We start from the raw sequence: 56,010 nt of genomic DNA, 5'->3' as shown, positions 1-56,010 counted from the left end.
CTACGCATCGCTGGCCCAGGTGACCTGGCAGCACCTGCGGATGATGCGTTGTTTCTGCCCTATTGGCTGCTGAACCGTGACGAGATGCTGTCGATGATCCTCGACCGCAGCGACCAGAACGCCCCCAATCAGGCGTCGCGGTTCACCTCGCATGTGAGGGCGTTAAAGGAGAAGACGCTCAAAGCCGAAGGCAAGAATGACGTTGCCAAAACTTTTACCGTTGACTCCCCGATTCCATACGCGATCAGTGACCTGCTGGATATTTTGAATACTGACAACACTGCAAAGGGTGTCGGCAAGACTGGCCCAGTCAAAGGAGAGTGGGAAGACAAGCTAACGCGGTTCATTTCTCGAATGGAGGCCAAGCTCGAAGATCGGCGCTATGGTTTTATGTTTACGCCGCCTGCCGCTGCGAATACCTACGACTGGCTCGCCGCGCAGATTGCCAAGCTGCTCGGATCGAGCGGCGGCAAAGGCATCAAGATCATCGACTTCTCGGAAGTTCCATCGGATGTTCTTCCTGTGGTTACTGGCACGCTCGCGCGGTTGCTCTACGACGTGCAGTTCTGGATGGCCGCCGAAAAGCGCACGCCCGTCACATTGCTGTGCGACGAGGCCCACTTGTATCTACCGGTGCGCGACGATGCCGATGCTGTGCAGCGCCAGGCCCTTGGGGCCTTTGAGCGGATCGCAAAGGAAGGCCGCAAGTACGGGTTCTCATTGCTGGTGGTGAGCCAGCGTCCTTCAGATGTCAGTAGGACGATCCTGAGCCAGTGCAACAACTTCCTGTCCCTGCGTCTGACCAATGATGCGGATCAAGGGGTTATCAAACGTTTGATGCCCGACTCATTGGCAGGCCTGACCAGCGTGCTGCCGTTGCTCGACACCGGCGAGGCGCTGATGCTGGGGGATGCGGTCCTACTTCCATCGCGGATCAAGTTGGACCTTCCGACTGTCGCGCCAGATAGTGCTACGCGTGACTTCTGGAAGGACTGGGGTGCACAGGCGCCTGATGTGGCTGCACTTGCAAAGGCCGTCGAGGCCTTGCGCAGCCAAACAAGAAACACTGGCGCATAAGCGACCACAGACAGGGAGAAGACTACATGCTCGTCTACAGCAGCCGATTTCACCTCGAACCCAAAGATGGGCCCCAGCAAATCGTGGAGTGCGTTGCCCGCTGGATGGGCAAGCGCACGGGCGGCTATGTTGAAGGGCGGCAACTTGTAGCCGGTTTACGTCAGCGGTTGAGAGACGGTAGCATGGTGGTTTCGCGGGCGACCTATGGTCCGGAGAGCGACCCTGCGTACCCTTTGTTGTTCTGTGCGCAGCTATCGCACGGAGATAACGAGGTGGCTGGGCGTCGTTGGTTCACGGAGGTTGGACTGCGACAACTGGATGAGCACGGACCTGTTGAATGCACCATATTGTTGCGGACTGATGAAATCAGCGCCCGTGTAACAGCGCCTATTCAGGTCACTCGGCCTCGATTGGTGCAGACTTTGATGGAATCGTGTGAGCCTAGTGGCGACACTCCAGGGTTGCGGATCAAGCGGTTGGATGAATCTAGTGCAGCGGCATTTTTGGTGGAGGTCGAGCGCGAAGCGCGACAGTACCCCATTGTGGTTGTCAGTGCCAATCGTGATGGTGTATACGCTGTGCAGCCCGAGCGTCTGCGCACTTTGTTAGTGGGTATCGCCGAAGTTGTTGAAGTGCCAGCGGGGGTAGATACCTTCAAGATCGAAGAGGTATTGAGCAGCCGCTACGGCGCTTGGGGTGGTGCGATCAACGTGCTTTTTCAGGCGCGGACCAGCGACCGCGGTGTTTATTGCGATCGAACCCTGTACCGCCCCGCAGACTTGGCAGATTTGACGGCCGACGGAAAGAACCTCGATTCTGAGATTCTGGCGTCAGTTACTCACCGCACCAACCTGCCGTATTCGTGGAAGCATATTTCCTTGGATGTGGTCAGCCAGGCTGCGTTGCGCAGTCAACTCGCGGCGAGCATCCAAAAGGCCAAGAACAGCGATGAGGCCAATGAATACGCCGCATTGCTTGAGGAAGCCGACAAAGAGTTGCTTGCCAAAGACGGGGAAGTGGCAGCACTTCGCCAGGACCTTGAAGACAAAGCGTCACTGGCCCATCGTTTGCAGGCCGACATTGACGGCTTGAAGCACGCGCTGAACGGCCGCCAATCGTCGGGGGATGCAACTGAGGATGAGATTGCTGCCATCAAGCCACTGCGGGATGCTGTGGCCTCTCTGGTGAATGGAGAGCCAAGCTTGGAGCAATCGCTGACGATCATCAGTACGTTTTTCCCTGATCGCGTTGTCGTGCTGGATTCGGCCTATGAATCCGCTCAGGACTCCAAAGAGTTCATTTACGGCAAACGCGCTTTCGACCTGCTTTGGAGCTTTGTCAATGACTACTGGTCGGCTCTTGCTAGTGGGCAAGGCGACATGATCGGCAAGCGGGCCTTCGGGGCAAATGATTACGCCCAAAACGAGGGTCAGGCGTTGAGCAAACTTGGTAAGAGGAGACGGACATTCAACTACCGTGGCACTGACATTTCGATGGAGAAGCATCTCAAGATCGGCATCAAAGACAGCGTGGCCGAAACTCTGCGTGTCCATTTTGAGTGGATCGGCGCGGAAAAACGGCTGGTCATCGGCCACTGCGGCAAGCACCTTGATTTTTGATCGCGGGAGACAGCACGATGGACTTCCGCATTGCCGATACTTTTACTGACAGCCTCGCCAGACTCACCGGCGATGAGCAGAAAGCGGTGAAGACGACTGCGTTCGACTTGCAGTTGAACCCGGCTCACCCGAGCATGAGCTTGCACAAGATAGAGCAGTCGAAGGACAAGAATTTCTGGTCGGTCAGGGTCAGCAGCGACATTCGCGTGATCGTGCACAAGACAGCCACCAGTTTCCTGCTCTGCTATGTTGATCATCACGATAAGGCCTACAAGTGGGCAGAGCGCCGAAAGCTGGAAGTGCATCCCAAGACGGGTGCCGCTCAGTGGGTCGAGATTCGCGAACGCGTTGAAGAAGTCGTAGTTCGCACTGGCGAGGTGGCAGTGGCGCCTGATGGTGTCAAGGCCAAGGCACCGAAGCCGGTTGGCGTTCCAAAGGCAAAGAGCTTGTTGTTTGACAGGCGCACTGATGACGAACTGTTGAGCTATGGCGTTCCACCCGAATGGCTGGCTGATGTGCGCAAGGTGGATGAAGACAGTCTATTGGTGCTGGCTGACCATCTTCCTGCCGAGGCTGCCGAGGCCTTGCTAGAACTGGCAACGGGCGGAGCGCCGAAGCCAGTGGCGGCGATCCAACCGGGGGCCGATCCATTCAGCCACCCGGATGCACAGCGCCGATTCCGGGTCATGAAAGACGTGGAAGAACTGGAACGGGCGCTCGACTTCCCATGGGAGAAGTGGACCGTCTTTCTTCACCCGGCTCAGCGGCAATGGGTTGAGCGCGACTACACCGGGCCTGCCCGAATCTCCGGCTCGGCCGGTACTGGCAAGACCATCGTGGCATTGCACCGTGCCGTTCACTTGGCCCGACAGCATCAAGACAGCCGGGTGCTCCTGGCGACGTTTTCCGAGACCCTGGCCAGTGCCTTGGCTACCAAGCTGCAAAACCTGATCAGTAATCAACCGAGGTTGGCCGAGAGGCTGGAGGTTCAGTCCATGTCGGCCATTGGCGCTCGCTTGTATGCGGCGCATTGGGGAAAGCCGAAACTGGCCTCTCAGGCACAGATCGTTCGGGTCTTGCTTGACGCTGCAAAGGCTGATACCACCCTGAAGTTTGGCCAACGCTTCCTGCTTGGTGAGTGGAATGATCTTGTTGATGCTTGGCAGTTGAAGACGTGGGAGGCCTACAAGGATGTGAAGCGGCTTGGGCGCAAGACCCGGCTTTCGGAGTCCCAGCGCGTTGCTCTATGGGCTGTTTTCGAGCGAACGCAAGAAGCGTTGAAACAGGCCGGACTGATCACGCATGCGGAGATGTTCAGCCGCCTGGCAGGGAAAGCCGCGACGCTGCCACATCAGCCCTTCGACTTCGTGGTGGTTGATGAGGCGCAGGATGTGAGCATCGCTCAGCTGAAGTTTCTGGCAGCGGTCAGTACCAGCCGAGGGCAAGTTCGCCCGAACAGCTTGTTCTTTGCCGGTGACCTGGGGCAGCGAATCTTTCAACAGCCGTTTTCGTGGAAGTCGCTGGGTGTCGATATCCGGGGGCGGTCACGCACGCTGCACATCAACTACCGAACTTCGCATCAAATCCGGGCCCAAGCCGACCAATTGCTGGGACCGGATGTCACAGATGTGGATGGCAACAGCGAGGACCGTCGCGGCACGGTATCCGTCTTTAACGGACCTGCCCCTGACATTCGTTCGTTCAAGTCCGAGGTCGCGGAGTGCAAGGCGGTTACCGCATGGATTCTTGACCGGGCGAAAGATGGATTGGCTTCGCACGAGATAGGTATCTTCGTTCGCTCTGATGCCCAGATACCGCGGGCGGTGGCTGCCGTTACCGCTGCTGGTATTCCGTTCAACGTGTTGGACGAGCATGTGGAGACAGCCAACGGGCAAGCCAGTGTCTGCACCATGCACTTGGCAAAAGGGCTGGAGTTCCGCGCAGTGGTTGTGATGGCCTGCGACGACGAGGTGATCCCATTGCAGGAACGCGTCGAGGCAGTCACGGACGACGCTGACATTGAAGAGGTCTACAACACCGAGCGGCATTTGCTCTATGTAGCCTGCACTCGGGCTCGAGATCGGTTGATGGTGACCAGTGCCCTGCCCAGTTCGGAGTTTTTAGAAGATCTCCTACCCAAGTGACTTGTAGTTGGCTCAACCAGAGGGTGATTCAATGTGGGGCTCGCAAAACCACTCGCCTAAAGCCTAATCTCATACAACCGATCCTGAACCTCCTGCACATCAAAGGCATCGGCATCAAATGGCCGCCCAATCCATTCCGTCATCTCGAGATGCCCCGGATGCGCTGGATCGGCAATGGCTTGCAGGAATTCGGCGTAGCCTGGCGCCCCGCCAATGTCTTCAGGCGGGCATGCCCCCGCGCCGGCCAGGCACATGGGGAACTGCAACTTCAGGGCGGCGGGCAGGGTATCAACCCGCTCGATTTTGATCTTGTGGGCCCAGTGATCGCCAAAGTCGTAGACCCAGGTGAACGTGCTGCCACCGTCAAGCGCCTTGTTCAGGGTCACTTTGGATTCGTCGTCCATTGACTCGTCGGGCCAATCCGGGTCTGGCTCGCCATATCGGCCTTCCGCAAACTCAAACTCATGCAGGTGGCCGCCGCCCCAGCCCATGGCACGCAGCAGCACCCCATGCAGCTTGGGCAGGCGGATGCTGGCTGGTACCAACACGCGCCGCCAGACCTTGGGGCGCACGCCCTGCAATTCGACTTTGAGCTGCAGTACCTTGGCGTTTCGGGTGCTGACCCCGGCGGGCTTGGGCGAGGGGCTTTTCGATGAGGTGGCCATGGTCCACATTGTGACTAGGGCTTGCACGGATTCCATCGTCTGACCCTGGTCAGGCGCCGCTGATGGCGGTAGGCGGGGGCAACGCCGTGATGCGCTCGATCAGGTGCATCAAGACCGTTCCGGAAGATCTTGACGCATTGAATACTCGGTACCGCGGATCGCGCGAGGAAAATGCCAATATGAACCAACGCGTCTGGCAGAGGTCACTGGGTGCTTGAACCCCTGCCAGGCCTCAGAAAGATGAATACATGACCATCGTTCGAGGGGTGACTATCTTGGCCGCCCCGTGTTGTGGGGCGCGTTATGTGTTTCCCCGGTACGTTTCCATCAACTTTTCCGCGTTCGAGTATTGGACTGACGGGTGGCTGGAGCGCTCCTTGATGCCCAACGACCAAGGCCTGCGTCGCTGCAATTGTGGCCAGTATGTTTTGACGAAAAATTTGGTGGAAATCGAGACGGCCGAATCCAGTGACCTTCCACGCATGGATCATGTGCCTGACGAGCAATTGCCTGACTGCATTGCCCATGCCCAAGCTCAAGACCTGGAGGTGGCTGCAAGGCTGGGGTATTGGCACTTTCTCAATCATCCGTACAGGGACAGCTATCGCCAGCATCGTGATGCCGAGGAGGCGGCGACGAAGGCCGCCTGGCTGGCGGCCAACCCGGATCGCAGAATGTGGTGGGACAAGTTGAAGGGGCGAAAGGCGCCCAGTTACAGCAGGCCAGCAGGTAGCCCGTTCACCCAGCCCGCTTTTGAGCCCACGGCCGAGCAGCGCGAAAACATGGTGCGGCTGAGCGAACTTTTGTTGGAATGGGACGCCACCGCACCGCGGCCCAGGTACCCCTGGAGCTGGCCGAGTTGTACCGTGAGTTGGGGCGTTTTGATGAGGCCGAAAAGCTGCTCCAAACCCTTGGCGAAAGTTGGGACGGCATGACCAGCCAGCTGATCGCCACCTTGATCAAAGAGCGGCAATCGGCGCCTACGCGCTACATGATGTGATCAAGTGAGCGCTGCCAGGGCAGGCCTGATGCAGATGTGGCAAGCGAGGTTGTCAAAGCACACCCACTGCGCAGCAGGCGACGTTCCTGACGCGGCTGGATCGGGGGCGACAACTCGGGCAGAACGTCGGCTGGGACGTGGGCAGTGATTTCAACCCCTCCTGGTCAGAAGCCGGGCTGGCGGGTGATGAATGATGAAATCCGCAAAGACCGTGGTGGGCCCTTGGCAAATCATCATCGCCCAAGCCCCTCACACGCCTTGAGTGAGGCAGAACGCCAGAAACTGCTGCGCGTGGCCAACGAGCCGCGCTTTGCCAGACACATCCAACATTCCCGTTCGGGAAGGTTTTTTGTGATCTGGGTTGAGATGGCAATCGCCATTCCCGATCGGGAAATATCACTCGCACATAGCATGGTCCTGGACGATAATTTACCGAACGGGAAATTGATCAAGCCATGACATCCATCCAATCACCTCAGCAACTCGGCTCTGCACTTCGTGCCGCCCGCAAGCGGCTCGGGCTGACTCAGCCCCAGCTGGCGCTGGCAGCGGGGGTGGGGGTGCGCTTCATTGTTGACCTTGAGGCTGGCAAGCCCACCGTGCGGCTGGAAAACGTGTTGCGGGTCATTGATGCGCTGGGCGGAGAAGTCCACTTGAGCGGCTTGCCATCGGTTGCGGTTAACGATCAACGTGAGGGTGATGACCATGGCGCATGAGCTTGACGTCTGGCTGTTCGCCGAACGTGTCGGCACACTGGCTCTGATGGATGGCCGATTGAACTTCTGCTACACACCGGCTTGGCTTTCGCATCAAAACGCAGTCGCCTTGTCCGCCTCGCTGCCCCTGCAAGCAGGGCCGTTCGACGATCGTAAAACGCGCCCATTTTTTGCGGGTCTGCTGCCTGAAGGGCAGATGCGCCGACTGATTGCTCAGCAGTTCCAGGTGTCCGGCCAGAACGACTTTGCCTTGCTGGACCACATTGGCGGCGAGTGCGCCGGAGCCGTGACCTTTCTTGAGCCCGGGCAGGCCTTGCCTGCGGCGACGGGTAACGATGACGTTCAATGGCTGAGCGACGACGAAGTCATTGCCATCCTGGATGAATTACCTCGCCGCCCCATGCTGGCGGGCAAAGACGGGTTGCGACTTTCACTGGCTGGCGCCCAAGACAAGCTGCCGGTGGTTTTTGATGGTGCCCGTATCGGGCTGCCGATGGGCGGCGCGCCCAGCTCTCACATCCTGAAACCCGCCATTCACGCCGTTCAAGATAGCGTGATCAACGAGGGATTCTGCATGGCACTGGCTGAGGCCATGCAGCTCAAACCAGCGAAATCAAAAGTGCATCGGGTGCTGGATCGCTCGTTTCTGCTCGTTGAGCGCTACGACCGACTCATCGATGGCCAAGGGTACCGACAACGCCTTCATCAAGAGGATTTCTGCCAGGCACTGGGGGTGGTGCCAGAGATGAAGTACCAGAATGAGGGGGGCCCGGATCTGGCCCAGTGCTTTGATTTTGTTCGCCGCGCGACGCGGCCCAGTGCGCCGCAGATCCTGCGACTGCTCGACTGCGTGATTTTCAATGCGTTGATCGGCAATCATGATGCGCACGCCAAAAACTTCTCGCTGCTGTATTCAGGCAAGGCCCCTGTTCTGGCACCGTTCTACGACACACTTTCGACGGCGGTATATCCAACGCTGACGCCCAAGATGGCGATGAAGATCGGAGGCAAATACAAATTCAGCGAGATCCAGGCCAGGCATTGGGAGCGGTTCGCTGAAAGCGTCGGGCTTACCAAAGCGCTGGCCAGAAGGCGCATTTTGGAGTTGGCTAAGTCGCTGCCAGCCATGGCACGCAAGCTCCAGTCTGACTCTGGGCACGGTTTTGCCGGAAACGCCGTGGTTGAGCAAATCAATGTCTTGATTGAGCAGCGCTGCGCTTTGACGATTCGGCGGCTCACCCAACCGGACGATGGCAGTGCTGCACCTGACTGAATGCGGACGCGGGTTTGATTTCGCAAACGGCAATGGAGTCAGCAGCGGTTTCATAGCCCTATGGCCAACCCACCGGAGATCACGACGGCATCGAGCGTCCGCAGCTTTGGGGCTGTCAATCCCCGGTTTGGGCTCGCGCCGTGGCTTTCGCAACTTACCAAAATCTCGATATTGCGAGCTTTCAGTGCTCGTGGTGCGCTGGGTTCTGCCCCACCCGCGCCTCCCTCATCAACCCGCTCTCATCCGTCACCACCCCGATCACCTTGGCCAGCCGCCGGCCCACGTTGACGTAGGCGTGGCCCAGGCGGCTGTCGAAGTACAGCGAGTCGCCTCGGTTCAGGGGCAGGCATTGGCCGTCTTCAAAGTGCACTTCGATGGCGCCTGAGAGCACGTACACAAACTCTTCGCCGGGGTGGCGGGCAAAGTCTTGCGGGCCGGTGATGCGGCGGGCCTGCACGGTGCCCGGAGGGGCTTGTGGCGACCCCGATCTGACAATCAGGTGGCGGCGGCCCAGTTGTCTAGCTGCAGACCTGGCACTTTGGCAAATTCTCGGGTGTTGTTGGTGACCAGCAGGGCCTGCTGGCTCAGGGCGTGGGCGGCAATCATGGTGTCCAGCGCCCCAATGGGGGTGCCACGCCGTTCGAGGTCTGCACGCAGATCGCCGTAGGCCCACACCGCTGCGTCGTCAAACGGCAGGATGGAGAGTGGGGCCAAAAACATCTCCAACGCTTGGCGGTTGCGGGTCGAGCCGCTCTTGGCCACACCAAATGCCAGTTCGGCCGCGACCACGCTGCACAGTCCGACATCGCCCATGCGGTACTGCTGAAAACGCGCCAATACGGCAGGGGGCTTGGCGTTGATGATGTAGATACAGATGTTGGTGTCCAGCAGGATCATGGGCCAATCTCGTCCCGCTGCTGGGTTTCAGGCTGCTCCCGAACAAGTTCAAAGCCAGGCTCAAACGTGGCCAGCCCGGCTTGCAGGGTTTGCCAGGGGTCGTCTGCGGGCAGCAGCAGTACCCCGTTGCCAAAATGCTTCACCACGACTTCGGTGCCTGCGAAGCGGTATGCCTTGGGGAGCCGTACGGCTTGGCTGCGGCCAGATTGAAAGAGGCGTGCGGTGTCCATAAAGGGCTCCTTGATGGTAATGATCAATGGTAGGTACCTTCGGCGGCGTTGTCCAGCAGGATGCCGGCGGCCTCACTGCAGCGGGTGGAATCGCCTCCTGCGTCTCTCCAAAAGGGCTTCTGCCCCGAGTCGCCTGGGATTCAAAGCACCGTGGAGAGCGCCGAATGCCCCTCACTCCCCCCGCGCCTCCCTCATCAACCCACTCTCATCCGTCACCACCCCAATCACCTTGGCCAGTTGCCGGCTGACGCTGATGTAGGCGTGGCCCAGGCGGCTGTCGAAGTACAGCGAGTCGCCGCGGCCCAGGGGCAGGCATTGGCCGTCTTCAAAGTGCACTTCGATGGCGCCTGAGAGCACGTAGACAAACTCTTCGCCGGGGTGGCGGGCAAAGTCTTGCGGGCCGGTGATGCGGCGGGCGTGAACGGTGCCCAGGGTGGGGATCATCTTTTTGCCCACGGCCTGGGTGCCCAGAAACTCGTAGGCAAAGGCGGGGCCCTGGTAGACCACGCCCTGGCCGGCGCGGGTCAGCACGGGGCCTTGTTGCAAGGGGCTGGGGGGCGGGTGCTGGGTGTCTGAGAACATCGAGCCCATGTCCATCTGCAGGGCCTGGCCCAGGGCGGCAAAGTTGTCGTAGCCCAGGGCCAGTTGGCCGCGCTCGGCGCGCGAGATGGTGGTGATCGACACGCCCGATCGCTCTGCCACCTGGGCCAGCGTCCAGCCTTTTTGTTTGCGGGCCTGGCGCAGGCGTTGGCCAAAGGTGTCCCGGTCCAGGGCGTTTTGTTGTGCGGGGGCGGGCATGGTGGGTGGGCGTGGTTTGTGCGCTGATTCTGCCAGGGGCGGGTGGTGCGCGGTGGGTACCGTTGTGCCTTGTTTTGGGCTTGAAAATTTGCGTATATGCAAATTTATGCCTAGACTGGGCGCCATGACTACCCCCACTTCTTCATCGTCCTCAAGCCCTTCCTCCCCGGTGCATGCCGATTTTCTGGTGCTGGGGGCCGGCATTGCGGGCGCCTCGGTGGCGCATTGGCTGGCGCCGCATGGCAAGGTGATCGTGCTGGAGCGCGAAGACCAGCCCGGCTACCACTCCACCGGCCGCTCGGCGGCCTTGTTCATGGAGAGCTATGGCACGCCGCAGGTGCGGGCGCTCACCTTGGCCAGCCGGGTGTTTTTTGAGCAGCCGCCGGCCGCGTTTGGCGATCACCCCTTGCTCAGCCCGCGCGGCGTGCTGTTTGTGGCGGCCCCGGGGCAAGAGGCTGAGCTGGCGGCGCATTGGGCGGTGCTGCAGGCCATGGCGCCCAATGCGCGCCAGCTCAGCCCCGAGCAGGCCTGTGCCATGGTGCCCGCGCTGCGGCCCGAGCAGGTGGTGGGTGCGGTGTACGAGCCCGATGCCGCCGACATGGATGTGCACGCCATCCACCAGGGCTACCTGCGCAGCATGCGCCAGGCGGGCGGCCAGCTGGTGTGCAACGCCGAGGTGGATCAGCTGCAGCGTGTGGGTTCGGTGTGGCAGGTGCGCGCCAGTGGCGTGGTGTACCAGGCCCCGGTGGTGCTCAATGCCGCGGGCGCCTGGGCCGATGTGCTGGGGGCCCTGGCGGGGGCGCAGCCCCTGGGGCTGGAGCCGCGCCGGCGCTCAGCCTTTACCTTTGCGGCGCCTGCGGGTGCCCATGTGGCGGCCTGGCCGGCGGTGATCGGGGCCGGCGAAGACTGGTACATCAAGCCCGATGCCGGCATGTTGCTGGGCTCGCCCGCCAATGCCGACCCGGTGCCGCCGCAAGACGTGCAGCCCGAAGAGATGGACATTGCCCTGGCGCTGTACCGCATCGAAGAGGCCACCACCCTGAGCATCCGCCGCCCGGCGCGCACCTGGGCCGGGCTGCGCTCGTTTGTGGCCGATGGCGATCTGGTGGGCGGCTTTGATGCGCAGCTGCCGGGGTTCTTCTGGGTGGCGGCGCAGGGGGGCTATGGCATTCAAACCTCGGCAGCCATGGGCGAGGCCTGTGCGGCACTGGCGCGGGGCCTGCCCTTGCCCGAGCGGCTGGCCGGGTTTGGCTTGACGGCCGAGATGCTGTCACCGGCCCGGCTGCGGCCGGTCGGGGGCTGAGAGCAGGCGCTGGGGCCTGGCCTGAAATTTCTCCCCCGCTCATGTGCAACAAGTCCGCCCTGGGCGTTGCAGCGGTGGCTCTGCCTGGGCGATTTGTGATGAAATGCCAGCCAGTTACAAATAATCGATGTGCCAGGCTGGGCCCCTGATCAAGACGGGGGCAGGCCCAGGCCGCTGAGGGGTTCCCATGAAGTTTCTGATCGGTGTGGTGTGTGTGTCGGCCCTGTTGGCGGCCGGTGGCGTGCAGGCGCGGGGCGAGTCGGGCCAGGTGCGCCTGTGCCGTGATGCCAACACGCCGGTCGGGCCCGATGCGCGCGGCACGCTGGTGCTGGATGGTGTGATCCGCTTCACGACGGCCCGCACGCTCAAGGAAGAGCGTGAAAAACGCGATGAGATGCAGGTGGTCACCGAGATCATCGACCCCATCCGCCCCGGGCCCCAATGCTGGGTGCAGGATGCCTGGGTGGCCGAAAACCTGTCCAACGAGCCCTTGCCCAAGGCCGGCATGACCTGGCGGGCCTATGCCTTCGTGGATTACGACCGCCTGGTGGATGTACCGCCCAAGGTGATCGGCAACCTGGGCCGTGTCACCCGTGTGGGCTTCACGCCCAACCGGGGTTGGGACAACGGCCGGGTGGGGTTCAGCGTCACGGCGCTGGAAGACTTCAAGCCCATGCCCCGGGTCACCATGGCCCCGGTGGCGGTCGGCAAGCCCTGAGCGGGCTGCCGATCGATCGTTTCACGCGGTCACCTCACGCGGTCACTTCACGCGGGCGTTTCAAGCCGCGGGGATCTTCAGCAGGTCTTCGTCGGTTTCGTCGCCGCTCTTGATCCAGTACAGCACGCAGCGGTGCAGCGCCTCGCCTTGCAGCCACGACGGCAGGGGGTTCCAGTCGCCGTTCGGGTCGTGTTTGGCGGGGTCCCAGGGGGCATCCTGATAGCCGTCGTTGAGGGCGTAGTGCACCAGTGCGTGGCTGGCTTTTTCTGTGATCAGGCGGTGCAGGCCGTCGTAGGCGGCGCCCACCTCACTCACCGGGTCGTACAGCAAGGTATTGGGCATCTTGAGCATGTCATCGATTGACAGTGGCTGGCTCATGGTCGGGCTCCGGTCAGTTGGGGGGATGCGGTTGGGCGCGGGCCGGCCGGGGCTCAGCCCAGTTCGTAGATCTGGGCCAGCTTCTGGGCCAGGTCTTGCACACGCGCGGCCACCGGGCCTTCGCCCTCCAGGCCATCACGTTCGAGCCGGCAGTGCTCGATCATCTGCAGCTTCAGGTAGGCGTCGCCCATCACGGCTTCGCTGCGCCCGCCCGGAAAGCTCAGGTTCAGCAGGCCGTGGCCTTCGCGCTGGGGGTCGTCCAGCGGGGTCACGACCACGCCGCTCAGCACATGGATGGCCATTTCGCGTTCTTGGGCCGGCTTGAACTGCAGCAATTGCTTGAGCGCGTAAACCATGCGCTGGCTGCGGGTGTCGGTCGGATCGGGAATGTGTTTCAAGGTCATCAGAGGTACGAGCGGTTAAAGGTGTTAATTGAACGGCTATCGGTCTCAAATTACCAGTCTTGCGTGACACTTGCCAGCCCGAACCGTCAAGAAGGCGACGAAATCTCGCCTGCGGCCACAGCGCCTGGTGCGCCAGCGGCTTGCGCTGCGCGCTGCGCCGCGGCCTGGGCGCCCAGGTAGCTGTGAAAGGCGGCCGCCAGCGGCGACAGGCGCTTGCCCTTCAGGTAGACCATGTACCAGTGCGCGTGCATCGGGAACCCGTTCACGTCCAGCACGGTCAGGGCCTCGTCCACCCGGTGTTCGCCCAGGGCGTGTTCCGACACCAGGGCCAGGCCCAGCCCGCCGGCCACGGCCTGCATGATGGCCTCGTTGCTGCCCAGCTCCAGCCGCACCTGGGGCTGAAAGCCCAGCCGGCTCAGGTGGGCGTCGCCGGCCAGGCGGGTGCCCGAGCCGGGCTCGCGCAAGATGAAGCGCTCGTGGGCCAGTTCGTTCAGTTCGATCCGTTTCACGCCAGCCAGCCGGTGCGAGGCCGGGGCAATCACCACCAGGGGGTTGGGCATGAACACCTGCTGTTCGATGTCCAGGTCGGTGGGCGGCATCGACATGATGCACAGGTCGTCCAGGTTGTCGCGCAGGCGCTGCAGCACGCCGTCCCGGTTCAGCACCTGCAGGGCGATGTCGATGTCGGGGTGGCGCTGGCAGAAGGCGCCCAGCATGCGCGGCACAAAGTACTTGGCGGTGCTCACCACCGACACGCGCAGGCGCCCGCGCTGCAGGCCTTTCATGGCGTCGATGCGCTGGGTCAGGCCGCTCCACTCATCCACCATGTTGCGCGCGCTGCGCGCCAGCTCTTCGCCGGCCTGGGTCAGAAACAGGCGTTTGCCCACCTGTTCGTACAAGGGCAGGCCCAGCGATTCGCTCAGCTCCTTGAGCTGCATCGACACCGTGGGCTGGGTCACATGGCAGGCCCGGGCGGCGGCGCTGATGCTGCCCTGCTCGGCCAGGGCCAAGAACAATTGAAGCTGCCGAAAGCTGACATGCATAGGGTTTTATCGATGGTTAATGGCCTTAAAACTGATTTTACTTAATGGGTTGGCTTTTCTAACATCGCTGCATTGAGGAGTCATTCATGCAAAACCTGTTGGATCCAGCCATTCTGTTTTTTGTCTTCGGGGTGATGGCCGGCCTGGTGCGCTCCAATCTGGAGATCCCGGCGGCGGTGTCGCGTTTTCTGTCGCTTTACCTGCTGATGGCCTTGGGCCTGAAGGGCGGCTTCGCGCTGGCCCACTCGGGCTTCAGTGGCGAGGTGCTGGCCAGCCTGCTCAGTGCCGTGCTGCTGGCCCTGGCCGTGCCGGCGCTCGGCTACCTGGTGTTGCGCCGCATCCTGAAGCCCTTTGATGCCCTGGCCGTGGCCAGCACCTATGGTTCGGTCAGCGCGGTGACCTTCATCACCGCCGTGGCCTACCTGGAGCGCAATGGCCTGCCCTATGGCGGCCACATGGCCGCCGCCATGGCCTTGATGGAGTCGCCGGCCATCGTGTTGGCCGTGCTGATGGCCAACCACCTGCGCCAAGGCCGCACCGCCGCCACGGTGCAGCTCAATGGGGGCGGCACTGCCAGCCTCAGCGCGGGGGGCTGGGGCGGCCAGGGTGGGGCACCGGGCCATCGCATCGGCCACCTGCTGCACGAGTCTTTCACCGATGGCGCCCAGTTGCTGTTGCTGGGGGCCATGGTGGTGGGCCTGGTGTCGGGCGATGCCGGCAAGTCCGCCATGCAACCTTTCTCGGGCGATCTGTTCAAGGGCATGCTGGCCTTCTTCATGCTCGACATGGGCTTGAACGCGGCGCGCCAACTGCCCCAGTTGCGCGGGCAATCGCCCTGGGTGCTGTTGTATGCCGTGCTGGGGCCGTTCACCCACGCCTTTCTGGGCCTGGGCCTGGCCTGGCTGGCCGGTTTGCCGGCGGGCGATGCCGGCCTGTTGATGGTGTTGGCGGGCAGCGCTTCGTACATCGCTGTGCCGGCCGTGCTGCGCTATGCCGTGCCCGAAGCCAATCAGGCGCTGTATTTCGGGTTGTCGCTGGGCCTGACCTTTCCGCTCAACGTGCTGCTGGGGGTGCCGTTCTACATGCAGGTGGCGCACGCGGTAATGGGCTGAGGGGGGCTGACGGGGGCTGACGGGGGCTGAGCTGTGCCAGCTTTGTCATGAAGCGGACACACAGGGTGGGTACGTTATCGGGGCTTTGCTTCATAAGGTCCCGCTTTGATCTCTGACGACGAACTCATCCGCCGCATCCATCAGGAAGCCCACGACAGCTACGACGAAGAGCTTGAACTCGAACTCGAAGACCGCGACATCGACCAGTACACCGGCGGCGCTGAGTCGGTGCAGACCAGCGAGTACCGCGAGTTGCGCCGGCTGTACTTTCGCGAGCTGTTCCGCCTGCAGGCCGAACTGGTCAAGCTGCAGGACTGGGTGGTGGCCAGCGGCCACAAGGTGGTGATCGTGTTCGAGGGGCGCGACGCCGCCGGCAAGGGCGGCGTGATCAAGCGCATCACCCAGCGCCTGAACCCGCGCGTGTGCCGAGTGGCGGCCCTGCCGGCCCCCAACGACCGCGAGCGCACCCAGTGGTACTTTCAGCGCTACACGGCCCACCTGCCGGCCGCGGGCGAGATGGTGCTGTTTGACCGCAGCTGGTACAACCGCGCCGGGGTGGAGCGCGTGATGGGCTTCTGCAATGACGACCAGTACGAAGAGTTCTTCCGCTCGGCGCCCGAGTTCGAACGCATGCTGGTGCGCTCGGGCATTCAGCTGATCAAGTACTGGTTCTCGATCTCGGACGACGAGCAGCGCCTGCGCTTTCTGGGCCGCATCCACGACCCGCTCAAGCAATGGAAGCTCAGCCCCATGGACCTGGAGTCGCGCCGCCGCTGGGAGGACTACACCAAGGCCAAAGAGACCATGCTGGAGCGCACCCACATCCCCGAAGCGCCCTGGTGGATCGTGCAGGCCGACGACAAAAAGAAGGCCCGCCTCAATTGCATCAGCCACCTGCTGAGCCAGATGCCCTACGAAGAGGTGCAGCACCCCACCATCGAGCTGCCCCAGCGCCAGCGCCACGAAGACTACCTGCGCAACCCCGTGCCTGCCGACATGATCGTGCCCCAGGTGTACTGAGCCATGGCATGGGCAGCACGGGCCAGGGCCTGCCGCCGGTGGGGCGCCCCATGAAGCCGCCCCACAGCGCCTCGCGCAACGGCCTGATCTGCGGCTACCGCTTTGAGGCTGGTGCCCGTGGGCAAGAGCTGGGTTTGGACGAGGCCCTGGAATGGCTGGCCGCGCCCGGCCCGCGTGCCCCGGGCGAATTTGTCTGGCTGCATTTCAAGCTCAGCGATGCGGCGGCCGAGACCTGGATCCGCAAGCACCTGCCGGTGGTGCCCGAATTCTTTGAGGCCCTGCACGAGGGCTCGCGCTCCACCCGCATCGAAGACGCCGACGACACCCTGGTGGCGGTGGTCAACGATGTGGCCTACGAGTTTTCTTTCGACCCCTCCGACATCGAGACCCTGTGGGTGCACGTGGGCCCGCACCTGGCCGTGACCGCGCGCCTGCACCCGTTGCGCACCATCGACGTGTTGCGCCAGTCGGTGCGTGATGGCCATGTGTTCGGCTCGTCGGTGGCCTTCTTGAACCGCCTCATGCACGACCAGGGCGATGTGCTGCTGCGCATCGTGCGCCAGGCCACCCTGCAGGTGGACCATGTGGAAGACCAGTTGCTGCTGGGTCGCCTGCAACGCAAGCGGGCCGAGCTGGGCCAGCTGCGTCGCGTGCTGGTGCGACTGCAGCGGCTGCTGGCGCCCGAGCCAGGGGCCTTGTTTCGCCTGCTGCGCCGCCCACCGCCCTGGATCACGCCCGAAGACCTGGAGGAACTGCGCCAGGCCACCGAAGAGTTCTCGCTGGTGATCCGCGACGCGGCCGAGCTGCAAGAGCGCATCCGCCTGCTGCAGGAAGAGATCGAGGCCCAGGTGGGCGAGCAGACCAACCGCAGCGTGTTCACCCTGACCATGGTCACCGTGCTGGCCCTGCCCATCAACCTGGTGGCCGGCTTGCTGGGCATGAATGTGGGCGGCATTCCGTTGGCCGACCATCCCCATGGCTTTGCGGTGATCGTGGGCATCGTGATCACCTTCACGGTGCTGGCCGGGGCCTGGGCCATCCGGCGCCGCGACGACTGATCTCGAGCCCGGGTGCCGGGTGGCAGCCCCTGGCGCTTGCGTCAAAATGGCGGCCGGCCCGCCGTCCGGTGGTGGGCATTGCCACCAGGGGACCTTCATGAGCCAAGCATCCGATCAGCCGCAGGGCCGCGCCACCCGCCTGTCTGAGCCCGATTCAGATTCACCCAGCAGCCCCTCGCGGCGGCGCCTGTTGCAGGCCGGGGCGGGTGCCGCCGCCGCCGGCGGCCTGGCCGCCAGCCAGGCGCAGGCGGCTGGTCAGCCCGCTGCCGCTCCACGGCCGCCAGCGCGCTCGTTGCAGCAGCAGTTGCAGCGCCACATCCAGCACGTGGTGGTCATCTACCTGGAAAACCGCAGCTTCAACAACCTGTTTGCCGACTTCCCGGGCACGCTGGAGCCCTTGTCCAGCCTGCCCGCCGAGCGGGTGCTGCAGCGTGACCGCAATGGCCAGCCCCTGCCCAGCCTGCCCAAGGTGTGGGGCGGCATGGTGCCGCGCAGCCAGAGCCTGGGCGGCAAGACCTACATGATCGACGAGAGCAAGATCAGCGGGCTGCCCAATGCGCCCTACGTGCTCAAGGATGCCGAAGGGCAGCCCCTGCCCGAGTCGGTGATCACCCGCGATCTGTGCCACCTGTTCTATCAGAACCAGATGCAGATCCATGGCGGCAAGAACGACGAGTTCGTGGCCTGGTCCGATGCGGGCGGGCTGGTGATGGGGTACTACGGTGCCTCACGCCAGCAACTGGGCTTGTGGAAGCTGGCCCAGCAGTACACCTTGTGCGATCGCTTTTTCATGGCGGCCTTTGGGGGCTCGTACCTGAACCACCAGTTTTTGGTGTCGGGGCGCACGCCCGAGTACTTCAATGCCGCCAACACTGCGGCACGCAGCCGCATCGCCGTGACCGAGGGCGGCCCCACCGGCGCCCGCCTGGCCCTGGCGCCCGACAGCCCGGCCTCGGCCCTGGACGGCAAGCCCAAGTACGTGAACGACGGCGCCATCACCCCCGACGGCTATGCCGTCAACACCATGGCGCCGCCGTTCCAGCCCAGTTACATCAAGCCGGCCCCGGGCGGCGACCCGGCCCTGGCCGACCCCGACGACGCGCGCACCCTGCCGCCCCAGACCTACGACACCATCGGCGACCTGCTGTCGCGCAAGGGCGTGAGCTGGGCCTGGTACGGCGGCGCTTGGCAAGCCGCCGTGGACCACAAGGGCGGGGGCGAGCGGCCCAACTTCCAGTACCACCACCAGCCCCTCAATTACTTCAAGCAGTTCGGCCCGGGCACGGCCGAGCGCGTGCTGCACCTGCGCGATGGCGGCACCGGTGACAGCCCCATCTCCAACCACTTTCTGGCCGATGTGGTGGCCGGCCGCTTGCCTGCGGTCACCTTCTACAAGCCGCAGGGCAATCTGAACCTGCATGCCGGGTATTCGGACGTGGAGTCGGGCGACCAGCACGTGGCCAATGTGATCGAGCACCTGAAAAAGAGCCCGCATTGGCCCCACATGCTGGTGGTGGTGACCTTTGACGAAAACGGCGGCTGGTGGGACCCGGTGGCCCCGCCGCCCGGCGACCGCTGGGGCCCGGGCTCGCGCGTGCCGGCCCTGCTGGTGTCGCCGCATGTCAAAAAGGGCCATGTGGACCACACCTTCTACGACACCACCTCGATCCTGCGCTTCATCACCCGGCTGCACGGGCTGCCGCTGCTGGAGGGCCTGGCGGCCCGCGATGCGGCCTTCCGCGCCCGGGGCGAGCGCCCGCCGGGGGACCTGAGCGCGGCCTTCAGCTTTGCCTGAAACGACACGGCCCGCCAAGGCGGGCCGTTGTGAGGCGGGGGATCCAGCGTGCTGGATCAGGCTCTGTCGATCATTCGGGTTCGATCTTCGCGTCGCGCACCACCTTGGCCCAGCGCGGGGCCTCGGCCTTGATCAGGGCGGCAAAGGCTTCTGGCGTGCCACCGCCCACTTCGTTGCCCTGGCTGGTGATCTTCTGGCGCAGGTCGGCGTCTTGCAGGGCCTTGTTGCCCACGGCATTGAGCTGCTTGACCAGATCGGCCGGCATGCCCTTGGGGCCCACCAGGCCTTGCCAGTTGAGCACTTCGACGGCCGCAAAGCCTTGCTCGGTCATGGTCGGCAGATCGGGCAGCAGGGTGGAGCGGGTCTTGCTGGTGATGCCCAGGGCGCGCATCTTGCCGGCCTTGATCGAGGGCATGGCGGCGTACATCTGCTCGAACATGAAGTCGACCTGACCGCCCATGAGGTCGGTGGCCGCGGCCGAGCCGCTCTTGTAGGGCGCGTGGATCATGTCCACCCCCACGGCGTGCTCGAACAGCGAGCCGCTCAGGTGGTGCGAGCCCCCGATGCCGCCCGAGGCGTAGATGATCTTGCCCGGGTTGGCCTTGGCGGCCGCCACCAGGTCTTTCAGGGTTTTGTAGGGCGAATCGTTGCGCACCATCAGGATCAGCGGGCCCTTCTCGATCAGCAGGATGGGCGTGATGTCGTTGAAGGGGTCGAAGTTGAGCTTCTTGAACAGCGCGTGGTTCACCGACAGCGGGGCCAGGTTGCCCATGCCCAGGGTGTAGCCATCGGGCTTGCCGCGGGCAATCGCCTCGGTGCCGATGTTGCCGCCGGCGCCGGCCTTGTTGTCGATGATGATGGGCTGGCCCAGCAGGCTGCTCATGACCTTGGCGACCTGGCGCGAGCGGATGTCGGCGTTGCCGCCGGCGGCGTAGGGGCAGATCCAGGTGATGGCTTTGCTGGGGTATTTGTCGTCGGCCAAGGCCAGATGGCTCAGGCCGGGCAGGCTGGCGGCGCCAGCGAGTTGGAGCAGGGTGCGGCGTTTCATGCTTGTCTTCCTTTGTCTGTCTCGTTGTTCGAGCCCCTGACAGGGTCGGGGCACTTGGATGGCGTGACTCTAGCGTGCGCAGGCTTTCAGTCTGCTTTCAGTGCGGTCAGGGTTTGCACCAGATGCCCGACAATCCATGCTTTTACCGGGGCCCGAAGAGCCCCGTCAAGGAGGCCTGCCCGATGAAGCTGTTGCGTTGCTGGCTGTGCCTGCTGCTCGGATGCGCCTGGCTGGCGCCCGCATCGACACCGGCATGGGCTGCCGAGCGATCAGGCGAGCGGGTGGCGCTGATCGTGGCCGGGCTGGAGAAACAGATCTACCTGCCGGTGCGGCTGGCAGCCCACCTGGGCTATTTCCGCGAGCAGGGGCTGGAGGTGGATCTGCTGACCGAGCCCTCGGGCGCCAATGCCGAAGACGTGCTGTTGGTGGGCGGCGCACAAGGGGTGGTCGGGGCGTACCACCACACGCTGGACCTGCAATCGCGTGGCAAGGCCGTGCAGTCGGTGGTTCTGTTCACGCTGGCCCCAGGTGAGGTGGAACTGGTGGCCACCCGCCTGGCCGGGGTGATCAACAGCCCAGCCGACTGGAAAGGCCGGCGCCTGGGGGTGACCGGCCTGAGCTCGGCCACGCATCTGCTCACCCACGCCCTGGCCCAGCGCCATGGGCTGAAGCCCCAGGACTACACCGTGTTGCCCGTGGGCAGCGGGGCCGCATTTGCGGCGGCCCTGCGGCAGGGCCGCATCGATGCCGGCATGAGCACCGAGCCCGTGGCCAGCAGCCTGATCCAGAGTGGCGACGCCCGCCTGCTGGTCGACCTGCGCAGCCCCGAGGCGGCCCAGAAGGCGCTGGGCCAGAGCTACCCGTTTGCCTCGCTGTACATGCAGACGGCCTGGGTGAACAGCCACCCCGGTGAGGTGCAGCGCCTGGTCACGGCGCTGGTGCGGGCGCTGCGCTTCATCCAGCAGCGCCCCCCGGCCGAGGTGGCGGCGGCACTGGGCCTGGCGGGTGACGATGCCGCGATCTACATCAAGGCCTTGAGCGAAAGCCGGGCCATGTTCTCGGCCGATGGGCTGATGCCCGAGGGCGGGCCGCAGCAGGTGCTGCGCCTGGCCGCGCAGGTCAACCGCGCCCAACGCGAACGGCGGCTGGACCTGGGGCGCACCTTCACCAACACCTTTGTTCAGCAGGCCAACACCAGCCTGGGGCCGCTGGCTTTGCCCTGAACTCAGCCTGTGGGCCCGGCTGTCTTGACGGTGCGGCCGGCAAACGCCACCGTGACGCGCAGGCCCTGCCCCTGCGGGCCATCGCCCAATTGCACACGGGCGCCGTGGGCCTGGGCGATTTCGCGCACGATGGCCAGCCCCAGGCCGCAGCCGTCCGAGTGCTGGTTGTCCAATCTGAAGAAGCGTTCGAACACCTGTTCGCGCTGCCCGGGCGGAATGCCCGGGCCGTTGTCCTCGACCTCCAGCAGCACCTGCTCTGCCGTGCGGCGCAGGCGCAGGGTGACGGCGCCGCCGGGTGGGGTGTAGCGCAGGGCGTTGTCGATCAGGTTGGCGCACAGCTCGTGCAGCAGGCGGGCCGAGCCTGTGACCTGAAAGCGCTCACCCACCGGCCCCACATCGCCCTCGGCCTCGAAGCCCAGGTCAATGTCGCGTTGTGCGGCCAGCAAGGCCAGTTGCTCCAGCACCTCACGGGCGGTCTGGCCCAGGTCGACCGGGCCCTGTTCGTCGGTGCGGCCCCGGCCGGCCTCGGCCACCGAGAAGGTGAGCAACTGTTGCACCAGGCGCATGCCGTGCTGCAGGGTGGTCTGGGCGGCTTGCAGGGCCTCCTGGCGTGCTGCTTCGTCGCCTTGCCTCAGGGCAAACACCAGTTGGGTGTTCAGTACGGTCAAGGGGGTGCGCAGCTGGTGGGCGGCATCCGCAATGAAGCGGCTGTGGGCCGACATGTGGTGGTCCAGCCGGGTGGCGTAGTCGTTCATGGCGTCGGCCAGCGGTGCCAGCTCGGTGGGCAGGTGGCGCGAGGGCAGGGGTTCCAGCGCGCCGGGCTGGCGCGCCAGCACCTGATCCCGCAGGCCGGTGACGGGCCGCAAGCCCCGGCGCAGCCCCAGCCCCAGCAACAAGGCCACCCCGGTCAACAGGCCCAACTGGCGCCACAGCGCTGTGCGCCAGATTTCGCCGGCCAAGGCATCGCGCCCGACCAGGGTCTGGGCCACCTCGATCAGCAGCGTGGTCTGGGCAGGCGCACTGAGCACCGGCTGACTGAAGGCCACGGCATGCACGGCCTGCTGGTTTTGCCAGGCATCGAAGTACACGGCCTCATCGGGGGCAGGGGGGTGTGGGGGCGGCGGCAGTTCGGGGTAGCCCAGCAGCAGTTCGCCGCCGGCGCGTGTGATGCGGTAATACACCCGGTCGGCGTGGGGCGAGGCAAACAGCTCCAGTGCGGCGGGTGGCAGCACCACGCTGGGCTGGCCGTCCTGGATCTCGATCTGCTGCCCGATCATGCGGGCGGCGCCCAGCAGCATGCGTTGCTGCACCAGGGTGGCGGTGTGGCGTGCATCGCGGTAGGTGATCCACAGGTCCAGCGCGGCCAGCAGGGCCAGGGGCAGCAGCAGCCAGCCCATCAACTGGCGCAGCAGGCTGGAGCGGCGGGGCAGATCGGTGGCGGGCATGGGCAGCCTCAAGGGGCCTGGGACTTCAGCAGGTAGCCCAGACCCCGCAGGGTGATGATGGCCACATCGCTGCCCTGCAGCTTTTTGCGCACCCGGTGCACATAGATTTCCACCGCGTCGGGCGAGACGTTGTCGTCCAGGGTGAACAGGGCCTCGCTCAGGGCCTGTTTGCTCACGGTCTGCCCTTGTTTGAGCAACAGCGCCTCCAGCAGGGCGTGCTCTCGCGGGGTGAGCGGCAGCGGCGCGGCGGCCGTGCCCTCGCCCAGGCTGAACAGGCGCGTGTTGCTGTCGTAGCCCAGTGCGCCGCAGCGCAGCACGGGGTTTTTGTGGTTGGCGTGGCGGCGCAGCAGCACGCGGATGCGGGCCTCCAGCTCGGCCACCTCGAAAGGCTTGCCCATGTAGTCGTCGGCACCGCTGTCCAGCCCGGCCACGCGCCCGGCCAGGGTGTCGCGGGCACTCAGGATCAGCACCGGCACGTTGTTGTCGCGGGCGCGCAGCCGGCGCAGCACCTCGTCGCCCGCGAGGCCGGGCAGCTCCAGGTCCAGGATCACCAGGTCGTAGCGCTCGCTGAGCAGGCGGGCGTGGGCGTCGGCGCCGTCGTAGGCACATTCGATCACGTAGCGGTCTTTTTGCAGGGTGCGGGCCAGCCACTCTGACAGGGTGCGGTTGTCTTCGACCAGCAGGATGCGCATGGGCAGAGGCGTGAGGGGTGGGTGGGGTGGGGCGGGTCAGTGCAAGCCGCCGGGCGTGGGCGGCACGGCTTCCGGGCGCCATCCTAACGCCAGCGGGCGGCCGACTGGCCCGGCGCTGCATCGGGGCCCCCGCGACTTCTGGAACAATCGGGCCCATGCAACTGCAGGATATTCTTTTTTCACAAGGCTTCGGCACGCGCCGCGTCTGCGCGGGCCTGGTTCAACAGGGCCTGGTCGAGGTCTTCGAGTCGGCGTCTTCCGACACCGCGGTGACGGTCACCGAATCGGCCCGCGACTTCGTGCCCGAGGGCCTGCGCTTCAATGTCCAGGGCGTGCCCTGGGCCTACCACGAGAAGGCCTACGTGATGCTGCACAAGCCGGCGGGGACCGAGTGCTCGCAAAAGCCCTCGGCCTGGCCCAGCATCTACACCCTGCTGCCCGCGGCCCTGCGCCAGCGCCCCAGCAAGAGCGCCGTGCAGGGTGTGCAGGCCGTGGGCCGGCTGGACCAGGACACCACGGGCCTGTTGCTGCTGAGCGACGACGGCCAGTTCATCCACCGCATGAGCTCGCCCAAAAAGCATGTGCCCAAGGTGTACGAGGTGGTGACCAAGCACCCGATCGATGACAGCCAGGTGCAGCGCCTGCTGGCCGGCGTGGTGTTGGACGACGACCCCAAGCCCGTGCGTGCCGCCGCCTGCGAGGCCCCCAGCCCGTTGCACCTTCGCCTGACCCTGCTGGAGGGCAAGTACCACCAGGTCAAGCGCATGGTGGCTGCCGTGGGCAACCGGGTGGAAGGCCTGCACCGCTCGCGCATCGGCGGCCTGGCGCTGCCCGAAGACCTGGCACCGGGCCAATGGCGCTTTCTGAGCCCGGCCGACCTTGAACTGCTCAAGGCCTGAGCGAATCGCTTACCTGTGTGTGTCGATGTAACAGGCCTCAGCCGAGCCCCGGCTACACTGGCGGCCTGATCTGAAAGTGGATGTTTGTGAAGTCGTTTGCCCGCCGCCGTGTCTCCAGCTTTTCGCATGCCAGTGGGCATGCCTTGATTGCCGCTTCGTTGCTTTTGGGGGCCGCCACGGCACCCGCCTGGGCCCAGGCGCCAGCCGGTACCGCCGGCGAGGCGTCCAACCCTGTCGCTGCCAGCCCTGAGGCGACCAAGCCGCCGGTGACTGAAAGCGTCAAGCCCAAGGCCAAGCCGGCAGCCAAGCCCAGTGCCACCCACGGCAGCAAGCCTGCCGCCAAGGCACAGGCCGACGCAAAAGCCGACCCCAAGCGACCCGCCAAGGCGGAGGCGGCGGTTGCCGCCGCGGCCACCGCAGGCGCTGCCACTGCTGCAACGGCGGCATCCGGCACCCCGGCGAGCACGGCCGCACCAGTTGCCGGTGCTGCTGCGGCAGCGGCCTCCAGCAACGGTGGCCTGACCCACCCGATCTTTGTGCTGAACTCGCTGGACGCCACCATCAGCGTGATCGACCCGCAGACCTGGACCGAAACCAAGCGCATCCCCACCGGCAAAGAGCCCCATCACCTGTACCTGACGCCCGACGAGAAGTCGCTGATCGTGGCCAATGCGCTGGGTGATTCGCTGACCTTTCTGGACCCCCGCACGGCCGAGGTGCAGCGCACGGTGCGCGGCATCATCGACCCCTATCAGCTGCGCTTCTCGCCCGACATGAAGTGGATGGTGACGGCCGGCAACCGCCTGAACCACGTCGACATCTACCGCTGGGACGGCAAGGACGTGACGCTGTCCAAGCGCATCTCCACCGGCAAGACCCCCAGCCACCTTTGGATCGACAGCACCAGCAGCATCGTCTACTCGACCATGCAAGACAGTGACGAACTGGTGGCCATCGACCTGAACACCCAGACCTTGAAATGGCGCGTCAAGACCGGCTCGTTGCCGGCCGATGTGTATGGCAGCCCCGACGACAAGACCTTGTTCATCGGCCTGACCGGTGGCGAGGGGGTGGAGGTGTACGACGTCAGCGGGGGCAAGGAAGCCCGCCTGGTCAAGACCATCCCCACCGGCAAGGGGGCCCACGCCTTCCGTGGCGCGGGTGACCGCCGCCACATCTACGTGAGCAACCGGGTGGCCAACACCCTGAGCAAGATCGACATGCAGACCCAGTCCGTGGTGGCCCAGCTGCCGGGCCCCACCGGGCCGGACTGCATGGACGTGTCGGCCGATGGCCGGCTGATCCTGCTCAGTTCGCGCTGGGGTCGCAAGATGACGGTGATCGACACCGAAACCCGCAAGGTGCTGCGCCAGGTCAGCGTGGGCAAGTCTCCGCATGGGGTCTGGACCCTTGATCACGCGCCGCGCTGACCCGGCCCGCCGGTGGTCTGGCCTGGCGGCCGGGCTGCTGTTGGCGCTGGCCTTCGGCGCCGCCCAGGCGGCGGGCACCTGCGCCAAGCCGCTTTACCTGACCTTTGACACCGGCCACATGGGCGTGGCGCCCCTGATTGCCGAGGTGCTCAAGCGTCAGCAGGTGCGGGTGACCTTTTTTGCCGCCAACGAGCCCACCCAGCAGGGCGACGGCACGCTGGGCGAATACTGGGCCTCTTGGTGGCGCGAGCGTGCGGCCGAGGGCCACACCTTTGCCAGTCACACCTACGACCACGTCTACTGGCGCGCCGATCTGCCGGCGCCGCCGGGGCAGTGGCGCTTCCGGGTCAAGCCCTCGGCCGGCCCCGATGCCGGGCGGGAGGCCGTGATCGATGGGCCGGCCTATTGCGCACAGCTGGACCGATCTTCGCAGCGCCTGCAGACCCTGACCGGACAGGCGCCTTTGCCCTTGTTCCGTGCGCCGGGTGGCAAGACCTCGCCCCAGTTGCTGGCGGCGGCCCGCCAGTGTGGCTATGCCCACGTGGATTGGGCGCCCGCGGGCTTTCTGGGCGACGAGCTGCCCAGCGATCGCTTCAGCAACGCCCAGTTGCTGGAGCGTGCCCTGAAGAACCTGCGCGCGGGTGACATCCTGATGGCCCACCTGGGCATCTGGTCGCGCCGCGACCCCTGGGCGCCCGCGGTGCTGGAGCCGCTGATCCAGGGCCTGAAGGCCAAGGGTTTTTGTTTTGAAACCTTGCGCGAGCACCCGGCCTATCGGGATTGGCTGGCCCGCAACGGGCGTTGAGACCCGTTCAAATGATGATGGACAGTTTGATTGATTGGTTTGGCCAGGCGCAGACCGGCCTGTTCGAGGCGGTGGTGCAGCCTTTGATGTTCCACGCCGGCCTGGGCAACTTTCTGGAAGACGGCTTCAATGGCACCGGCTGGTTGCTGGTGGGGCTGATCCAGCTGTTGGTGATGGTGGCGGTGTTCGGTCCCTTGCAGCGGCTGTGGCCGGCCGAACCGTTGCGTGACCGCGCCGCCGTGCGCACCGACATCCTCTACACCTTGTTGCACCGCCTGGGCCTGGTACGGGTGGCGTTGTTCTTCCTGGTCGACCCGCTGTTTGATGAGCTGTTCGGCCATTTGCGGGTGGCAGGCTGGCAGACCTTTCACCTGGACGAACTGTGGCCCGGCATCACCGACCTGCCCTGGGTGAGCCTGGCCCTGTACCTGGTGGTGTTTGATTTTGTCGGTTACTGGGTGCACCGTGCCCAGCACCAGTCGGAGCTGTGGTGGCGCCTGCACTCGCTGCACCATTCCCAGCGCCAGATGACGATGTGGACAGACAACCGCAACCACCTGCTGGACGACCTGCTGGGCGATTGCATTCTGGTGGTGGTGTCCCAATTGATCGGCATTGCGCCAGGGCAATTTGTGGCCGTGGTGGCCATCACCCAGCTCAGCGAGAATTTTCAGCATGCCAACCTGCGCTGCTGGTTTGGCCGTTGGGGCGAGCGGCTGTGGGTGAGTCCGCGCTTTCACCGCATGCACCACGCCATCGGCATCGGGCACGAGTTCAGGGGCCGCATGGGCCGGCCCGTGCTGGGGGGCTGCAATTTCGGGGTGCTGCTGCCCTGGTGGGACATGCTGTTCGGCACCGCCAATTTTGAGTTGCGCTTCGAGCCGACCGGGGTGCGTGATCAGGTGGAGCCCGGGCCGCAGGGGCTGCGTGATTACGGCCAGGGCTTTCTGGCCCAGCAGTGGCTGGGCTTGAAAAGGCTGTTCGGCCGCGCCTGATGCCCGGGGGCCGGTGGCTGTCCGCCGGGCCTGCGGTGGCGTTATGCTGCCGGCATGACGCTTTTGCTTGATTCTTTCTGGCGCTCGGTGGTGTATTGCCTGCACCCCCGGGTGATTGCCCTGTCGTTTCTGCCCCTGCTGCTGCTGGTGGGCATGGCCCTGGGGCTGGGGTATTTTTATTGGGAACCGGCGGTGGACGGCGTGCGGCAGATGCTGGAGTCGTCCGATCTGCTGAACTCGTTCTGGGCCTGGCTGCAGGGCGCCGGGGTGGGGCAGCTCAAGACCGTGGTGGCGCCGCTGATCGTGATCGCCGTGGTCACACCCGTGCTGGTGGTGGTGTCGCTGCTGGTGGTGGCGGTGTTGATGGCGCCGTCGCTGGTGTCGATGGTGGGTGAACGGCGTTTTTCCGGGCTGCAGCGCCTGCGCGGTGGCTCCACGCTGGGCAGCCTGGCCTGGTCGCTGGGCTCGGTGCTGCTGGCGTTGGTGGCCTTGGTGGCCTCCATTCCCCTGTGGCTGGTGCCGCCGCTGATTTTGATCCTGCCCCCGCTGATCTGGGGTTGGCTGACCTACCGGGTGATGGCCTACGATGCCCTGGCCGTGCATGCCAGCAAGGCCGAGCGGCAGCTGCTGTTCAAGCGGCACCGCCTGTCTTTGCTGGCCATCGGGGTGATGACGGGTTATCTGGGCGCCGCGCCCAGTCTGGTGTGGGCCTCGGGGGCCTTGTTTGCCGCCGCGTTTGTGATCCTGGTGCCGGTGGCGATCTGGATCTACACCTTGGTCTTTGCATTTTCTTCGCTGTGGTTTGCCCACTATTGCCTGGCGGCGCTGGAAAGGCTGCGGGCCGAGTCGGTTTCTGCCGCCACCACCGTGGTTTCCGAGCCGGTGCCGGTAGGATGGCAGGATGAGCGCAACACCCACCTCCCCAACACCCCAGGCGGCCTCGAGCCTCCGCCCCATCCCTGAAGCCCCTCGAAATTTCGGGCTGATCATCGTCGGTGACGAGATCATGTCGGGCAAGCGTGCTGACAAGCACATGCCCAAGGTCATCGAAGTGTTGGGCGCCCGCGGGCTGCAGCTGTCGTGGGCCGACTATGTGGGTGATTCGCCCGAGCGCATCGAGGCCACGCTGGCGCGGGCTTTTGCCTCAGGGGATGCGGTTTTCTCGTGTGGCGGCATCGGGGCCACCCCCGACGACCACACCCGCCAGTGCGCCGCACGCGCCCTGGGCGAGCCCCTGCAACTGCACCCGCGTGCTGCCGAACTGATCCGTGAGCGCATGCAGGATGTGGCTCGCGAGAATGGCCTGGCTTATGAGCCCGAGCGCGACGACAACGTGCACCGCCTCAACATGGGGGTGTTTCCGGCCTCGGCGCAGATCATTCCAAACCCCTACAACAAAATCCCGGGCTTCAGCTGCGTGGGGCAGGGGGGCGGAGCGGTGCACTTTGTGCCGGGCTTCCCGGTGATGGCCTGGCCGATGGTCGAGTGGGTGCTGGACACGCATTACGCCCATCTGTTCAACCGGGTGGCCCATGTGGAGAAGTCGGTCATTGTGTTTGGCTCGATGGAGGCCATGCTGACGCCGCTGATGGAGGCCATCGAGCGCGAGCATGCCGGCGTCAAGGTGTTCAGCCTGCCCAGCGTGGATCACCCGCAGTATGGCCGGCACATTGAACTGGGGGTGAAGGGTGACCCCACCCTGGTGCTGGCGGCCTACCCGGCCTTGCTGGCCGGCCTGCATCGCTTCGATCTCAAGCTGGGCCCCGAATTGGTGCGTTGATGAATTGCACCAATTTGATGCGCAGCCTGATGCATCGAATTGGTGCACTGATGCTGGCGGCGAAAAATCCCCGCCCGAGTGCATTTCAGAGCCGGCAAACTGGCTGCAACGCCGCTCAGGCAGGGCAAAATACGGTAGTCGGCGTCTGGTGCCATGCACCAAGGATTGGCATAAAAACTGCATTCCTCCCGGCGTCATTGAATTTTTAACCAGCCTCGAACAGGAGATCCTGATGGCAAAGACCGTCGCAGACGTGATGAAGTTGGTGAAGGAAAACGAAGTCAAGTTCGTTGATTTCCGCTTCACCGATACCCGTGGCAAGCAACAGCACACCACGGTTCCCGTGTCCCACTTTGACGAAGACAAGTTCACGTCGGGGCATGCTTTTGACGGTTCTTCGATTGCCGGCTGGAAGGGCATCGAAGCCTCGGACATGCTGCTGGTGCCGGACCCAAGCTCGGCCAACATCGATCCCTTCTTCGAAGAGACCACCCTGATCCTGACCTGCGACGTGGTGGAACCCGCCGACGGCAAGGCCTATGACCGCGACCCGCGTTCGATCGCCAAGCGCGCTGAAGCCTACCTGAAGGCCTCGGGCCTGGGCGACACCGCCTTCTTCGGTCCGGAACCTGAATTCTTCATCTTCGACGGCATCCGTTGGAGCACCGACCCGCAAAACACCTTCTACGAGATCGAAGAGTACGAAGCCCCGTGGAACACCGGTGCCAAGCTCGAAGGCGGCAACCGCGGCCACCGTCCGACCGTCAAGGGCGGCTACTTCCCGGTGCCCCCGGTCGACAGCACGCAAGACATGCGCGCTGAGATGTCCCTGATCCTTGAATCGCTGGGCATCCCGGTCGAAGTGTTCCACCACGAAGTGGCGGGCGCTGGCCAGAACGAGATCGGCACCCGTTTCAGCACCCTGGTGGAACGCGCTGACTGGACCATCCTGCAGAAGTACGTGGTGCACAACGTGGCCAATGCCTACGGCAAGACCGCCACCTTCATGCCCAAGCCCTACCATGGCGACAACGGCTCGGGCATGCACGTGCACCAGTCGGTCTGGAAGGACGGCAAGAACCTGTTCGCTGGCGACGGCTATGCCGGCCTGTCGGACTTCGCTCTGTACTACATCGGCGGCATCATCAAGCACGCACGTGCCCTGAACGCCATCACCAACCCCGGCACCAACAGCTACAAGCGCCTGGTGCCGCACTTCGAAGCCCCGGTGAAGCTGGCCTACTCGGCCAAGAACCGTTCGGCCTCGATCCGCATCCCCTTCGTGGCCAACCCGAAGGGCCGTCGCGTGGAAGCCCGCTTCCCCGATCCGCTGATGAACCCCTACCTGGGCTTTGCCGCCCTGCTGATGGCGGGTCTGGACGGCGTGGAAAACAAGATCCATCCGGGCGAAGCTGCCACCAAGGATCTGTACCATCTGCCGCCCGAAGAGGACGCATTGGTGCCGACCGTCTGCCACAGCCTGGACCAGGCCCTCGAAGCCCTGGACAAGGACCGTGCCTTCCTGACCAAGGGTGGCGTGTTCACCGACAGCATGATCGATGCCTACATTGATCTGAAGATGCAGGAAGTGACCCGTTACCGCATGTCGGTGCACCCGGTCGAATTCGACATGTACTACTCGCTGTGATGCGGGACTAGGCAATGTCTACCCAAAGGGCAGCTTCGGCTGCCCTTTTTTCTTGCTGCCGGCCCGGGTGCCGGTGCGACCCGGGTGGGCTTTGCCTTTGCCTCACCAGCCGATTCGGAGATACTTGGCTCGCCGCCCGAAGGGGTGCTGAACTGGATGTATGAAACACGCTGTACTGATTTCCCTGCTGACCCTGACCTGCAGCGCCGCGATGGCGCAAGACCGCATCTACCGTTGCGGCAACGAATACACCAACACGGTCCCGGCCAACCGGGCCAAGGAATGCAAGCTGATTGAAGGCGGCAATGTGACCGTGGTGCCGGGCACCCGGCCGGCCGCCCAGGCCCCTGCCGGCGGCGATGCGTCCAAGGTGGTCACGGCGCCTGCGGGCTCGCCCAAGGTGGACAACAGCGAGCAGAAGGCGCGCGATGCCGATGCGCGCGCCATTCTGGAATCCGAATTGCGCAAGGCCGAGGCACGGCTGGCCGAGCTGCAGAAGGAATACAACAACGGCGAGCCCGAGAAGCAGGGGGGCGAGGCCAAGAATTACCAGAAATACCTGGATCGGGTGGCTGCACTCAAGGAAGCCGTGGCGCGCGCCGAGGCCGATGTGGCCGGTATCAAGCGTGAAATCGCGCGTCTCAAATGAACCGCCTCACCCTGACAGACCCAGTCGCCGAAGCCTTTCATGCCTATGACCTGCTGGCCACGCTGGTGGCGGTGGTCCGCATCGATGGCACGGTGATCTTTGCCAATGCGGCGCTGGAAGATGCCATCGGCACCTCGCGCCGAACCATCGAAGGCTCGCAATTTGCCGATTTCTTCTCTGAGCCCCAGATCTTGCGCAATGCCCTGGATGGCGCCGGTAGCAACGAGTTCGCAGCGTTGCGCTACGACGCCTGGTTGAAGCGCTTCACCCATGACCCGGTGCTGGTCCACGTGATCGTGGCGCAGACCGATCAGCCGGGCGAGGTGATCATCGAGTTGCTGCCCCTGGAGCAGCAGGCCCGACAGGACCGCGAGGAGCGACTGATCGATCAGGCGCAGGCCAACAAGGAGTTGATCCGCAATCTGGCCCACGAGATCAAGAACCCGCTGGGGGGCATCCGGGGGGCGGCGCAGCTGCTTCAGATGGAGATCGAGTCGCGCGACCTGATTGAGTACACCCAGGTCATCATCCACGAGGCGGATCGTCTGCAGACCCTGGTCGATCGACTGCTGGCGCCGCACCGTCGCCCGCACGTGGTGGGCGACGTGAACATCCACGAAGTGTGTGAGCGTGTGCGCTCGCTGATCCTGGCGGAGTTTCCGCGGGGCCTGCGCGTGATCCGCGACTACGACACCTCGATTCCTGAGTTCCGAGGCGACCGCGAGCAACTCATCCAGGCGGTGCTCAACATCGCCCACAACGCGGCCCAGGCTCTGGCGGACAGGGTGGCTGCGGGGGATGCGCAAATCACTTTCCGTTCGCGGATTGCGCGACAGGTTACTTTTGGCAAGCAACGCTACCGATTGGCATTGGAATTGCATGTCATCGACAACGGGCCCGGCGTGCCGGACTCGATCAAGGACCGCATCTTTTACCCGCTGGTGTCGGGGCGGGATGGTGGTTCAGGGCTGGGGCTGACTTTGGCGCAAACCTTTGTTCAGCAACACCATGGCTTGATCGAGTGCGATAGCGTGCCAGGGAGGACGGACTTCAAGATGTTGATTCCGTTGCCCTGAGTGTGATTGACAACAATTTGACCTGAGGTGGTATTTGCACATGAAGCCGATCTGGATAGTAGATGACGATCAATCGATCCGCTTTGTGCTCGAAAAAGCGCTGTTGCGGGAAGAGCTGCCGACCCGCAGCTTCACCAACCCCCGCGAGGTGCTGGCGGCACTGGATGAGATCGGTGACGAAGACGTCGACAACCAGGGGCCTCAGGTTCTGGTGAGTGACATTCGCATGCCTGGCGGTTCGGGCCTGGATCTGCTGGCCAAGGTGAAAGAGCGCCACCCGGGTTTGCCGGTCATCATCATGACGGCCTTCTCGGACCTGGACAGTGCCGTGTCGGCCTTCCAGGGCGGTGCGTTTGAATACCTGCCCAAGCCCTTTGACCTGCCCAAGGCGGTGGAGTTGATTCGTCGCGCGGTGGAAGAAAGCCAGCGCGAAGAAGTGGCCGAAGAGCGCATGGCGGCCACGCCCGAGATGCTGGGCCAGGCGCCGGCCATGCAGGATGTGTTCCGCGCCATCGGGCGGCTCAGCCAGAGCAATGTGACGGTGATGATCACCGGCGAGTCGGGCTCCGGCAAAGAGCTGGTGGCCCGGGCGCTGCACAAGCATTCGCCACGTGCCAATGGCCCTTTCGTGGCCATTAACACGGCGGCCATTCCCAAGGATCTGCTGGAGTCGGAGCTGTTCGGTCATGAACGCGGTGCCTTCACCGGCGCACAGACCATGCGCCGTGGCCGCTTTGAGCAGGCAGAGGGCGGCACGCTGTTCCTCGATGAAATTGGCGACATGCCTTTTGATCTGCAGACGCGCCTGCTGCGTGTTTTGTCGGACGGTCATTTCTACCGGGTGGGGGGGCACAACGCCGTGAAGGCCAATGTGCGTGTGATTGCTGCCACCCACCAGGACCTGGAGCAGCGCGTGAAGGACGGCGTGTTCCGGGAGGACTTGTTCCACCGCCTCAATGTGATCCGCCTGCGTCTGCCGGCGCTGCGCGAGCGCAAGGAAGACGTGCCGATGCTGACCCGGCATTTCCTGCAGCAAAGCGCCAAGCAACTGGGTGTGGAGCCCAAGCGCATTGCCGACAACGCCCTGGCTCAGTTGGGGGGCTTCAACTTTCCGGGCAACGTGCGGCAGTTGGAGAACATCTGCCACTGGCTCACGGTGATGGCGCCGGCCCAGGTGATCGAGGCCAAGGACCTGCCCCCGGAAGTGCTGGGCATGCAGGGTGCTGCGGGGGCCATCAACAGCACCAGCTTCCATCCTGCGGCGCCGGTACTGGAGTCGGAGCCTGTGGCTGAGCCCATGGCATATGCCTCGCCCTCTGCTCACGTGATGCCGGCATCGGTGTTGGCACAGCCGATTGCGATCCCGGCGGCGGACATGATGGGGTCTGATCCAGCGCGTGGCGAGTCTGTTGCTGCGTCAGTCTCTTCTGGCCTGGGGCGCTCGGCCGCCTGGGAGCAGGGGCTGGAGCTGGAGGCGTTGGAGCTGTTGGCCAGCGGCCGCCACGATGTGTGGGACGAACTGACCCGCCGTTTCGAGTCCAAGCTGATCCTGACCGCGCTGGCCAACACGCGTGGCCGCCGCATCGAGGCCGCTCAGAAGCTGGGCATTGGTCGCAACACCATCACCCGCAAGATTCAGGAACTCGGCCTCGAGTGAGTCCTGGTCCGCGGAGGGGGTTGCCCATTGGGGCGTGCCCTCTGCGGCCTTTGGGCCTGAGGCTGTTCAGATCGTGACGATCACGGGGGCGTGGTCGCTTGGGCGCTCGTTTTTGCGCGTGTTCCTGTCGATCTCGCAGGCGCTGACCTGGGGTTTGAGCGCATCGCTGACCAGGGTGTAATCGATGCGCAGCCCGCGGTTGCGTCGGAAGGCGAAGTCGCGGTAATCCCACCAAGAAAAGCTCTTCTCGGCCTGTTCAAACAGGCGGAAGGCGTCGTGCAGCCCCAAGGCCAGCAGGGCCTTGAAATGATCGCGTTCGGCCGTCGTGTGGTGAATGGCCTCGCGCAGGCCGTCGGGGTCCCAGGTGTCGCGGTCATCGGCGGTGATGTTGAAGTCACCCACCAGCACCAGTCGGGGGTGGCTTTGAAGCTGCTCCTTGAGCCAGTCCTGCAGCGCCTGCAGCCAGCGCATCTTGTAGTCAAACTTTTCCGAGCCGGGCTCTTGCCCATTGACGAAGTAGCCATTGATCAGGCGCACAGGTCCGGCGTCGGTGTGCAGCGTGCCCGCAATCACGCGCGACTGCTCATCTGCAAAACCGGGAATGTTCTTCACCACGTCGGTCACCGGGGTGCGGCTCAGGATGGCCACGCCGTTGTAGGTCTTCTGGCCCATGAAGGCGCTGTGGTAGCCGGCTTCTTGCAGCGCAGCGGCCGGAAACTTGTCATCGCTCAGCTTGAGTTCCTGCAGGCACAGCGCGTCCACCGGGTGGGTGCTGAGCCATTCCAGCACCTGCGGCAGGCGAACCGAGAGGGAGTTGACGTTCCAGGTGGCAATTTTCATGGTGGCTTCGAGGGTCTGCTTGAGCGCAGAGTATCGTGGAATTCGCGCCGCCCTGTCGCCGGTGGTGCCGATCGCAGGCAGGCGAAAACTTTTTTGGACTGTCTTGAGTCGGGCAAAAAATATGTATAATTCGAGGCTTCGCTGGATACGCAGAGCAACGCAAGTTGATCAGCAGACACGGTGAAAATGCGGGAATAGCTCAGTTGGTAGAGCGCAACCTTGCCAAGGTTGAGGTCGAGAGTTCGAGACTCTTTTCCCGCTCCAGGTTTCAGTCTTCGCAGTCTGAAAGCTGGCAGGCTCCAAGCCTGTCGGGCGATGATGCGAAGAGCGTGCAGAACACGCGGGAATAGCTCAGTTGGTAGAGCGCAACCTTGCCAAGGTTGAGGTCGAGAGTTCGAGACTCTTTTCCCGCTCCAGTTCTTGGTGATCTTCGGATCTCCACGATCAGGAGGTCATCAGGCCACCTGTCGAAAATGCGGGAATAGCTCAGTTGGTAGAGCGCAACCTTGCCAAGGTTGAGGTCGAGAGTTCGAGACTCTTTTCCCGCTCCAAATTTCAAAAAGGGAAGCCCAGGCTTCCCTTTTTTCTTGTCCGCATCGCTGCGGCCGGGGTGCCCGGGTCGCGTTATGATGCGCGCCTGATCCGATCAGGCCGCCCGGCTGCTTGCTCGCATGCCCTGGATTGATCGGTGTGCCCCGATGGTGAAATTGGTAGACACTGCGGACTTAAAATCCGCCGCTTTCCGTAAAAGGGGCGTGCCGGTTCGACCCCGGCTCGGGGCACCAAATTTGGCTTTCAAGCCATCTCACACCACCTCAAAACCCGCGCGCTGCAAGGCGTGGCGGGTTTTTTCTTGTCTCACCTCACCTCAAGAGCTACCGTCAAAGCTCAAAGTTTTGTTGGTAAATGTGCTGGTACAGGCTGCTACCAACAGACTTGATACCAACATGTCCCGATACCAACGAGGCGGCAATGGTTCAGCAGCCCGCTAGGGATGGGCAATTTAGTCATGCGGATGGAGGGGAACACTCTGTCCTTCCATCGGCATCTTGAACTCCTGGGGATGCAGTGCTTATGGCCGAAGGGCCAGTCTATCGGTTGGGTTTGCTTTTCCTCCCTGAGCAAGTCCGCAAGGGTTCACCCGGCCAAAGTGCCGGGTTCTCTTTTCGGACCAAGAACGCAGATCGGGCAAGCAGCGCCACGTGGGGTTGCTATTTGAATTTGAACTACCAGTGACGAGTTGGTTTGTTGATAATCAGTTCGGCCATTTCTCCGTAATGGCTAATTCAGGGAAGGATTAGGAACATGTTCAAAGCTTTGAGTGACGGGCCGCGATGGATTGCAGCCTTTGTGTTGTTGCTGGCACTGGTTGCCTGCGGCGGTGGGGGGGGCGGGGGGGCAAATAGTGGTGGCACAGGCACAGGCACAGGCACAGGCACAGGCACAGGCACAGGCACAGATGGTGGCGCGACGACTCAGCCCCAGGGTTTGTCTGTCTGGGCTGGTACGCCGGGTCAGGCAGGTAATATCACCATCAATCCTTGGGGGTATGTGAACGGCGCGGGTAGCGTGGCGCGGTTCTACAACCCATATGGCTTGATCGGCGACTCAGTTGGGAACACCTTTGTGGCTGACACGTTCAACCATGTGATCCGCAAGATCAGCGTTGACGGAGTGGTCAGTACGGTGGCCGGAACCGGTACCGCAGGGGCTCAGGACGGTCCGGTAGCCTCGGCTTTGTTCAATTTTCCGGCTGCGCTGGCGATGGATTCGGGCGGCAATCTGCTGGTGGCCGACCGGGGGAATCGGGTGATCCGCAAGATCGCTACAGATGGAACCGTGTCCACGGTGGCCGGCATGGCCGGCCTGGCGGGCCAGATCGACGGACAGGGCGGCGTCGCCCGATTTGATTCGCCCATGAACCTGGCCATGGGGCCTGATGGCACCCTGTACGTCCAAGAAGCTCACCGCGTGAGCAAAGTCTCGCCAGCTGGTGTCGTAAGTACCATTTGGATGGGTAGCGACGATTTGATGGGTTTGGCTGTCGATTCCAAGTCAACGGTCTATGTCAGCTCCGCAACCTTGACCAATTACATCTTTGGCATCTTGTATGGCAATCAGAAGGTGTCGAGCATTGTCGACCGGCAATTGAATCTGCTGACTGGTACATTGCAGACTAACAGCACCATGGCTGCGGGCAATGACTACCGTGTCTACAGCTACTTCGGTGCCCTGGCAATCGATGCCAGTGATCGCCTGCATGTCCTGGTGAGTGATAACTCGAAAGCCAAGGTCTCCATTGCAAGGGTGTCGCCCTCGGGTGATGTGGCATTGCTGCAGGATGTTTTGGGGTCGACCCAGAGATTGCAGGTGCGGCCCTCGGGCAATTTTGTGGCGATCTCCGACCAGGCCATCTTCGAAATCAACGGGACCAGGTCGTTGCTGATTGCGGGCTCTGATGCCCCCATTCAGACCACTTACGGTCCGTTCTCCAATCCTCAAGGCATCGTGGCGGACAGTGCGGGCAACTTGTGGGTGAGCAACCAAGCCGGCGGCAGCCTGATCAAGGTCAATACCAAAGCTGAGGTCAGTGTCGCGGTCAGCGCGGGCATGACCTATCCGACCGGGTTGACCACGGATTGCCAGGGAAATACCTACGTGGCCGACTCTGTTGGTAACGCGATCTATCGGTACACCCCTGAGGGAGCCTTCTCCAAGGTGCTCGATATGAACAAGTTCAGTACCGCCGCGCTGACGATGACAGCCATTGCAGTCGATTGCTCAGGCAACTTCTACATCACCAATGCCTGGAACAACAACGTTCTCAAGGTGCTGGCCGATGGTACGGTTAATACCCTGGCTGGGCCGCCCCTGGTGACTCCCATGACCCGGCCTGGGCCCACGGGGTCAGTGGATGGGGCCGGCACCAATGCCAGGTTCACGGGGCCTGGCGCGATTGCCGTGGATGCCGCAGGCACCGTCTACGTAGCCGACAGTGGCAACCATACCGTGCGCAAAATCAGTGGCGAGGGGGTGGCCAGTACCCTGGCTGGGCAGGCCGGGGTGGTGGGCAGTAGCGATGGTCAGGGCTCCGTGGCCAGTTTCAATGGGCCGACTGCTTTGTCTTTCGATGGTGCAGGCAACCTGTATGTCCTGGACAAGGGCAATAATCTGATTAGGCGAATTACGCCCTCTGGCTTGGTGAGCACGGTGGCGGGTACCCGTGGTGCGACGGCCCTGCAACTGGGGGCGCTGCCCGGTGCGTGGGTCAATTCTGTGGGGATGGTCGTGTCAGCCAATCGGCTCTATGTGTTGGCCGACCATGCCATTCTGACCATGCCGCTCCCTTGAGTCGGATCGCGCATCAAGCCTTCCTAAGCTATACAACTGGGTAAACTACAACCCGTCCACGCGCCGGGTGTTGTTCTCCAGCCGTCTACGGGCGTCACGCTGCTGAAGCCACACTGGACGAACTTTCAGGAGGTTCGATGGCCAGTCAACTTGAGTTCATTGAGTGGGCTCCATGGATCAGCGGAAGAGGTCACTTTTCTTTTTATTGGTGCCTTTTTGATTGAAAAGTCCGAAACCTATATTCCGTGAGGTCTGTAAGTCAGTCTTCGGCCCCGGCTCGGCTTTCAAGCCATCTCACATCACCTCAAAACCCGCGCGCTGCAAGGCGTGGCGGGTTTTTTCATGGTGCGCCCAGCATGGGCGCACACCTGCGGGTGCAAGTCCCGCTGCGAGCTGGTCACAGTGAGCAAAGTGAAGCGCAACTGCGTGAGGGCGACCGAGCGTGGGAAGGAAGCGTGGAGCGTAAATCGCGAGTCGATGAACAAGAACCTCATAGAAGGCGTTGTCAAGCAGGGCGAGTGGGCCATTTACCGCGAAGCTCTTGTGACCAAGGCGAGGTGGCGTAGATGGGGCGGTTGTGCGATGAAGGTGTGCGTTCTTACCTGGGGAGATCTCGCCTTGCGGGTGAAAGCCCGACGGTCCTGCCGGAGCGAGAAGTCAGCAGAGGTCGTAGTAGCCGCAGCCGGGGCTGATGAGGCCACAAGGCGAGGGCGAAGGACCGAACGAGAGTGAGTGACTGAGGACATGCAAAGCTGCAAGGTCATGCGTCAGAAGCCGGTGCAAGCCGGGCGAACGGGGAGGCGGCCAGGTGAAGCCGGGCCAGAGACCGTCCGTGATGAAACCGGAGGTACGTTGCATGAACACCCGGGCACAGGGTCATCAAGGCAAGTGGCAGGCACAGGTGGCCTGCTGGAGGCGGCGCTGACGAGACAGTACCTGCAAGCGGCGTGGCAGCGGGTCAAAGCCAACAAGGGCGCGGCCGGGGTGGACGGGCTCGACATCGAGCAGACCGCCCAGATGCTGCGAACGCATTGGCCAGACATCCGTGAGGCGCTGCGGGCGGTGCGCTACCGGCCCAGTCCGGTACGCAAGGTGATGATTCCCAAGCCGGACGGCAGCCAGCGCGAGCTGGGTATCCCGACGGTGACAGATCGACTGATCCAGCAAGCACCGCTGCAAGTGCTGCAACCGATCCTCGATCCGGCCTTCAGCGAACACAGCTACGGGTTCAGGCTTGGAAGACGTGCGCACGATGCGGTCAAGGCCGCCAGGGCGTATGTGCAGTCGGGTCAGCGCGTGGTGGTGGACGTGGACCTGAGTAAGTTCTTTGACCGGGTCAACCACGACATTCTGATCGACAGGCTCAACAGACGCATTGACGATGCTGGAGTGATCCGGCTGGTGCGTGCGTACCTGAACGCGGGGATCATGGATGACGGGGTGGTGGCGGCGCGTCAGATGGGCACGCCGCAAGGCGGACCACTGTCGCCGCTGCTGACCAACATGCTGCTGGACGAAGTGGACAAAGCATTGAAGGCGCGAGGCTACAGCTTTGCGCGCTACGCGGATGACTGCAATGTCTAGGTGGGCAGCAAGAGGGCTGGCGAGAGGGTGATGGGCTACCCGAGGAAGCTGTACGCGGGCTTGAGGCTTCAAATCAACGAAGCCAAGAGTGCGGTGGCCAGTGCCTTCGGGCGCAAGTTCTTGGGGTATGAGCTGTGGGTGGCCAAGGGCCGGCAGGTGAAGTGTTCAGTGGCCCACAAGGCGCTGGACAACTTCAAAGCTCGAATCCGGCAACTCACACGCCGAACGGGCGGACGCAGCATGGTCGAGGTGGTGGAGAAGCTGAGGCCCTACCTGCTGGGCTGGAAGGCGTACTTCGGGTTGGCGCAAACGCCCCGAGTCTGGCGAGAGCTGGACGAGTGGTTACGTCACCGACTGCGCGCCATCCAACTCAGGCATTGGAAAAGGCCTGCGGCCGTCTACCGCGGGCTCAGGGCACGTGGAGGATCAGACGATGTTGCGCGACAGGTTGCTGGAAACGGCTGCCGGTGGTAGCGAAACAGTGATGGAGTCATCAAGCGCGTGCTCACCATTGCGTACTACGACGGGTTGGGGGTGCCCAGGCTGTCCTGACCTCAAACTCTCGAACCGCCCGGTGCGGACCCGCATGCCGGGTGGTGTGGCAGTGGGGGCTGCGATGATCGCGGCCCCCCTATGCCGATCTGGCTGAGGGTTGGGGCGACTGGCGCGTTCGGTGACCTATCTTGTTCATTCTGGCGAGGCTGCTTCGGACAAAGTGCGCTATTGGGGCGTGCTTCAGTGGCTCAAAAGCCTTTCGTCGGCTTGGCGCCGTGCCAAAATGAGTGCAGGTCTGCTTGGCGCTCAGCCGGTGGTTCCCCCCCTAGCCAGGGCCATTCGCCAATCAGGTTCGGACCCGATGGGTCTGTTTCGGGGCACTATTACCATTGAATCATGTCAAGTTACAACGCCCCTTTTGAAATCCACGTGCATGGTCAAGTGCAGTTGCGTGGTGATGTTCTGTTTGATCAGTTGCAAGAGGCTTTGAAGCCGCTTTGGCACTACGCCGGCGCGCGGTCCTTGGCTGATGGGGCGACCAGCGCCTACGACGAAGAGCCGGGGATCAAATTCGACCCCAAGGAACACCTGCTGCAGATGTGCTGGACGGTGCGAGGCGACGAGGATTTTCGCCAGTCGCTGGACGAGATGTGCATGAATCTCAATGAGATTTCCGAGCAGGGGGCGGCGATCGAAGTCACCTTCTATGACGCCGAGTTTGACGAAGAGGAAGAAGACCGTGGCGCCGAGTCGCGCGATGATTTTCTGATGCTGTTCGTGGGGCCCAACCCGGCCGCCATCATGCAGGTGCAGCGTGACCTGCTGGTGCAGGACGTGGTGAACATGATGGAGCGTCATTTTGATGGCTCCGAGTTGGGCGGGGTGGTGGGCGAGATCGACAAGCTGTTCTCGCAACGCTTTGATGATCTGGTCAACTCGCTTGAGATTGGGCGCCCGCCGCGTGGTTCGGGTGGCTCTGGTCATGGTGGTGGCCGCCGGCCCCGTCATCTGCACTGAGTCAGGCGCCGTGAGCGAGGCGGTGCTGGTCTCAAAGTACCTGGCGGCCTACCCCGAGTCGTTGCAACAGCAGGCTGGGCGTTTGCTGGCTTCGGGGCGCTTGCCTGACTGGTTGATGGAGCGCTACCCCGCGCCGCACGGTTTGCGTACCGATGGCGCCTTGTATCGCCATGTCGAAGCACTGAGGCAGGAGCACCTGCGCCAAACCCCCCGGCTGGACCGGGTGGTGTACGACAGCAAGATCCATGTGGTGCGCAATGCGCTCGGCTTGCACACCATCAGCTCGCGGGTGCAGGGTGGACGCCTCAAGGCCCAGCACGAGATCCGCATCGGCGCCTTGTTCAAGGATGCCCCGGCCCCCTTTTTGAGCATGATTGTGGTTCACGAACTTGCGCACCTTCGCGAACGCGAACACAACAAGGCGTTCTATCGGCTTTGTGAACATCTGGAGCCGTCCTATCACCAGCTCGAATTGGATGTGCGTCTTTACCTGACCCACCTGGAGGCGGGTGGTCGACGGTTGTGGGGCTTGCCTGACGTTGCGTCGGCTTGATCTGCGCTCGGCTTGGCCAGCGGGCAAGACGGGTCATCCAGAATTGTCCGGGGTTGGCGCTCAGTCTTGCTTTGGCTCAAGGTGGGCAGGTCGGGGTGGGTTCACAATGCGCTGCCAGCTTCGCAAGGCGCTGGCGTTTTACAAATCAAGACTCTCCCCACCTGAGGTTTGCCATGTCCAATCGTCGTCAATTCTTCTTCCAACTGAGCGCCGGTACCGGTTTCGTGCTGGCCGCTTCCTCTGTTCGCGCTGCCGCTCCGATGGTGGCCGACAACGATCCGCAGGCTGCAGCCCTGGGCTACAAGGCTGACGCTACCAAGGTCGACAAGAGCAAGTTCCCCAAGTACGCCGCTGGCGACCATTGCGGTAGCTGTGCGCTGTTCCAAGGCAAGGCCTCTGACGCGGCTGGTGGCTGCCCGCTGTTTGCCGGCAAGCAAGTGGCGACCAAGGGCTGGTGCAGCGCCTACGCCAAGAAGGCCTGATCGCCTTCTTTCGGTCTGAATTTTTCAGTCTGAAACAGATGAAAGCCGGCCTTGTGCCGGCTTTCATCGTTTGGGGAGGGGCTGGCAGGGCCCGGAGGCTTCTGGCAGCCAGTGTTGGATGGCACGCTCCAGGTGCTCGACCTCGCCCGTGGTGAACCAGCTCACCTGGCCAGAGGGCGCCAGAGTCTCGGGACGGCCCTGCAGGCGAAGCTGCCCGCTTTGCAGCAGCCGCCGGTAGGTTTGTTCGGCAACGGGCGCCCCGGTGTCCAGCACCGTCACATGGGGCGGCAGTTCAGACAGCCAATGTGGCAGCACCAGTGGGTAGTGGGTGCAGCCCAGCACCAGGGTGTCGGGTGTGCTGGTGCCCTCAGTCCAGGGCCCGGTCTGGGCCAGGTATTGCCGGCAATAGTGGGCAATGCGCCGGTCGTCCCGATGCTCGATGGCATCGGCCAGGCCATCGCAGGGTTGGCAGCGGATGTCCAGCCCCGGGTCTTGCTGACCCAGCAGGTGTTGAAACTTGGGGCTGTTGAGGGTGCCTCGTGTGGCCACGACCGCGATATGGCCAGTGCGCGTCAACTGCGCTGCCGGCTTGAGGGCTGGCTCCACCCCGATCACGGGCAACTGGGGCCAATGCTGTCGCAGCTCATGGATGGCGGCGGCGGTGGCGGTGTTGCAGGCGACGACGACCGCCTTGGCCCCGAAGCCCACGAGTGCTTCGGTCATGACCCGGGAGCGATCCCGCACAAATTCGTCGCTGCGTTCGCCATAGGGGGCGTGGCCGCGGTCTGAGATGTAGACGAAGTCTTCCTGGGGCATGCGCTGGCGCAGGGCCTTGAGGATGCTCAGACCGCCAATGCCGCTGTCAAAGACCCCGATGGGGCCCGAGGCGCCCTGGTGGGGCGCCTGAAGAGGTGTGTTCAACATGGATGAACCAAGGGCACTGGTGAGGCCCCCGCGGGTCGGGGGGGCCAGCGGAGGGCCTGACCGTGTGGCCCGGCCCTCACAGCCGGGTATCAGGCGCCGGCGACCGAAATACCTTTGAATTCGCCCGTGGCGATGCGCTTTTGCCACTCGGCCGGGCCGGTGATGTGGGCGCTGGTGCCACCGGCATCCACGGCCACGGTCACGGGCATGTCCACCACGTCGAACTCGTAGATGGCTTCCATGCCCAGATCGGCAAAACCCACCACCTTGGCGGCCTTGATGGCCTTGGATACCAGGTAGGCGGCGCCGCCCACGGCCATCAGGTAGGCCGATTTGTGCTTCTTGATGGCTTCAATGGCGACGGGGCCGCGTTCGGCCTTGCCCACCATGGCGATCAGGCCGGTCTGGGCCAGCATCATCTCGGTGAAGCCATCCATGCGGGTGGCGGTGGTGGGGCCGGCGGGGCCGACGGCCTCGTCCTTGACCGGGTCGACCGGGCCCACGTAGTAGATCACGCGGTTGGTGAAGTCGACCGGCAGCTTCTCGCCCTTGGCCAGCATGTCTTGGATGCGCTTGTGGGCGGCATCACGGCCGGTCAGCATCTTGCCGTTGAGCAACAAGGTGTCGCCCGGCTTCCAACTGGCGACTTCGGCCGGGGTCAGTGTGTTCAGGTCGACCTTGCGGCTCTTGTTGTAGTCGGGCGTCCAATCGACATTGGGCCACAGGTCCAGGCTCGGCGGGTCGAGGTAGACCGGGCCCGAGCCGTCCATCACGAAGTGGGCGTGGCGGGTGGCGGCGCAGTTGGGGATCATCGCCACGGGCTTGCTGGCGGCGTGGGTGGGGTACATCTTGATCTTGATGTCCAGCACGGTGGTCAGGCCACCCAGGCCTTGGGCGCCGATGCCCAGGGCGTTGACCTTTTCGAGCAACTCCAGGCGCAGTTCTTCGACCTGGGTGAGTTTCTCGCCCTTGGCAGCCTTGGCCTGCAGTTCGTACATGTCCAGGTCGTCCATCAGGCTTTCCTTGGCCATCAGGACGGCCTTCTCGGCGGTGCCGCCAATGCCAATGCCCAGCATGCCCGGCGGGCACCAGCCGGCGCCCATGGTGGGCACGGTCTTCAGCACCCAGTCGACCACGCTGTCGCCGGGGTTGAGCATGACCATCTTGCTCTTGTTTTCGCTGCCGCCGCCCTTGGCGGCCACGGTCACTTCGACGGTGTTGCCAGGCACGATCTCGGCAAAGATCACGGCCGGGGTGTTGTCCTTGGTGTTCTTGCGGGCGAACTGGGGATCGGCCACCACCGAAGCACGCAAGGTGTTGTCAGGGTGGTTGTAACCGCGGCGCACGCCTTCGTTGATGGCGTCGTCCAGGCTGCCGGTGAAACCTTCCCAACGCACGTCCATGCCCACTTTCAGGAACACGTTGACGATGCCGGTGTCTTGGCAGATCGGACGCTGGCCGGTCGCGCTGAGCTTGCTGTTGGTCAGGATCTGGGCGATCGCATCCTTGGCCGCCGGACTCTGTTCGCGCTCATAGGCACGTGCCAGATGGGCGATGTAGTCGGTGGGGTGGTAGTAGCTGATGTACTGGAGGGCCCCGGCGATGGAGTCGATGAGGTCGCTTTGCTTGATGGTGGTCATGGTTCTTCGTGGGCTGGAAGGGACAATGCGGGATCCGGTGGGGGCTGGCCGTCTGGCGGTCCCGCGCGATTATCCCAGGGGGTGAGCGCAAAAACCGGGCACGCCAGCAGCTTGCCCGAATCACGGGCAGGCGGTATTTTGACAGGTTGAAACAACCCGAGGTCGCGTCATGTCAACTCGCATCGAAGTCGACTCCTTTGGACCCATTGATGTTCCGGCCGATCGGCTATGGGGGGCACAGACCCAGCGATCACTGCAGAACTTTGCCATTTCAGGGGAGCGCCAACCGCGTGAACTGATCATGGCACTGGCCCAGATCAAGCGGGCCTGCGCCTACGTCAACCAGCGCCTGGGGCTGTTGTCTTCCCCCAAGGCCATGGCCATCATTGCCGCGGCCGAAGAAGTGCTGGAAGGGCGCCACGATGACCAGTTTCCGCTGGTGGTCTGGCAGACTGGCTCGGGCACGCAGACCAACATGAACCTCAACGAGGTGCTGGCCAACCGGGCCAGCGAGTTGCTGGGGGGGCCGCGTGGGCAGGGGCGGCTGGTGCACCCGAATGACGAGGTGAACTGCAGTCAATCTTCCAACGATGTGTTTCCCACCGCCATGCATGTGGCCGCCGTCGATGCCTTGACCCATCGCCTGCTGCCAGCGCTGCTGCAGTTGCAGACGGTGTTCAGCGAGCAATCGCTGGCATTTGCCGACATTGTCAAGATCGGCCGCACTCACCTGCAGGATGCCACTCCGCTCACCTTGGGGCAGGAGTTCTCGGGCTATGCGGCCCAACTGCAGCACGCCGAGCGCCATGTGCGCGATGCCATGCCGCATTTGTGCGAGCTGGCCCTGGGGGGCACCGCGGTGGGCACCGGGCTGAATGCGCCGCCGGGCTACGCGCAGGCCGTGGCGGACGAACTGGCCGGCTTGACGGGGCTGCCCTTTGTGACGGCGCCGAACAAGTTTGAGGCCCTGGCCTCGATGGATGGCATCGTGCACGGCCATGGCGCGCTCAAGTCGCTGGCGGCCAGCCTCATGAAAATTGCCAACGATCTGCGCTGGCTTGCCAGCGGGCCCCGCTGCGGCATTGGTGAGATTGCCCTGCCCGAGAACGAGCCGGGCTCTTCGATCATGCCGGGCAAGGTCAATCCCACCCAGTGCGAAGCCCTCACCATGCTGGCGGCGCAGGTCATGGGCAACGATGTGGCCATCAACCTGGGGGGCGCCAGCGGCAATTTCGAACTCAATGTCTTCCGGCCCATGGCGGCCCACAACTTTTTGCAAAGTGTGCGTCTTTTGGCCGATGGCATGAACAGCTTCCGCGTGCATTGCGTGGTGGGCATCGAGCCCCAGCGCGGGCGCATTGCCGAGTTGCTGGAACGCTCGCTCATGCTGGTCACGGCGCTGAGCCCCCACATCGGGTACGACCGTGCCGCTCAGGTGGCCAAGGCGGCTCACCGCGATGGGGTGAGCCTGCGCGAGGCGGCCTTGGCCTTGGGCTTTGTCACGGCCGAGCAGTTCGATGCCTGGGTGGTGCCGGCCGCCATGACCCGGCCGGGTTGAGCGGGCCAGGGCGGGTGGGTCGGCCTGGATTCAGTGCGGGTCGGGGTGTTGTCCGCCCATCAGTCGATCGGTCAGGGCGATCGCCAGGGCCGACAACAGGAACGTGATGTGGATCGCCGTCTGGGCGATCAACACGCGGTCGGAGTAGTTGTCGGCATTGATGAAGGTCTTGAGCAGGTGGATCGAGCTGATGCCGATGATGGCCGTGGCCAGTTTGACCTTCAGCACCGATGCGTTGACGTGGCTCAGCCATTCGGGTTGGTCCGGGTGGCCTTCCAGGTTCATTCGGCTGACAAAGGTCTCGTAGCCCCCCACGATCACCATGATCAGCAGGTTGGAAATCATCACCACATCGATCAAGGCCAACACGACCAGCATGATGATGGTCTCGTTGAGGGCATGGATCTCGGCGCCTGTCTTGTAGCCAATGCTGTTCACGAGCGCCTGAAGTGCTGTCTGGCTGCCAAAGGCGGCTTCAATCAGATGCACCAGTTCCACCCAGAAGTGAAACACGTAGATGCCCTGGGCCGCGATCAAGCCCAGGTACAGCGGCAATTGAAGCCAACGACTGGCAAAGATCAGGGCAGGCAGCGGGCGCAGTGGCGAGGCTTTGGGTGGAGTGGGTGAACTCATGATTGAATTTTCTGAACGATTGTGGCCAAGTCTAGGTTGTAACAAACGATACCGAAAACCAACGCAATGCCCGTCCCGAATACCGGTCATGTCAGCAACCCCGCTGTTGAGCGGCTGTAAGCTTGACGCCAGTCAGAGCGCTGTAAGGGCCAAGGGTCACATTTACGCGCAAATAGCCCTATCGAACCGAAGGAGACAAGCATGAGTGCCAACCCCCAAGCAGGCGACAACGCCGCCGTGTATCTGCCCAGCGAGGCGTTCGTCAAGAACGCCCACGTGTCAGGCATGGCCGCCTATGAGGCGCTGTGCAAAGAAGCCGAAACCGACTACCAGGGCTACTGGGGTCGGCTTGCCAAGGAACTCATCACCTGGAAGACGCCCTTCACCCAGGTGCTTGATGAGAGCAATGCCCCCTTTTTCAAGTGGTTTGCTGATGGCACGCTGAATGCCTCCTACAACTGCCTGGATCGCAACATTGAGCGTGGCCTGGGCGACAAGACCGCGCTGATCTTCGAAGCCGACGGCGGTGAGGTCACCAAGATCTCGTACGCCGACCTGCTGGCCAAGACCTGCCAGATTGCCAATGCCCTGAAGTCGGTTGGCATCGGCAAGGGCGACCGCGTCATCATTTACATCTCGATGTCGATCGACGGTGTGGCCGCCATGCAGGCCTGTGCCCGCATTGGCGCCATCCACTCGGTGGTGTTTGGTGGCTTCTCTGCCCAATCGGTGCGGGACCGCGTGCAGGACACCGGCGCCAAGGCCATCATCACCGCCGACCAGCAGGTGCGTGGTGGCAAGCACCTGCCTCTCAAGGCCATCGTCGACGAGGCCCTGGCACTGGGTGGCTGCGAGTCCGTGCAGAACGTTCTCGTGGTGAAGCGCACGGGTGCCGACATCGCCATGACCGCGGGCCGCGACCTGTGGATGGCGGATGTGGCGGACAAGCAGCCCACGACCTGCGAACCGGAATGGGTCGAGGCCGAGCACCCCCTGTTCCTGCTCTACACCTCGGGCTCCACCGGCAAGCCCAAGGGCGTTCAGCACTCCACCGGCGGCTACCTGCTGCATGCCGCCTTGACCACCAAGTGGACCTTCGACCTGAAGGCCGACGACGTGTTCTGGTGCACGGCCGACATTGGCTGGGTGACCGGCCACAGTTACATCACCTATGGCCCGTTGGCGCTTGGCGGCACAGAGATCGTCTTTGAAGGTGTGCCCACCTACCCCGACGCCGGCCGTTTCTGGAAGATGATCCAGGACCACAAGGTCAGCATCTTCTACACCGCGCCGACGGCCATCCGCTCCTTGATCAAGGCGGCCGAGGCCAACGCTGCAGTGCACCCCAAGAGCTACGATCTCAGCAGCCTGCGTCTGCTGGGTTCGGTGGGCGAGCCGATCAACCCGGCGGCCTGGGAGTGGTACTACCGCGAAGTCGGCGGCAACCGTTGCCCCATCGTCGACACCTTCTGGCAGACCGAGACCGGCGGCCACATGATCACTCCGCTGCCTGGCGTGACGCCCATGGTGCCGGGTTCGTGCACCCTGCCTTTCCCGGGCATCCAGGCCGCCATCGTGGATGAAACCGGCAAGGATGTGCCCAACGGGCAGGGCGGCATCCTGGTGGTCAAGAAGCCATGGCCTTCGATGATCCGTACCATCTGGGGCGATCCGGACCGTTTCGTGAAGAGCTACTACCCCGCCGACTTCCAGGGCAAGTACTACCTGGCCGGCGACGGTGCCATCCGCGACGAGAAAACAGGCTACTTCACGATCACGGGTCGCATCGACGACGTGCTGAACGTGTCGGGTCACCGCATGGGCACCATGGAGATCGAGTCTGCCCTGGTCAGCTGCACCGAACTGGTGGCCGAGGCCGCCGTGGTGGGCCGCCCTGACGACACCACCGGCGAGGCCATCTGCGCCTTCGTGGTGCTGAAGCGCCCGCGCCCCGTGGGCGACGAGGCCAAGGCCATCGCCAAGCAGTTGCGCGACCACGTGGCCAAGGAAATCGGCCCCATTGCCAAACCCAAGGACATCCGCTTTGGCGAGAACCTGCCCAAAACCCGGTCGGGCAAAATCATGCGCCGCCTGCTGCGCAGCCTGGCCAAGGGCGAGACCATCACCCAGGACACCAGCACGCTGGAGAACCCGGCCATCCTGACCCAACTCGACGAAACCTATTGATCTCGTCCTGAGCTGAGCCGCTTGATCCCCGCCTTGTGCGGGGATTTTTCATTGAGGCCTGGGTCGCAGACCCTTGACCACAGCTTGTCTCTGTAATTTCTGCCAAAGGGTGTGACACGCCCGGCCCCGTCGACGGGGCATTCCGTCTCGTGTCAACGGTTGATCGATGTCGGCAGGCGTCTTGGTCCTCCCGTCTCATCTTTCCTGGAATCCCGTCGGGCGCTCAAGATGGTGTGGCGCGGCAAGTGACGGGATGCCAGCGGTGTTACAGCCTGCAGCCTGGAAGGCGCCGTATTTGACTACCTTGTGAACCCAGCCCTGGGGCAGATCGCTCCTGTGGGGCCGTTCAACACAAGGAGGCAATATGAGACAGCATGCACAAAGTGGCTTCACGCTGATCGAGCTGATGATTGTGGTGGCCATCGTCGGCATCATGGCGGCGGTGGCCTTGCCGGCGTACCAGGACTACACGACTCGCACCAAGGTGACGGAGTTGATTTTGGCGGCTGCGCCGTGCCGATTTGGGGTCAGTGAACTGGTTCAGACCGCGCCAGACGCTGACCTGGGGGCGCGTTTCGCAAGGGCGTGCCAACCACAAGCCACCAAGTATGTGGAATCGGTTGCCGTCGATAAGAATGGTGAGATCGTCATCACGGGCAACCCAGTGACGCTTGCCAGACTTGGGGAGGCCAGCCGAGTTTTGACAATCACGCCGGTTGTCACCAAAGGCGACGCCCATTCATTCGAGGCATTGAGTGGCGTCACTGCTGGCGGTGCACAACTGCACGGCTGGGCCTGTGGCGCACGGGAGGGCAGCACGCCGATCAAGGGCCACACCACCATTGAAGCCAAATACCTGCCCGGCAGCTGCCAGGGCACCTACCCCTGAGGCTTCAGTGGCCTCTGCCGGCCTGAGGGCCGGCGGGCCACCGGTGAGTTGTGCTCAGCGCAGCACCAGCACCGGGATGGTGGAGTGGGTCAGCACCTGTTGCGTTTCGCTGCCCAGCAGCAGGCGCTTGATGCCTTTGCGACCATGCGAAGCCATCACGATCAGGTCGCACTTGTGTTTCTTGGCGGCGGCCAACAGGGCTTCGGCGATCAGGTCGGACTTGACGACGACCGATTTGGCCTTGAGCCCGTTTTCGGTGGCGGCCTTCTTGACGGCATCCACCACCGCCTGACCGTGATCGGTCCATTCCTTTTCGATGCGGCCCACTTCGTCGACGCTCAACGGCACCGAACCCTCGAAGTAGCTTTGCGGGTAACGCGGCACCACCTTGACGGCCACCAGTTCGGCACCCGCCAGCGTGGCCAGGTCAATGCCGGTCTTGACGGCCTTCTGAGACAGTTTGGAACCGTCGGTTGCAACAAGAATTCGCTTGTACATGAGGATCTCCTTGGGCTTCAGTAGAGGTCAGATTAGCGATCGAGCGCATTTTTTGGCTTGATCTGAATCAAGAGGGTGACACAGAATCGCGGTTAGGCTCAAGCTCATGATTTCCGCAAGCCCCGTGCCCCTTTCTTCGCTTGACCTGCTGGCGCCCCCGACGGAAGCCCAGCCGGTGGGGCGTGCGGCTGCCCGCGAATCCGAGCGACTGGGTTTGCTGGACGATCCCCATGAATGGCCGGTGTTTGGTCGCCGATGCGATGACACCGGGCCCTCCGAGGTGCCATCCGCTGCGGCCGCATCGGGCCCTTGGGAGTCTCAGGTGGTGCTGGAGGGCATGCACTGTGCCGCTTGCGCGTTGACCATCGAGCAGGCCTTGCTGGCGGTGCCGGGCGTTGTGGAGGCGCAGGTCAATGCGGCCACGCACCGTGCGCGCGTGGTGTGGCAGCCTGCCCAGGTCTTGCCGTCTCGCTGGATGTCGGCCGTGGGGTCTGCCGGGTATCGTGCCCTGCCGGCGCGCGATGCCTTCACCGTGGAGTTGCGTCAGCAGGAGCAACGGCGTGCGCTGTGGCGCCTGGGTGTGGCAGGCTTTTGCATGATGCAGGTCATGATGTACGCGTGGCCAGCCTACGTGGCCAATCCGGGTGACATGACCGACGACATGGCGCAACTGTTGCGCTGGGCCTCCTGGGTGCTGACCTTGCCGGTGATGCTGTTTTCGTGCAGCCCGTTTTTCCGAAATGCATGGCGTGACGTGCGGCAGCGCCGCATCAGCATGGATTTTCCGGTCGCCCTGGGCATGGCGGTCACCTTCGTGGTCAGTTCGGCGGCCACCTTCGATGCCAGCGGTCCCTTGGGCCATGAGGTCTATTACGACTCACTGACCATGTTCGTGTTCTTTTTGCTCACCGGCCGCTGGATGGAGCTGCGCCTGAGGGATCGCACGGCGGGGGCCCTGGAAGCCTTGATGAACCGCTTGCCAGACAGCGTGGAGCGCCGTGGCGCTGATGGGTTGTTCGAGCGCGTGGCGGTGCGCCGTCTGGGGGTGGGGGATGTGGTCCGTGTGCTGCCCGGCGAGGGCTTTCCGGCCGATGGCGAGGTGCTGGAGGGCGAGACCCTGGTCGACGAGGCTTTGCTCACCGGCGAGTCGCGTCCGGTGCGTCATGCCACAGGCTCATTGGTGACGGCGGGCAGCCACAATCTGTCGGCACCTGTGCTGGTGCGTGTGGCACGCCTGGGGGCTGAGACCCGCTTTGCCGAGATTGTCTCGATGATGGAGCACGCCTCCATGGACAAGCCTCGCCTGGCCTTGCTGGCAGACCGGCTGGCCCGTCCATTTTTGTTGGCCGTGCTGGCCGCGGCGGTGCTGTCCGCTGCCTGGTGGTGGTCGGTTGATCCGGGGCGAGCGCTGATGGTGGCCGTGGCCGTGCTGATCGTCACATGCCCTTGTGCTTTGTCGTTGGCCACCCCGGCCGCCATGTTGGCTGCGGCGGGGGCCTTGGCACGCCAAGGTGTGCTGGTGCGCAATCTGCAGGCGCTGGAAGCCCTGGCCGAAGTGGATCAGTTTGTCTTTGACAAGACGGGCACGTTGACCCGCGATGGCATGACGGTGCAGGCCATGCGCGTGCGGCCTGGTGTTGAGCCTTTGATGGCGCTGCGACTGGCCCGTGGTTTGGCGGCGCATTCGCTGCATCCTGTGTCGCGCTCCGTTCATGCTGCCCTGGGATTGATCCCGTCGTTGCGCAAGGAGGGGGCGGCGCCTGAAGACTTGTCTCCCGCCGTGCTGGCAAAGGTGCGAGAGGTTTCAGGCTCCGGGCTGGAGGGGCGGGCCGATCTGATGGGCCGAGGTGAAGCCAGCTACCGACTGGGTTCGGCCAGTTGGTGCGGCCTGAGCGCTGCGGAGGTCGACCGGGCAGGGGACCTGCAGCAGGTCTACCTGGCCGATGAGCAAGGTTGGTTGGCCACCTTTGAACTGCGGGAAGACGTGCGAGAGGATGCCGCCGAGGCCGTGCGTCACCTGCAGGCGCAGGGCGTGGGGGTGGCCCTGCTTTCGGGTGATCGTGCCGCGTCGGCCGGGCGGGTGGCGGGCCAGGTCGGTATTGCCCGCTTTCATGGCGACTGTGCCCCGGCCGACAAGCTGGCGATCATGCGCGAGGCCCAGCGTGAAGGGCATCATGTGGCGATGGTGGGTGATGGGCTCAATGATGGTCCGGTGCTCGCCGGTGCGCATGTTTCTTTTGCTTTTGGCAACGCAGTCCCGTTGGCACGTTCCCGTTCCGATTTTGTGGTGATGGGCGGGCAATTGTCGCGTTTGCCCGACACCGTGGCGCTGGCCCGTCGCACCTTGCGTGTGGTCCGCCAAAACCTGATCTGGGCAGCAGGCTACAACGCGATCTGTGTGCCCCTGGCGGTGGTGGGCTGGTTGCCTGCCTGGTTGGCCGGCCTGGGCATGGCCTTGAGTTCACTGATCGTGGTGCTCAACGCGGCCCGCCTGTCTTTGCCCAGCCTGTCTTTGCGGAGCCCATGATGGATATTCTTTTTCTGCTTATTCCGCTTTCGGTGGCCTTGGTGCTGCTGATTCTGGGGGGCCTGTGGTGGGCAATCCACCATGGGCAATTTGAGGGCGTGGAGCAGGAGGGAGAGCGGATTCTCAGGAACGATTGACGCACGTCAATGCACCTGTGCACGTTCGCTCTGACACTCGATCAGCAACTTAGAGGTAACCGATGAAGTCATCCAATACACAAGCTGCCCTGTACAACGACACCGTGGTCAGGCAGTTCTCAATCATGGCGGTGGTCTGGGGGGTGGTTGGCATGCTGGTGGGCGTTGTGATCGCCGCCCAGCTTGCTTGGCCCGAACTCAATTTAGGCATTCCATGGCTCAGTTATGGTCGCTTGCGACCTTTGCACACCAACGCCGTGATTTTCGCGTTCGGTGGTTGTGCGCTGTTTGCCACCAGCTACTACGTGGTGCAGCGAACCTGCCAGGTCCGTCTGTTCGCGGGTCCCTTGGCGGCGTTCACGTTCTGGGGCTGGCAATTGGTGATTCTGGCGGCGGCCATCAGCCTGCCTCTGGGTTACACCACCGGCAAGGAGTACGCTGAACTTGAGTGGCCGATCGACATCCTGATCACGCTGGTGTGGGTGTCTTACGCCATTGTGTTCTTCGGCACGGTCGGCATGCGCAAGGTGCGTCACATCTATGTGGCGAACTGGTTCTATGGCGCCTTCATCATTGCGGTGGCCATCCTTCACCTGGTCAACAGTGCTGAAGTGCCGGCTGGCTTCATGAAGTCGTACTCGGCCTACGCCGGTGTGCAAGACGCCATGGTGCAGTGGTGGTACGGTCACAATGCGGTGGGCTTTTTCCTGACCGCAGGCTTCCTGGGCATGATGTATTACTTCATCCCCAAGCAGGCTGGCCGTCCGGTCTACTCGTATCGCCTGTCCATCGTCCACTTCTGGGCGCTGATCTTCACCTACATGTGGGCGGGTCCTCACCACCTGCACTACACGGCTCTGCCTGACTGGACCCAATCGGTCGGTATGGTGTTCTCGCTGATTCTGCTGGCTCCGAGCTGGGGCGGCATGATCAACGGCATCATGACCCTGTCGGGTGCCTGGCACAAACTGCGTGACGACCCCGTCCTGCGCTTCCTGATCGTGTCCCTGTCGTTCTACGGCATGAGCACCTTCGAAGGCCCGATGATGTCCATCAAGACCGTCAACGCCCTGAGTCACTACACCGACTGGACCGTGGGCCACGTGCACTCGGGCGCCCTGGGCTGGGTGGGCTTGATCTCCATGGGTTCGCTCTACTACCTGATCCCGCGTCTGTTCGGCAAGAAGACCATGTACTCGGTGAAGGCCATTGAAGTGCACTTCTGGACGGCCACCATCGGCATCGTGCTGTACATCGCTGCGATGTGGATTGCCGGCGTGATGCAGGGTCTGATGTGGCGCGCCATCAATGCCGACGGCACGCTGACCTACACCTTTGTTGAAGGCGTCAAGGCGACCTTCCCGTTCTACGTGATCCGCGTGTCCGGTGGTCTGCTGTACCTGGGCGGCATGATCGTCATGCTCTGGAACACCTGGATGACTGCCATCTCGGGTCGCTCGGTCGACACCCCGGTGCCTGCTGTGGTCGCCCACGCTTGAGGAGAGAAAAACCATGAGTCAACACAACGCAAATCAAGCGGCTCCCGGCGCCTTCTCGCATGAGCGCATCGAAACCAGCAACTTCCTCATGATCGTTCTGATCCTGCTGGTGGTGGCGGTCGGTGGTCTGGTCGAAATCGTTCCGCTGTTCTTCCAGAAGTCGACTACCGAGCCGGTGAAGGGCGTGCAGCCTTACACCGCCCTCCAACTGGTGGGCCGCGACATCTACATCCGCGAAGGCTGCTACAACTGCCATTCGCAGATGATTCGTCCGTTCCGCGCTGAAACCCTGCGTTATGGCCACTACTCGGTGGCTGGCGAGTTCGTGTATGACCACCCCTTCCAATGGGGTAGCAAGCGTACCGGTCCCGATCTGCAACGTGTGGGCGGCAAGTACAGCGATGAATGGCATCGCATCCACTTGAACAACCCGCGTGACGTGGTGCCTGAGTCCAACATGCCGGCTTACTCCTGGCTGGACAAGTCCACCATCGATCCCGCTGTGGTGGCTCCTCGCATGAAGGCCTTGCGCACTGTGGGCGTGCCTTACACCGACGAGCAGATCGCTGCCGGTGGTGACGAAGTCAAGGGCAAGACCG

Annotated in this window: 49 protein-coding genes, 4 tRNA genes and 3 pseudogenes (2 of these 56 only partly in view); 40 read left to right on the top strand and 16 right to left on the bottom strand. The window is 63.4% G+C overall.

The features are described 5' to 3' along the window. The 3 genes in view from AC07VS_RS23295 to AC07VS_RS23285 are tightly spaced (at most 26 nt apart) and all read left to right on the top strand, a layout consistent with a single transcriptional unit that may run on beyond the window. Positions 1 to 1,077: the 3' portion of an ATP-binding protein gene (locus tag AC07VS_RS23295; protein WP_494752141.1), read on the top strand. The gene continues 684 nt to the left of window position 1, outside the view; only the last 1,077 of its 1,761 coding nucleotides appear in the window; the start codon falls outside the window, past its left edge; the stop codon is at positions 1,075 to 1,077. Between the two features lie 26 nt (positions 1,078 to 1,103). Continuing rightward, positions 1,104 to 2,696 (top strand): hypothetical protein, encoded by a 1,593-nt coding sequence (locus AC07VS_RS23290; protein ID WP_492347024.1) that lies wholly within the window; start codon positions 1,104 to 1,106, stop codon positions 2,694 to 2,696. A 17-nt stretch (positions 2,697 to 2,713) separates the two neighbouring features. Then, the gene (locus AC07VS_RS23285; protein WP_494752140.1) at positions 2,714 to 4,840 is read left to right on the top strand and encodes a 3'-5' exonuclease; all 2,127 of its coding nucleotides are present in this window, start codon (positions 2,714 to 2,716) and stop codon (positions 4,838 to 4,840) included. 56 nt (positions 4,841 to 4,896) lie between these two features. On the opposite strand, the gene AC07VS_RS23280 is transcribed toward AC07VS_RS23285, so the two are convergent. Next, the gene (locus AC07VS_RS23280) at positions 4,897 to 5,505 is read right to left on the bottom strand and encodes a plasmid pRiA4b ORF-3 family protein (RefSeq protein ID WP_492347026.1); all 609 of its coding nucleotides are present in this window, start codon (positions 5,503 to 5,505) and stop codon (positions 4,897 to 4,899) included. Positions 5,506 to 6,316: 811 nt separating this feature from the next. Here AC07VS_RS23280 and AC07VS_RS23275 point away from each other — a divergent pair. From AC07VS_RS23275 to AC07VS_RS23260, 4 genes are all read left to right on the top strand, one after another. Beyond that, positions 6,317 to 6,505 (top strand): tetratricopeptide repeat protein, encoded by a 189-nt coding sequence (locus tag AC07VS_RS23275; RefSeq protein WP_494752139.1) that lies wholly within the window; start codon positions 6,317 to 6,319, stop codon positions 6,503 to 6,505. 186 nt (positions 6,506 to 6,691) lie between these two features. Then, positions 6,692 to 6,964, top strand: coding sequence for a hypothetical protein (locus tag AC07VS_RS23270; RefSeq protein ID WP_494752138.1), 273 nt, complete (start codon positions 6,692 to 6,694; stop codon positions 6,962 to 6,964). After that, positions 6,961 to 7,221 carry a helix-turn-helix transcriptional regulator gene (locus AC07VS_RS23265; protein WP_492347029.1) on the top strand — a complete coding sequence of 87 codons (261 nt, stop codon included), beginning with the start codon at positions 6,961 to 6,963 and terminating at the stop codon, positions 7,219 to 7,221. The genes AC07VS_RS23270 and AC07VS_RS23265 overlap by 4 nt, the downstream gene beginning before the upstream one ends. Beyond that, positions 7,205 to 8,494: a type II toxin-antitoxin system HipA family toxin gene (locus tag AC07VS_RS23260; protein ID WP_494752137.1), complete on the top strand. Its 1,290-nt coding sequence runs from the start codon at positions 7,205 to 7,207 to the stop codon at positions 8,492 to 8,494. The genes AC07VS_RS23265 and AC07VS_RS23260 overlap by 17 nt, the downstream gene beginning before the upstream one ends. A gap of 181 nt (positions 8,495 to 8,675) precedes the next feature. Here the strand turns inward: AC07VS_RS23260 and AC07VS_RS23255 are convergent. The 4 genes and pseudogenes from AC07VS_RS23255 to AC07VS_RS23240 form a co-directional block, all read right to left on the bottom strand. Further along, a pseudogene (locus tag AC07VS_RS23255) lies at positions 8,676 to 8,957 on the bottom strand (cupin domain-containing protein); the annotation flags it as partial. 32 nt (positions 8,958 to 8,989) lie between these two features. Continuing rightward, the gene (gene vapC, locus AC07VS_RS23250) at positions 8,990 to 9,391 is read right to left on the bottom strand and encodes a type II toxin-antitoxin system tRNA(fMet)-specific endonuclease VapC (protein ID WP_492347031.1); all 402 of its coding nucleotides are present in this window, start codon (positions 9,389 to 9,391) and stop codon (positions 8,990 to 8,992) included. Beyond that, positions 9,388 to 9,621 carry an antitoxin gene (locus tag AC07VS_RS23245; protein WP_492347032.1) on the bottom strand — a complete coding sequence of 78 codons (234 nt, stop codon included), beginning with the start codon at positions 9,619 to 9,621 and terminating at the stop codon, positions 9,388 to 9,390. The genes vapC and AC07VS_RS23245 overlap by 4 nt, the downstream gene beginning before the upstream one ends. A 171-nt stretch (positions 9,622 to 9,792) precedes the next feature. Further along, positions 9,793 to 10,419, bottom strand: coding sequence for a helix-turn-helix domain-containing protein (locus AC07VS_RS23240; RefSeq protein ID WP_494656511.1), 627 nt, complete (start codon positions 10,417 to 10,419; stop codon positions 9,793 to 9,795). Between the two features lie 124 nt (positions 10,420 to 10,543). On the opposite strand from AC07VS_RS23240, the gene AC07VS_RS23235 reads away from it, so the two are divergent. After that, complete coding sequence (locus AC07VS_RS23235; protein ID WP_494752136.1) at positions 10,544 to 11,722, top strand: NAD(P)/FAD-dependent oxidoreductase; 1,179 nt, start codon at positions 10,544 to 10,546, stop codon at positions 11,720 to 11,722. Between the two features lie 187 nt (positions 11,723 to 11,909). Next, positions 11,910 to 12,440 carry a hypothetical protein gene (locus tag AC07VS_RS23230; RefSeq protein ID WP_492347035.1) on the top strand — a complete coding sequence of 177 codons (531 nt, stop codon included), beginning with the start codon at positions 11,910 to 11,912 and terminating at the stop codon, positions 12,438 to 12,440. Positions 12,441 to 12,500: 60 nt separating this feature from the next. On the opposite strand, the gene AC07VS_RS23225 is transcribed toward AC07VS_RS23230, so the two are convergent. From AC07VS_RS23225 to AC07VS_RS23215, 3 genes are all read right to left on the bottom strand, one after another. Beyond that, positions 12,501 to 12,818 carry a hypothetical protein gene (locus tag AC07VS_RS23225; RefSeq protein ID WP_492347036.1) on the bottom strand — a complete coding sequence of 106 codons (318 nt, stop codon included), beginning with the start codon at positions 12,816 to 12,818 and terminating at the stop codon, positions 12,501 to 12,503. 53 nt (positions 12,819 to 12,871) lie between these two features. Then, on the bottom strand, positions 12,872 to 13,222 hold the full coding sequence (locus AC07VS_RS23220; RefSeq protein WP_492347037.1) for a hypothetical protein: 351 nt from the start codon (positions 13,220 to 13,222) through the stop codon (positions 12,872 to 12,874). Between the two features lie 86 nt (positions 13,223 to 13,308). Continuing rightward, positions 13,309 to 14,265, bottom strand: coding sequence for a LysR family transcriptional regulator (locus tag AC07VS_RS23215; protein ID WP_494752135.1), 957 nt, complete (start codon positions 14,263 to 14,265; stop codon positions 13,309 to 13,311). A gap of 86 nt (positions 14,266 to 14,351) precedes the next feature. On the opposite strand from AC07VS_RS23215, the gene AC07VS_RS23210 reads away from it, so the two are divergent. From AC07VS_RS23210 to AC07VS_RS23195, 4 genes are all read left to right on the top strand, one after another. Then, a complete protein-coding gene (locus AC07VS_RS23210) occupies positions 14,352 to 15,377 on the top strand; it encodes a sodium-dependent bicarbonate transport family permease (RefSeq protein ID WP_494752134.1) in 1,026 nt (341 codons plus the stop codon). A gap of 108 nt (positions 15,378 to 15,485) precedes the next feature. Continuing rightward, on the top strand, positions 15,486 to 16,397 hold the full coding sequence (ppk2, locus tag AC07VS_RS23205) for a polyphosphate kinase 2 (protein WP_494656529.1): 912 nt from the start codon (positions 15,486 to 15,488) through the stop codon (positions 16,395 to 16,397). Positions 16,398 to 16,447: 50 nt separating this feature from the next. Next, entirely contained in the window at positions 16,448 to 17,455 is a 1,008-nt protein-coding gene (locus AC07VS_RS23200) for a transporter (protein ID WP_492347067.1), read from the top strand. A 97-nt stretch (positions 17,456 to 17,552) separates the two neighbouring features. Continuing rightward, positions 17,553 to 19,250, top strand: coding sequence for an acid phosphatase (locus AC07VS_RS23195; RefSeq protein WP_494752133.1), 1,698 nt, complete (start codon positions 17,553 to 17,555; stop codon positions 19,248 to 19,250). Between the two features lie 70 nt (positions 19,251 to 19,320). On the opposite strand, the gene AC07VS_RS23190 is transcribed toward AC07VS_RS23195, so the two are convergent. After that, positions 19,321 to 20,298, bottom strand: coding sequence for a Bug family tripartite tricarboxylate transporter substrate binding protein (locus AC07VS_RS23190; protein ID WP_492347041.1), 978 nt, complete (start codon positions 20,296 to 20,298; stop codon positions 19,321 to 19,323). A 182-nt stretch (positions 20,299 to 20,480) separates the two neighbouring features. On the opposite strand from AC07VS_RS23190, the gene AC07VS_RS23185 reads away from it, so the two are divergent. Beyond that, positions 20,481 to 21,521: an ABC transporter substrate-binding protein gene (locus AC07VS_RS23185; protein ID WP_494752132.1), complete on the top strand. Its 1,041-nt coding sequence runs from the start codon at positions 20,481 to 20,483 to the stop codon at positions 21,519 to 21,521. 2 nt (positions 21,522 to 21,523) lie between these two features. On the opposite strand, the gene AC07VS_RS23180 is transcribed toward AC07VS_RS23185, so the two are convergent. Together AC07VS_RS23180 and AC07VS_RS23175 are read right to left on the bottom strand one after the other, a co-directional pair. Continuing rightward, complete coding sequence (locus AC07VS_RS23180; RefSeq protein ID WP_494752131.1) at positions 21,524 to 22,966, bottom strand: sensor histidine kinase; 1,443 nt, start codon at positions 22,964 to 22,966, stop codon at positions 21,524 to 21,526. An 8-nt stretch (positions 22,967 to 22,974) separates the two neighbouring features. Further along, positions 22,975 to 23,658, bottom strand: a complete 684-nt coding sequence (locus AC07VS_RS23175; RefSeq protein WP_494752130.1) for a response regulator — start codon at positions 23,656 to 23,658, stop codon at positions 22,975 to 22,977. A gap of 155 nt (positions 23,659 to 23,813) precedes the next feature. On the opposite strand from AC07VS_RS23175, the gene AC07VS_RS23170 reads away from it, so the two are divergent. The 10 genes and pseudogenes from AC07VS_RS23170 (at position 23,814) to ntrC (ending at position 34,597) form a co-directional block, all read left to right on the top strand. Next, positions 23,814 to 24,557 carry a 16S rRNA pseudouridine(516) synthase gene (locus AC07VS_RS23170; protein WP_492347045.1) on the top strand — a complete coding sequence of 248 codons (744 nt, stop codon included), beginning with the start codon at positions 23,814 to 23,816 and terminating at the stop codon, positions 24,555 to 24,557. 374 nt (positions 24,558 to 24,931) lie between these two features. Then, positions 24,932 to 25,987 (top strand): annotated as a pseudogene (locus AC07VS_RS23165) (YncE family protein); the annotation flags it as partial. Continuing rightward, complete coding sequence (locus AC07VS_RS23160) at positions 25,953 to 26,792, top strand: polysaccharide deacetylase family protein (protein ID WP_494752129.1); 840 nt, start codon at positions 25,953 to 25,955, stop codon at positions 26,790 to 26,792. The pseudogene AC07VS_RS23165 and the gene AC07VS_RS23160, both read left to right, overlap by 35 nt. 17 nt (positions 26,793 to 26,809) lie before the next feature. Continuing rightward, on the top strand, positions 26,810 to 27,787 hold the full coding sequence (locus AC07VS_RS23155) for a sterol desaturase family protein (protein WP_494752128.1): 978 nt from the start codon (positions 26,810 to 26,812) through the stop codon (positions 27,785 to 27,787). 54 nt (positions 27,788 to 27,841) lie between these two features. Next, complete coding sequence (locus tag AC07VS_RS23150) at positions 27,842 to 28,750, top strand: EI24 domain-containing protein (protein ID WP_494752127.1); 909 nt, start codon at positions 27,842 to 27,844, stop codon at positions 28,748 to 28,750. Further along, positions 28,689 to 29,567 (top strand): competence/damage-inducible protein A, encoded by an 879-nt coding sequence (locus AC07VS_RS23145; protein WP_492347049.1) that lies wholly within the window; start codon positions 28,689 to 28,691, stop codon positions 29,565 to 29,567. The genes AC07VS_RS23150 and AC07VS_RS23145 overlap by 62 nt, the downstream gene beginning before the upstream one ends. A 232-nt stretch (positions 29,568 to 29,799) precedes the next feature. Further along, positions 29,800 to 31,215 carry a type I glutamate--ammonia ligase gene (gene glnA, locus AC07VS_RS23140; protein ID WP_492347050.1) on the top strand — a complete coding sequence of 472 codons (1,416 nt, stop codon included), beginning with the start codon at positions 29,800 to 29,802 and terminating at the stop codon, positions 31,213 to 31,215. 160 nt (positions 31,216 to 31,375) lie between these two features. Next, a complete protein-coding gene (locus AC07VS_RS23135; protein ID WP_492347051.1) occupies positions 31,376 to 31,864 on the top strand; it encodes a hypothetical protein in 489 nt (162 codons plus the stop codon). Further along, complete coding sequence (gene glnL, locus AC07VS_RS23130; protein ID WP_492347052.1) at positions 31,861 to 32,940, top strand: nitrogen regulation protein NR(II); 1,080 nt, start codon at positions 31,861 to 31,863, stop codon at positions 32,938 to 32,940. The genes AC07VS_RS23135 and glnL overlap by 4 nt, the downstream gene beginning before the upstream one ends. A gap of 40 nt (positions 32,941 to 32,980) precedes the next feature. After that, on the top strand, positions 32,981 to 34,597 hold the full coding sequence (ntrC, locus tag AC07VS_RS23125; RefSeq protein WP_492347053.1) for a nitrogen regulation protein NR(I): 1,617 nt from the start codon (positions 32,981 to 32,983) through the stop codon (positions 34,595 to 34,597). A 66-nt stretch (positions 34,598 to 34,663) separates the two neighbouring features. Here ntrC and xth read toward each other — a convergent pair whose 3' ends face one another. Next, the gene (gene xth / locus AC07VS_RS23120; protein WP_494752126.1) at positions 34,664 to 35,437 is read right to left on the bottom strand and encodes an exodeoxyribonuclease III; all 774 of its coding nucleotides are present in this window, start codon (positions 35,435 to 35,437) and stop codon (positions 34,664 to 34,666) included. A gap of 188 nt (positions 35,438 to 35,625) precedes the next feature. Here xth and AC07VS_RS23115 point away from each other — a divergent pair. From AC07VS_RS23115 to AC07VS_RS23075, 9 genes and pseudogenes are all read left to right on the top strand, one after another. Beyond that, positions 35,626 to 35,701 (top strand) — tRNA-Gly (locus AC07VS_RS23115). A 76-nt stretch (positions 35,702 to 35,777) separates the two neighbouring features. Further along, a tRNA-Gly gene (locus tag AC07VS_RS23110) sits at positions 35,778 to 35,853 on the top strand. A 59-nt stretch (positions 35,854 to 35,912) separates the two neighbouring features. After that, positions 35,913 to 35,988, top strand: a tRNA-Gly gene (locus tag AC07VS_RS23105). Positions 35,989 to 36,129: 141 nt separating this feature from the next. Then, positions 36,130 to 36,222: transfer RNA gene (locus AC07VS_RS23100), tRNA-Leu, on the top strand. Positions 36,223 to 36,742: 520 nt separating this feature from the next. After that, positions 36,743 to 38,788 carry an NHL repeat-containing protein gene (locus AC07VS_RS23095; RefSeq protein ID WP_494752125.1) on the top strand — a complete coding sequence of 682 codons (2,046 nt, stop codon included), beginning with the start codon at positions 36,743 to 36,745 and terminating at the stop codon, positions 38,786 to 38,788. Positions 38,789 to 39,532: 744 nt separating this feature from the next. After that, a pseudogene (gene ltrA, locus AC07VS_RS23090) lies at positions 39,533 to 40,924 on the top strand (group II intron reverse transcriptase/maturase). 339 nt (positions 40,925 to 41,263) lie between these two features. Next, on the top strand, positions 41,264 to 41,884 hold the full coding sequence (locus AC07VS_RS23085) for a DUF6806 family protein (RefSeq protein ID WP_492346173.1): 621 nt from the start codon (positions 41,264 to 41,266) through the stop codon (positions 41,882 to 41,884). After that, positions 41,808 to 42,437 carry a YgjP-like metallopeptidase domain-containing protein gene (locus AC07VS_RS23080; RefSeq protein WP_494658637.1) on the top strand — a complete coding sequence of 210 codons (630 nt, stop codon included), beginning with the start codon at positions 41,808 to 41,810 and terminating at the stop codon, positions 42,435 to 42,437. The genes AC07VS_RS23085 and AC07VS_RS23080 overlap by 77 nt, the downstream gene beginning before the upstream one ends. 173 nt (positions 42,438 to 42,610) lie before the next feature. Further along, complete coding sequence (locus AC07VS_RS23075) at positions 42,611 to 42,919, top strand: high-potential iron-sulfur protein (protein WP_492346175.1); 309 nt, start codon at positions 42,611 to 42,613, stop codon at positions 42,917 to 42,919. Positions 42,920 to 42,982: 63 nt separating this feature from the next. Here AC07VS_RS23075 and murI read toward each other — a convergent pair whose 3' ends face one another. After that, positions 42,983 to 43,843, bottom strand: a complete 861-nt coding sequence (gene murI, locus AC07VS_RS23070; RefSeq protein ID WP_494752124.1) for a glutamate racemase — start codon at positions 43,841 to 43,843, stop codon at positions 42,983 to 42,985. 89 nt (positions 43,844 to 43,932) lie between these two features. Then, positions 43,933 to 45,483, bottom strand: coding sequence for a fumarate hydratase (locus AC07VS_RS23065; RefSeq protein ID WP_492346177.1), 1,551 nt, complete (start codon positions 45,481 to 45,483; stop codon positions 43,933 to 43,935). A gap of 169 nt (positions 45,484 to 45,652) precedes the next feature. On the opposite strand from AC07VS_RS23065, the gene fumC reads away from it, so the two are divergent. Then, positions 45,653 to 47,041, top strand: coding sequence for a class II fumarate hydratase (gene fumC, locus AC07VS_RS23060; RefSeq protein WP_494752123.1), 1,389 nt, complete (start codon positions 45,653 to 45,655; stop codon positions 47,039 to 47,041). Positions 47,042 to 47,071: 30 nt separating this feature from the next. On the opposite strand, the gene AC07VS_RS23055 is transcribed toward fumC, so the two are convergent. Further along, positions 47,072 to 47,674, bottom strand: a complete 603-nt coding sequence (locus AC07VS_RS23055; RefSeq protein WP_492346179.1) for a YqhA family protein — start codon at positions 47,672 to 47,674, stop codon at positions 47,072 to 47,074. 201 nt (positions 47,675 to 47,875) lie between these two features. On the opposite strand from AC07VS_RS23055, the gene acs reads away from it, so the two are divergent. Together acs and AC07VS_RS23045 are read left to right on the top strand one after the other, a co-directional pair. Continuing rightward, on the top strand, positions 47,876 to 49,861 hold the full coding sequence (gene acs / locus AC07VS_RS23050) for an acetate--CoA ligase (RefSeq protein WP_492346180.1): 1,986 nt from the start codon (positions 47,876 to 47,878) through the stop codon (positions 49,859 to 49,861). Positions 49,862 to 50,225: 364 nt separating this feature from the next. Further along, positions 50,226 to 50,750, top strand: a complete 525-nt coding sequence (locus tag AC07VS_RS23045) for a pilin (protein WP_494752122.1) — start codon at positions 50,226 to 50,228, stop codon at positions 50,748 to 50,750. Between the two features lie 54 nt (positions 50,751 to 50,804). On the opposite strand, the gene AC07VS_RS23040 is transcribed toward AC07VS_RS23045, so the two are convergent. Continuing rightward, positions 50,805 to 51,248: a universal stress protein gene (locus AC07VS_RS23040; RefSeq protein WP_492346182.1), complete on the bottom strand. Its 444-nt coding sequence runs from the start codon at positions 51,246 to 51,248 to the stop codon at positions 50,805 to 50,807. A 106-nt stretch (positions 51,249 to 51,354) separates the two neighbouring features. On the opposite strand from AC07VS_RS23040, the gene AC07VS_RS23035 reads away from it, so the two are divergent. The 4 genes from AC07VS_RS23035 to ccoO form a co-directional block, all read left to right on the top strand. Continuing rightward, a complete protein-coding gene (locus AC07VS_RS23035) occupies positions 51,355 to 53,775 on the top strand; it encodes a heavy metal translocating P-type ATPase (RefSeq protein WP_492346183.1) in 2,421 nt (806 codons plus the stop codon). Next, positions 53,775 to 53,912, top strand: a complete 138-nt coding sequence (ccoS, locus tag AC07VS_RS23030) for a cbb3-type cytochrome oxidase assembly protein CcoS (protein WP_027476915.1) — start codon at positions 53,775 to 53,777, stop codon at positions 53,910 to 53,912. The genes AC07VS_RS23035 and ccoS overlap by 1 nt, the downstream gene beginning before the upstream one ends. 62 nt (positions 53,913 to 53,974) lie before the next feature. Beyond that, on the top strand, positions 53,975 to 55,411 hold the full coding sequence (gene ccoN, locus AC07VS_RS23025) for a cytochrome-c oxidase, cbb3-type subunit I (protein ID WP_492346184.1): 1,437 nt from the start codon (positions 53,975 to 53,977) through the stop codon (positions 55,409 to 55,411). Positions 55,412 to 55,424: 13 nt separating this feature from the next. Continuing rightward, a protein-coding gene (gene ccoO / locus AC07VS_RS23020) for a cytochrome-c oxidase, cbb3-type subunit II (RefSeq protein ID WP_019573067.1) crosses the window boundary here: on the top strand, positions 55,425 to 56,010 show its 5' portion. Its footprint extends 53 nt past the window's final position; 586 of the gene's 639 nt are visible here — the first part of the coding sequence; the start codon lies at positions 55,425 to 55,427; the stop codon falls past the right edge of the window.

It is taken from the genome of Curvibacter sp. GW821-FHT01G03 (assembly GCF_059422285.1).
This window is presented reverse-complemented; position numbering and strand designations above follow the sequence as displayed.

Bases quoted from the DNA above. Each gene is read 5' to 3' on its own strand.
- AC07VS_RS23220 (WP_492347037.1), bottom strand. From the start codon at position 13,222: ATGACCTTGAAACACATTCCCGATCCGACCGACACCCGCAGCCAGCGC.
- AC07VS_RS23150 (WP_494752127.1), top strand. From the start codon at position 27,842: ATGACGCTTTTGCTTGATTCTTTCTGGCGCTCGGTGGTGTATTGCCTG.
- AC07VS_RS23170 (WP_492347045.1), top strand. From the start codon at position 23,814: ATGCAACTGCAGGATATTCTTTTTTCACAAGGCTTCGGCACGCGCCGC.
- AC07VS_RS23275 (WP_494752139.1), top strand. From the start codon at position 6,317: ATGGGACGCCACCGCACCGCGGCCCAGGTACCCCTGGAGCTGGCCGAG.
- AC07VS_RS23215 (WP_494752135.1), bottom strand. From the start codon at position 14,265: ATGCATGTCAGCTTTCGGCAGCTTCAATTGTTCTTGGCCCTGGCCGAG.
- ccoS (WP_027476915.1), top strand. From the start codon at position 53,775: ATGGATATTCTTTTTCTGCTTATTCCGCTTTCGGTGGCCTTGGTGCTG.
- vapC (WP_492347031.1), bottom strand. From the start codon at position 9,391: ATGATCCTGCTGGACACCAACATCTGTATCTACATCATCAACGCCAAG.
- AC07VS_RS23245 (WP_492347032.1), bottom strand. From the start codon at position 9,621: ATGGACACCGCACGCCTCTTTCAATCTGGCCGCAGCCAAGCCGTACGG.
- AC07VS_RS23075 (WP_492346175.1), top strand. From the start codon at position 42,611: ATGTCCAATCGTCGTCAATTCTTCTTCCAACTGAGCGCCGGTACCGGT.
- AC07VS_RS23055 (WP_492346179.1), bottom strand. From the start codon at position 47,674: ATGAGTTCACCCACTCCACCCAAAGCCTCGCCACTGCGCCCGCTGCCT.
- AC07VS_RS23235 (WP_494752136.1), top strand. From the start codon at position 10,544: ATGACTACCCCCACTTCTTCATCGTCCTCAAGCCCTTCCTCCCCGGTG.
- fumC (WP_494752123.1), top strand. From the start codon at position 45,653: ATGTCAACTCGCATCGAAGTCGACTCCTTTGGACCCATTGATGTTCCG.
- AC07VS_RS23185 (WP_494752132.1), top strand. From the start codon at position 20,481: ATGAAGCTGTTGCGTTGCTGGCTGTGCCTGCTGCTCGGATGCGCCTGG.
- AC07VS_RS23280 (WP_492347026.1), bottom strand. From the start codon at position 5,505: ATGGCCACCTCATCGAAAAGCCCCTCGCCCAAGCCCGCCGGGGTCAGC.
- AC07VS_RS23035 (WP_492346183.1), top strand. From the start codon at position 51,355: ATGATTTCCGCAAGCCCCGTGCCCCTTTCTTCGCTTGACCTGCTGGCG.
- AC07VS_RS23270 (WP_494752138.1), top strand. From the start codon at position 6,692: ATGAATGATGAAATCCGCAAAGACCGTGGTGGGCCCTTGGCAAATCAT.
- ccoN (WP_492346184.1), top strand. From the start codon at position 53,975: ATGAAGTCATCCAATACACAAGCTGCCCTGTACAACGACACCGTGGTC.
- AC07VS_RS23285 (WP_494752140.1), top strand. From the start codon at position 2,714: ATGGACTTCCGCATTGCCGATACTTTTACTGACAGCCTCGCCAGACTC.
- AC07VS_RS23160 (WP_494752129.1), top strand. From the start codon at position 25,953: ATGGGGTCTGGACCCTTGATCACGCGCCGCGCTGACCCGGCCCGCCGG.
- AC07VS_RS23135 (WP_492347051.1), top strand. From the start codon at position 31,376: ATGAAACACGCTGTACTGATTTCCCTGCTGACCCTGACCTGCAGCGCC.
- glnL (WP_492347052.1), top strand. From the start codon at position 31,861: ATGAACCGCCTCACCCTGACAGACCCAGTCGCCGAAGCCTTTCATGCC.
- AC07VS_RS23095 (WP_494752125.1), top strand. From the start codon at position 36,743: ATGTTCAAAGCTTTGAGTGACGGGCCGCGATGGATTGCAGCCTTTGTG.
- AC07VS_RS23180 (WP_494752131.1), bottom strand. From the start codon at position 22,966: ATGCCCGCCACCGATCTGCCCCGCCGCTCCAGCCTGCTGCGCCAGTTG.
- AC07VS_RS23085 (WP_492346173.1), top strand. From the start codon at position 41,264: ATGTCAAGTTACAACGCCCCTTTTGAAATCCACGTGCATGGTCAAGTG.
- ntrC (WP_492347053.1), top strand. From the start codon at position 32,981: ATGAAGCCGATCTGGATAGTAGATGACGATCAATCGATCCGCTTTGTG.
- xth (WP_494752126.1), bottom strand. From the start codon at position 35,437: ATGAAAATTGCCACCTGGAACGTCAACTCCCTCTCGGTTCGCCTGCCG.
- AC07VS_RS23040 (WP_492346182.1), bottom strand. From the start codon at position 51,248: ATGTACAAGCGAATTCTTGTTGCAACCGACGGTTCCAAACTGTCTCAG.
- AC07VS_RS23265 (WP_492347029.1), top strand. From the start codon at position 6,961: ATGACATCCATCCAATCACCTCAGCAACTCGGCTCTGCACTTCGTGCC.
- AC07VS_RS23175 (WP_494752130.1), bottom strand. From the start codon at position 23,658: ATGCGCATCCTGCTGGTCGAAGACAACCGCACCCTGTCAGAGTGGCTG.
- AC07VS_RS23225 (WP_492347036.1), bottom strand. From the start codon at position 12,818: ATGAGCCAGCCACTGTCAATCGATGACATGCTCAAGATGCCCAATACC.
- AC07VS_RS23200 (WP_492347067.1), top strand. From the start codon at position 16,448: ATGAAGCCGCCCCACAGCGCCTCGCGCAACGGCCTGATCTGCGGCTAC.
- AC07VS_RS23230 (WP_492347035.1), top strand. From the start codon at position 11,910: ATGAAGTTTCTGATCGGTGTGGTGTGTGTGTCGGCCCTGTTGGCGGCC.
- AC07VS_RS23155 (WP_494752128.1), top strand. From the start codon at position 26,810: ATGGACAGTTTGATTGATTGGTTTGGCCAGGCGCAGACCGGCCTGTTC.
- AC07VS_RS23065 (WP_492346177.1), bottom strand. From the start codon at position 45,483: ATGACCACCATCAAGCAAAGCGACCTCATCGACTCCATCGCCGGGGCC.
- AC07VS_RS23240 (WP_494656511.1), bottom strand. From the start codon at position 10,419: ATGCCCGCCCCCGCACAACAAAACGCCCTGGACCGGGACACCTTTGGC.
- AC07VS_RS23290 (WP_492347024.1), top strand. From the start codon at position 1,104: ATGCTCGTCTACAGCAGCCGATTTCACCTCGAACCCAAAGATGGGCCC.
- AC07VS_RS23190 (WP_492347041.1), bottom strand. From the start codon at position 20,298: ATGAAACGCCGCACCCTGCTCCAACTCGCTGGCGCCGCCAGCCTGCCC.
- AC07VS_RS23195 (WP_494752133.1), top strand. From the start codon at position 17,553: ATGAGCCAAGCATCCGATCAGCCGCAGGGCCGCGCCACCCGCCTGTCT.
- AC07VS_RS23260 (WP_494752137.1), top strand. From the start codon at position 7,205: ATGACCATGGCGCATGAGCTTGACGTCTGGCTGTTCGCCGAACGTGTC.
- acs (WP_492346180.1), top strand. From the start codon at position 47,876: ATGAGTGCCAACCCCCAAGCAGGCGACAACGCCGCCGTGTATCTGCCC.
- murI (WP_494752124.1), bottom strand. From the start codon at position 43,843: ATGTTGAACACACCTCTTCAGGCGCCCCACCAGGGCGCCTCGGGCCCC.
- AC07VS_RS23145 (WP_492347049.1), top strand. From the start codon at position 28,689: ATGAGCGCAACACCCACCTCCCCAACACCCCAGGCGGCCTCGAGCCTC.
- glnA (WP_492347050.1), top strand. From the start codon at position 29,800: ATGGCAAAGACCGTCGCAGACGTGATGAAGTTGGTGAAGGAAAACGAA.
- AC07VS_RS23210 (WP_494752134.1), top strand. From the start codon at position 14,352: ATGCAAAACCTGTTGGATCCAGCCATTCTGTTTTTTGTCTTCGGGGTG.
- AC07VS_RS23045 (WP_494752122.1), top strand. From the start codon at position 50,226: ATGAGACAGCATGCACAAAGTGGCTTCACGCTGATCGAGCTGATGATT.